The organism is Aquimarina agarivorans (assembly GCF_000218485.1).
In the GTDB taxonomy this organism is placed as follows: domain Bacteria; phylum Bacteroidota; class Bacteroidia; order Flavobacteriales; family Flavobacteriaceae; genus Aquimarina; species Aquimarina agarivorans.
In genome coordinates this window covers 1-57,671 of the sequence record NZ_AFPB01000179.1, presented here as the reverse complement: position 1 = coordinate 57,671, position 57,671 = coordinate 1, and the positions used below count along the sequence as shown (strand labels likewise).

General features: G+C 33.7%; 50 protein-coding genes and 1 pseudogene. 13 read left to right on the top strand and 38 right to left on the bottom strand.

Annotated features, from left to right (window positions below; translation table 11 throughout):
* The first annotated feature begins 6 nt into the window (after positions 1 to 6).
* Positions 7 to 981 (top strand): alpha/beta hydrolase, encoded by a 975-nt coding sequence (locus GMC_RS0117350; RefSeq protein WP_010523351.1) that lies wholly within the window; start codon positions 7 to 9, stop codon positions 979 to 981.
* On the opposite strand, the gene folK is transcribed toward GMC_RS0117350, so the two are convergent.
* Complete coding sequence (folK, locus tag GMC_RS0117345) at positions 974 to 1,489, bottom strand: 2-amino-4-hydroxy-6-hydroxymethyldihydropteridine diphosphokinase (protein ID WP_010523350.1); 516 nt, start codon at positions 1,487 to 1,489, stop codon at positions 974 to 976. The two genes, GMC_RS0117350 and folK, sit on opposite strands and share 8 nt — an antisense overlap.
* Before the next feature lie 156 nt (positions 1,490 to 1,645).
* Here folK and GMC_RS0117340 point away from each other — a divergent pair, with 156 nt between their 5' ends.
* The 3 genes from GMC_RS0117340 (at position 1,646) to GMC_RS0117325 (ending at position 7,022) form a co-directional block, all read left to right on the top strand.
* Positions 1,646 to 4,321, top strand: a complete 2,676-nt coding sequence (locus GMC_RS0117340; protein ID WP_010523349.1) for an AsmA-like C-terminal region-containing protein — start codon at positions 1,646 to 1,648, stop codon at positions 4,319 to 4,321.
* Positions 4,322 to 4,472: 151 nt separating this feature from the next.
* A complete protein-coding gene (locus GMC_RS0117335; protein WP_010523348.1) occupies positions 4,473 to 5,969 on the top strand; it encodes a T9SS type A sorting domain-containing protein in 1,497 nt (498 codons plus the stop codon).
* A gap of 522 nt (positions 5,970 to 6,491) precedes the next feature.
* Positions 6,492 to 7,022: a carboxymuconolactone decarboxylase family protein gene (locus GMC_RS0117325; protein ID WP_010523347.1), complete on the top strand. Its 531-nt coding sequence runs from the start codon at positions 6,492 to 6,494 to the stop codon at positions 7,020 to 7,022.
* Positions 7,023 to 7,130: 108 nt separating this feature from the next.
* Here GMC_RS0117325 and GMC_RS0117320 read toward each other — a convergent pair whose 3' ends face one another.
* The 5 genes from GMC_RS0117320 to GMC_RS0117300 form a co-directional block, all read right to left on the bottom strand.
* Positions 7,131 to 8,291, bottom strand: coding sequence for a proline dehydrogenase family protein (locus tag GMC_RS0117320; RefSeq protein ID WP_010523346.1), 1,161 nt, complete (start codon positions 8,289 to 8,291; stop codon positions 7,131 to 7,133).
* A 277-nt stretch (positions 8,292 to 8,568) separates the two neighbouring features.
* A complete protein-coding gene (locus GMC_RS0117315) occupies positions 8,569 to 9,912 on the bottom strand; it encodes a GntP family permease (protein WP_010523345.1) in 1,344 nt (447 codons plus the stop codon).
* Positions 9,913 to 9,914: 2 nt separating this feature from the next.
* Positions 9,915 to 10,397 carry a gluconokinase gene (locus GMC_RS0117310; protein WP_010523344.1) on the bottom strand — a complete coding sequence of 161 codons (483 nt, stop codon included), beginning with the start codon at positions 10,395 to 10,397 and terminating at the stop codon, positions 9,915 to 9,917.
* A 5-nt stretch (positions 10,398 to 10,402) separates the two neighbouring features.
* Positions 10,403 to 12,742 (bottom strand): glycoside hydrolase family 3 N-terminal domain-containing protein, encoded by a 2,340-nt coding sequence (locus GMC_RS0117305; protein ID WP_010523343.1) that lies wholly within the window; start codon positions 12,740 to 12,742, stop codon positions 10,403 to 10,405.
* A gap of 194 nt (positions 12,743 to 12,936) precedes the next feature.
* Complete coding sequence (locus tag GMC_RS0117300; protein WP_010523342.1) at positions 12,937 to 14,028, bottom strand: DNA topoisomerase IB; 1,092 nt, start codon at positions 14,026 to 14,028, stop codon at positions 12,937 to 12,939.
* A 414-nt stretch (positions 14,029 to 14,442) separates the two neighbouring features.
* Between GMC_RS0117300 and katG the strand changes: the two genes are divergently transcribed.
* Positions 14,443 to 16,737, top strand: coding sequence for a catalase/peroxidase HPI (katG, locus tag GMC_RS0117295; RefSeq protein WP_010523341.1), 2,295 nt, complete (start codon positions 14,443 to 14,445; stop codon positions 16,735 to 16,737).
* 337 nt (positions 16,738 to 17,074) lie between these two features.
* Here katG and GMC_RS0117290 read toward each other — a convergent pair whose 3' ends face one another.
* Positions 17,075 to 18,508 (bottom strand): spondin domain-containing protein, encoded by a 1,434-nt coding sequence (locus GMC_RS0117290; RefSeq protein ID WP_010523340.1) that lies wholly within the window; start codon positions 18,506 to 18,508, stop codon positions 17,075 to 17,077.
* A gap of 583 nt (positions 18,509 to 19,091) precedes the next feature.
* Here GMC_RS0117290 and GMC_RS22620 point away from each other — a divergent pair.
* The 3 genes and pseudogenes from GMC_RS22620 to GMC_RS0117275 all read left to right on the top strand — a co-directional run bounded on the left by GMC_RS22620 (position 19,092) and on the right by GMC_RS0117275 (position 21,379).
* Entirely contained in the window at positions 19,092 to 19,907 is an 816-nt protein-coding gene (locus GMC_RS22620) for a DUF3179 domain-containing (seleno)protein (RefSeq protein ID WP_010523339.1), read from the top strand.
* 100 nt (positions 19,908 to 20,007) lie between these two features.
* Positions 20,008 to 20,493 (top strand): annotated as a pseudogene (locus GMC_RS22615) (DUF3179 domain-containing (seleno)protein); the annotation flags it as partial.
* 7 nt (positions 20,494 to 20,500) lie between these two features.
* Positions 20,501 to 21,379 (top strand): alpha/beta fold hydrolase, encoded by an 879-nt coding sequence (locus tag GMC_RS0117275; protein WP_138940668.1) that lies wholly within the window; start codon positions 20,501 to 20,503, stop codon positions 21,377 to 21,379.
* A gap of 48 nt (positions 21,380 to 21,427) precedes the next feature.
* Here GMC_RS0117275 and GMC_RS0117270 read toward each other — a convergent pair whose 3' ends face one another.
* The 12 genes from GMC_RS0117270 to GMC_RS0117215 all read right to left on the bottom strand — a co-directional run bounded on the left by GMC_RS0117270 (position 21,428) and on the right by GMC_RS0117215 (position 31,530).
* The gene (locus tag GMC_RS0117270; protein ID WP_010523336.1) at positions 21,428 to 21,874 is read right to left on the bottom strand and encodes a GNAT family N-acetyltransferase; all 447 of its coding nucleotides are present in this window, start codon (positions 21,872 to 21,874) and stop codon (positions 21,428 to 21,430) included.
* A gap of 249 nt (positions 21,875 to 22,123) precedes the next feature.
* Complete coding sequence (locus tag GMC_RS0117265) at positions 22,124 to 22,945, bottom strand: mechanosensitive ion channel family protein (protein ID WP_010523335.1); 822 nt, start codon at positions 22,943 to 22,945, stop codon at positions 22,124 to 22,126.
* Between the two features lie 88 nt (positions 22,946 to 23,033).
* On the bottom strand, positions 23,034 to 23,795 hold the full coding sequence (trpA, locus tag GMC_RS0117260; RefSeq protein WP_010523334.1) for a tryptophan synthase subunit alpha: 762 nt from the start codon (positions 23,793 to 23,795) through the stop codon (positions 23,034 to 23,036).
* A 49-nt stretch (positions 23,796 to 23,844) separates the two neighbouring features.
* On the bottom strand, positions 23,845 to 24,156 hold the full coding sequence (locus GMC_RS0117255) for a GIY-YIG nuclease family protein (protein WP_010523333.1): 312 nt from the start codon (positions 24,154 to 24,156) through the stop codon (positions 23,845 to 23,847).
* A 124-nt stretch (positions 24,157 to 24,280) separates the two neighbouring features.
* On the bottom strand, positions 24,281 to 25,462 hold the full coding sequence (gene trpB, locus GMC_RS0117250) for a tryptophan synthase subunit beta (RefSeq protein ID WP_010523332.1): 1,182 nt from the start codon (positions 25,460 to 25,462) through the stop codon (positions 24,281 to 24,283).
* 19 nt (positions 25,463 to 25,481) lie between these two features.
* Positions 25,482 to 26,132 (bottom strand): phosphoribosylanthranilate isomerase, encoded by a 651-nt coding sequence (locus GMC_RS0117245; protein ID WP_010523331.1) that lies wholly within the window; start codon positions 26,130 to 26,132, stop codon positions 25,482 to 25,484.
* Positions 26,132 to 26,875 carry an SDR family oxidoreductase gene (locus tag GMC_RS0117240; protein WP_262482035.1) on the bottom strand — a complete coding sequence of 248 codons (744 nt, stop codon included), beginning with the start codon at positions 26,873 to 26,875 and terminating at the stop codon, positions 26,132 to 26,134. Before GMC_RS0117240 ends, GMC_RS0117245 begins: the two co-directional genes overlap by 1 nt.
* Before the next feature lies 1 nt (position 26,876).
* Entirely contained in the window at positions 26,877 to 27,269 is a 393-nt protein-coding gene (locus GMC_RS22610) for an SDR family oxidoreductase (protein WP_010523329.1), read from the bottom strand.
* Positions 27,270 to 27,279: 10 nt separating this feature from the next.
* Positions 27,280 to 28,059, bottom strand: coding sequence for an indole-3-glycerol phosphate synthase TrpC (gene trpC, locus GMC_RS0117230; RefSeq protein WP_010523328.1), 780 nt, complete (start codon positions 28,057 to 28,059; stop codon positions 27,280 to 27,282).
* Between the two features lie 214 nt (positions 28,060 to 28,273).
* A complete protein-coding gene (trpD, locus tag GMC_RS0117225; RefSeq protein ID WP_010523327.1) occupies positions 28,274 to 29,263 on the bottom strand; it encodes an anthranilate phosphoribosyltransferase in 990 nt (329 codons plus the stop codon).
* Between the two features lie 208 nt (positions 29,264 to 29,471).
* Positions 29,472 to 30,041 carry an anthranilate synthase component II gene (locus GMC_RS0117220; RefSeq protein ID WP_010523326.1) on the bottom strand — a complete coding sequence of 190 codons (570 nt, stop codon included), beginning with the start codon at positions 30,039 to 30,041 and terminating at the stop codon, positions 29,472 to 29,474.
* Positions 30,042 to 30,132: 91 nt separating this feature from the next.
* On the bottom strand, positions 30,133 to 31,530 hold the full coding sequence (locus tag GMC_RS0117215) for an anthranilate synthase component I family protein (protein ID WP_010523325.1): 1,398 nt from the start codon (positions 31,528 to 31,530) through the stop codon (positions 30,133 to 30,135).
* Positions 31,531 to 31,776: 246 nt separating this feature from the next.
* Here GMC_RS0117215 and GMC_RS0117210 point away from each other — a divergent pair, with 246 nt between their 5' ends.
* The 3 genes from GMC_RS0117210 to gyrB all read left to right on the top strand — a co-directional run bounded on the left by GMC_RS0117210 (position 31,777) and on the right by gyrB (position 35,029).
* On the top strand, positions 31,777 to 32,094 hold the full coding sequence (locus tag GMC_RS0117210; RefSeq protein ID WP_010523324.1) for a rhodanese-like domain-containing protein: 318 nt from the start codon (positions 31,777 to 31,779) through the stop codon (positions 32,092 to 32,094).
* Between the two features lie 146 nt (positions 32,095 to 32,240).
* Complete coding sequence (locus GMC_RS0117205) at positions 32,241 to 32,816, top strand: carbohydrate binding domain-containing protein (RefSeq protein ID WP_010523323.1); 576 nt, start codon at positions 32,241 to 32,243, stop codon at positions 32,814 to 32,816.
* A 275-nt stretch (positions 32,817 to 33,091) separates the two neighbouring features.
* A complete protein-coding gene (gene gyrB / locus GMC_RS0117200; RefSeq protein ID WP_010523322.1) occupies positions 33,092 to 35,029 on the top strand; it encodes a DNA topoisomerase (ATP-hydrolyzing) subunit B in 1,938 nt (645 codons plus the stop codon).
* Between the two features lie 78 nt (positions 35,030 to 35,107).
* Here gyrB and GMC_RS0117195 read toward each other — a convergent pair whose 3' ends face one another.
* From GMC_RS0117195 to gldB, 6 genes are all read right to left on the bottom strand, one after another.
* Positions 35,108 to 35,995 (bottom strand): bifunctional 5,10-methylenetetrahydrofolate dehydrogenase/5,10-methenyltetrahydrofolate cyclohydrolase, encoded by an 888-nt coding sequence (locus tag GMC_RS0117195; RefSeq protein ID WP_010523321.1) that lies wholly within the window; start codon positions 35,993 to 35,995, stop codon positions 35,108 to 35,110.
* Between the two features lie 40 nt (positions 35,996 to 36,035).
* Positions 36,036 to 37,364 carry a signal recognition particle protein gene (ffh, locus tag GMC_RS0117190; RefSeq protein WP_010523320.1) on the bottom strand — a complete coding sequence of 443 codons (1,329 nt, stop codon included), beginning with the start codon at positions 37,362 to 37,364 and terminating at the stop codon, positions 36,036 to 36,038.
* Between the two features lie 157 nt (positions 37,365 to 37,521).
* Positions 37,522 to 38,547 (bottom strand): LamG domain-containing protein, encoded by a 1,026-nt coding sequence (locus tag GMC_RS0117185; RefSeq protein ID WP_010523319.1) that lies wholly within the window; start codon positions 38,545 to 38,547, stop codon positions 37,522 to 37,524.
* A 444-nt stretch (positions 38,548 to 38,991) separates the two neighbouring features.
* A complete protein-coding gene (locus GMC_RS0117180) occupies positions 38,992 to 39,345 on the bottom strand; it encodes a hypothetical protein (protein WP_010523318.1) in 354 nt (117 codons plus the stop codon).
* Between the two features lie 8 nt (positions 39,346 to 39,353).
* Positions 39,354 to 39,689 carry a gliding motility protein GldC gene (gene gldC / locus GMC_RS0117175; protein ID WP_010523317.1) on the bottom strand — a complete coding sequence of 112 codons (336 nt, stop codon included), beginning with the start codon at positions 39,687 to 39,689 and terminating at the stop codon, positions 39,354 to 39,356.
* Between the two features lie 10 nt (positions 39,690 to 39,699).
* The gene (gldB, locus tag GMC_RS0117170) at positions 39,700 to 40,674 is read right to left on the bottom strand and encodes a gliding motility lipoprotein GldB (RefSeq protein ID WP_029489879.1); all 975 of its coding nucleotides are present in this window, start codon (positions 40,672 to 40,674) and stop codon (positions 39,700 to 39,702) included.
* A gap of 169 nt (positions 40,675 to 40,843) precedes the next feature.
* On the opposite strand from gldB, the gene nadE reads away from it, so the two are divergent.
* The gene (nadE, locus tag GMC_RS0117165; RefSeq protein WP_010523315.1) at positions 40,844 to 41,632 is read left to right on the top strand and encodes an NAD(+) synthase; all 789 of its coding nucleotides are present in this window, start codon (positions 40,844 to 40,846) and stop codon (positions 41,630 to 41,632) included.
* A 101-nt stretch (positions 41,633 to 41,733) separates the two neighbouring features.
* Positions 41,734 to 42,363 (top strand): LuxR C-terminal-related transcriptional regulator, encoded by a 630-nt coding sequence (locus tag GMC_RS0117160; protein WP_010523314.1) that lies wholly within the window; start codon positions 41,734 to 41,736, stop codon positions 42,361 to 42,363.
* Position 42,364: 1 nt separating this feature from the next.
* Here the strand turns inward: GMC_RS0117160 and dnaG are convergent, their stop codons facing one another.
* The 13 genes from dnaG to uppS form a co-directional block, all read right to left on the bottom strand.
* A complete protein-coding gene (dnaG, locus tag GMC_RS0117155; protein WP_010523313.1) occupies positions 42,365 to 44,404 on the bottom strand; it encodes a DNA primase in 2,040 nt (679 codons plus the stop codon).
* A 9-nt stretch (positions 44,405 to 44,413) separates the two neighbouring features.
* A complete protein-coding gene (locus tag GMC_RS0117150; RefSeq protein ID WP_010523312.1) occupies positions 44,414 to 45,394 on the bottom strand; it encodes a polyprenyl synthetase family protein in 981 nt (326 codons plus the stop codon).
* A 92-nt stretch (positions 45,395 to 45,486) separates the two neighbouring features.
* Positions 45,487 to 46,206 carry a hypothetical protein gene (locus GMC_RS0117145; RefSeq protein WP_010523311.1) on the bottom strand — a complete coding sequence of 240 codons (720 nt, stop codon included), beginning with the start codon at positions 46,204 to 46,206 and terminating at the stop codon, positions 45,487 to 45,489.
* A gap of 2 nt (positions 46,207 to 46,208) precedes the next feature.
* On the bottom strand, positions 46,209 to 47,069 hold the full coding sequence (locus GMC_RS0117140; RefSeq protein ID WP_010523310.1) for a mechanosensitive ion channel family protein: 861 nt from the start codon (positions 47,067 to 47,069) through the stop codon (positions 46,209 to 46,211).
* Positions 47,070 to 47,194: 125 nt separating this feature from the next.
* The gene (locus GMC_RS0117135; protein ID WP_010523309.1) at positions 47,195 to 49,312 is read right to left on the bottom strand and encodes a thioredoxin domain-containing protein; all 2,118 of its coding nucleotides are present in this window, start codon (positions 49,310 to 49,312) and stop codon (positions 47,195 to 47,197) included.
* 193 nt (positions 49,313 to 49,505) lie between these two features.
* Positions 49,506 to 49,709, bottom strand: a complete 204-nt coding sequence (locus GMC_RS0117130; RefSeq protein ID WP_010523308.1) for a dodecin family protein — start codon at positions 49,707 to 49,709, stop codon at positions 49,506 to 49,508.
* A gap of 113 nt (positions 49,710 to 49,822) precedes the next feature.
* On the bottom strand, positions 49,823 to 50,749 hold the full coding sequence (locus tag GMC_RS0117125; protein ID WP_010523307.1) for a NifU family protein: 927 nt from the start codon (positions 50,747 to 50,749) through the stop codon (positions 49,823 to 49,825).
* A 126-nt stretch (positions 50,750 to 50,875) separates the two neighbouring features.
* Positions 50,876 to 51,109, bottom strand: a complete 234-nt coding sequence (locus tag GMC_RS0117120; protein WP_138940667.1) for a hypothetical protein — start codon at positions 51,107 to 51,109, stop codon at positions 50,876 to 50,878.
* Between the two features lie 118 nt (positions 51,110 to 51,227).
* The gene (gene murI, locus GMC_RS0117115) at positions 51,228 to 52,022 is read right to left on the bottom strand and encodes a glutamate racemase (protein ID WP_010523305.1); all 795 of its coding nucleotides are present in this window, start codon (positions 52,020 to 52,022) and stop codon (positions 51,228 to 51,230) included.
* A gap of 701 nt (positions 52,023 to 52,723) precedes the next feature.
* Positions 52,724 to 53,236 carry an OmpH/Skp family outer membrane protein gene (locus tag GMC_RS0117105; protein ID WP_010523304.1) on the bottom strand — a complete coding sequence of 171 codons (513 nt, stop codon included), beginning with the start codon at positions 53,234 to 53,236 and terminating at the stop codon, positions 52,724 to 52,726.
* A 38-nt stretch (positions 53,237 to 53,274) separates the two neighbouring features.
* Positions 53,275 to 54,063 carry an OmpH/Skp family outer membrane protein gene (locus GMC_RS0117100; RefSeq protein ID WP_010523303.1) on the bottom strand — a complete coding sequence of 263 codons (789 nt, stop codon included), beginning with the start codon at positions 54,061 to 54,063 and terminating at the stop codon, positions 53,275 to 53,277.
* A gap of 41 nt (positions 54,064 to 54,104) precedes the next feature.
* The gene (locus GMC_RS0117095; protein ID WP_010523302.1) at positions 54,105 to 56,762 is read right to left on the bottom strand and encodes a BamA/OMP85 family outer membrane protein; all 2,658 of its coding nucleotides are present in this window, start codon (positions 56,760 to 56,762) and stop codon (positions 54,105 to 54,107) included.
* The gene (gene uppS, locus GMC_RS0117090) at positions 56,734 to 57,471 is read right to left on the bottom strand and encodes an undecaprenyl pyrophosphate synthase (protein ID WP_010523301.1); all 738 of its coding nucleotides are present in this window, start codon (positions 57,469 to 57,471) and stop codon (positions 56,734 to 56,736) included. The genes GMC_RS0117095 and uppS overlap by 29 nt, the downstream gene beginning before the upstream one ends.
* Positions 57,472 to 57,671 lie beyond the last annotated feature (200 nt).

The following is a 57,671-nucleotide window of genomic DNA, read 5'->3' as shown; positions in this document are numbered from 1 at the left end:
AATCGAATGCTTTTAAAAGGAATAATAAGTATTATTATTGGCTCATTATTTAGTTGTTCTGCATCGGATAGCTTTGGACAGGAAACCCCTCCACATTCCGAAAATGAATTCATAAATACTTCCAATGCCGCAAACTCAACGCGCTATTTTACTGAAGTTTTTGATGAAATTACGGAGGCCACCTACACTTATGGTTCCAATACCACTCAAGGAGGGAAAAAAATAGCGTTAAAACTAGACCTGTATCAACCAAAGGGTGATACTATTAAACAAAGACCTTTATTTATTTTTGCTCATGGCGGCGGGTTTACGCAAGGCGCACGCGATGTAATTAAACCTTCAGGCTTTTTACAAACCTTAACCAAATCAGGATACGTTGTGGCTTCCATTAGTTATAGGTTGTTGGATGTTCCCTCCAACATGCAAAGCACATCCATTGGTATTTTAAACGCAGTTGAAGATATGCGGGCAGCAATTCGTTATTTTCGTAAAGATGCTGCTACGGCTAATCAATTTAAAATTGATACCAATCAAATTTTTATTGGTGGCTACTCAGCAGGAGCAATTACAGCATTGCATGCGGCCTATTTAAACACTCTTGAAAAAGCAACAGCATACGTACCATTTTTAACACCTTATATAAATAATCATAATGGTATTGAAGGAGCTAGTGGCAATCCTGATTATGCATCTACCGTTAAAGGTGTGGTAAATATTTCTGGAGCTATTGTAAATTCAAATTTGTTAGATAATAAAACTTCCATACTTTATAGCCTACACGGTACCGATGATAAAATTGTTCCTATTGAAGGAAGTGCATCAGGTTTACAAGGATCAAAAATAATTCATGAAAAAGCAGAAGCTTTAGGATTAACCCACAAACTCAATGCTGTTCCTAACAAAGGACATGATATTTTGTGGCTCTGTACGGAGTGCCGTAAAGATTTACAACAATTTTTAGCCCAAAATACTACTAAGTGAGTTGGTATTTCGTCAGCCTAATCTCGGAAGAATCTGTACAATTTTTAAGTAATTCCTGAGTAGTTTTATGCAATAATGGATGCCTTTGGTGTGCAGCAATATCTAACATGGGTATCAACACAAACTTACGCTGCTGCATCAAGGGATGCGGCACTGTTAACTTGCGGTAACAAAAAATTCCCTCGCTGGAATATATAATGTCCAAATCAATAGGTCGGGCTTCATAAGCTGCCCCCTCTTTTTGCTTTCGACCCAGATCTATTTCAATATGTTGCAATATATTTAACGCTGATTTTGTATCCTTATCAGTTTGTATTGTTACACATGCATTTAAAAACGTTGTACTGACAAATCCCCATGCAGGCGTTTGATATACGGAAGAATAATTGACTACCTTACCTAAATGTTGTTTTATTAGACTTACGGCTTGTTGCAAATAAAAATCCCGAGGTTCAATATTGCTTCCTAACGAAATTAAAAGTTCGGTTATCGTTTTTTTTGTCTTCAAAGCTAAAATTTATAGAACAATAACACTCAAATAAGTGATGTTTCTGGAATACATTGTAAATTTAACGCTTATTAATGAATGTTACTTTTTTTTATGGTTTGAGAAATTTTTGTGTTTTTAAACCGTCTTTATGTAATATTTAACTACCCTTTTATAATGAAAATCTTTTTTAAAATAGTTGGAGCCTTAGTCATTTTAATTATTGCCACTCTGGTTGCTATTCCTTTTTTACTGGAAAAAAATATTGATAAACTAGTCCGTAATTTTACTCAAAATCAAGTAAATGCAACTATTGATTACTCGGACATTGATTTAAGTTTAATTAAAAGTTTTCCTAGCGCTCAACTTCAGCTTGAAAATTTTAAAATTATAAACAGCGCTCCTTTTGAAAATGACACTTTAGTATACGCTAAAAAAATTGTGGGTAAACTATCAATTATTCAATTAATTAAAGGATTGGACAAAGGGGTTAGTATTGATAAAATTGCTATTGATGAGGCGCGAGTTAATGTGCTGATTAATAAAGATGGTAAAGCTAATTACGACATTACCATTGATAAAGAAACCACCGATAATGAAAAAACTAGCGAAACAGCTTCAAATTTTAAATTGAATTTGAATTACGAAATTAATGATAGCCATATTACCTACAAGGATGAAACCTCAAAAACATATGTAGACATCCTTCATTTAACCCACACTGGTAAGGGAGACGTTTCCGAAATAATAACGGATTTGGATACTAAAACGGACATGAAAATGTCATTTGCCATGGGCGGTATGACTTACACCAAGGAAATGCCAATACACTTAAATGCATTAATTGCTGTGGATCAAAATCAAAACAAATACGCTTTTAAAGAAAACGAAGCTTTAATTAACCAAATCCCTTTGGAATTTAATGGACATGTGCAACTGTTGGAAAAAGCAACGGACATTGACATTTCTTTTACTTCAAAAAAAGCCTCATTTAAGGATTTATTGGCTTCAATTCCTAGTGCTTACAAAAAAGATATTAAAGGAGTAAAAGCAAACGGTAAATTTGATTTACATGGCACCATAAAAGGACAAAGTACCGATAACCTTATCCCAAAACTAGATATTACACTCCGTACTGAAAACGCAAACTTCAAATACCCTGACTTACCTAAAGGCATTGACGCCATTACTCTGATTGCGGACATCAAAAATGATACTGGATTATCCAAAGACACCCATATTGATATTCATAGTTTTAAAATGAAAATTGATGAAGATAAATTCTCAGCCAATGGAAAACTAAGTAACGTGGCTGAAAATTTAAAAGTATACTTAAAAGCGAACGGTATTGTCAATTTAGCCAATTTAAATAAAGCTTATCCTGTTCAGTTGGATACTGATTTGGCTGGAATTATAAATGCTAATGTGACTACTAATTTTGATATGGCTTCTATTGAAAAGGAAAAATACGACAATATTAAAAGTACGGGTACAGTAAGTTTATCTGATTTTTTATTCGCTTCTGCAGAAATGCCACACCCGATAAAAATAGGTACTGCAAAAGTTGACTTTCAACCTACAATTGTAAAACTTAAGCAGTTTACAATGAATACTGGCGATTCTGATTTAAGTGCTACTGGTACACTTGAAAATGTAATCCCTTTTGTGTTTTCAGACAAAGTACTGAAAGGTGATTTTGAATTAAATTCCAACACTTTTAAAGTGAGTGATTTTATGGTTGCTGAAACAACGGACACCAAAAAAGATCAAGAAAACACGCCTGAAACTAACGAAGATACCCAAGCTCAGGGTGCAATACCTCCTTTTTTAGATATTACTTCTCGTTTTAAAGCAGCTACTGTTTTTTACGATAATTTGGAATTAAAAAATACTACAGGACTACTTGCTATAAAAGACCAAAAAGCCATTCTTAAAGATATTAATACTGATATTTTTGGAGGAAGCATTGGTTTTTCAGGCTACGTTTCCACTGCCGAAAAAGCACCTGTGTTTGACATGGAGCTAGATATGAAAAAACTAAGTTTGGCAGAATCATTTAAAAGTTTGGAAATGCTAAAAAAAATGACCCCTATTGCTTCTGCGCTTAACGGAGTATTTTCAACAAAACTGAAACTCAACGGAAAACTAAAAGATGATTTTTCGCCTGTATTATCCTCTTTAAAAGGTAACGCACTAGCCAATATATTAGATGCCAAGGTGGATCCTGAAAAAAATAAATTGTTGAGTCAACTAAATCAGCGTACTGATTTTATTAATTTGGATAAGTTGAATGTAAAAGACTTAAAGGCCAATTTTAATTTTGAGGATGGTAAAGTAAACGTTAAGCCCTTCGATTTTAATTTGACCAAAGATATTAAAGTAACTGCCGCCGGAGCCCATAGTTTTGATGCTGGTTTGGACTATAACTTAACAATGGACTTACCTGCCAAGTATTTAGGCGCTTCTGCCTCTGGTTTGTTGTCCAAATTGACAGCTTCGGATCAAGAAAATATGAAAGTCCCTGTTCCTATTTCATTAGGAGGCACCTTTACAAGTCCTAAAATTGGTCTGGACATGAAAGGAGCAATTTCCAATTTAACGCAACAGGTGGTAGCCAACCAAAAGCAGCAATTAAAGGAAAAAGCAACGACTAAGGTCAAGGAAGAAGTTTCTAAACAATTATCCAAAAAAGTTTCAGGGAAAGCTAAAGATGTTTTAGGTGGTTTATTGGGCGAGAAAAAGGATACTAAAGCGGTAGATTCTTCAAACACAAAAAAAGAAACGAAAAAAACTGAAGATAAAGTGAAAGATGCAGCAGGAAAGTTATTAAATGGGTTGTTTAAAAAGAAATAATACTTCATACAAAAATACAATTAACTATTTTTGGTTTTTAAACTAATTTTTTAAATCATTCATCGTTTTTATATTGTTTGTCTAATAATTTAACATTAAAAAGTGTTGATTTTCATTATCTTGCTACATGCAACTAATTTAAATCAACTTTATGAAATTTTTAATTTCGGCGTTGTGCTTCATGTTTTGCTTGAACATGTGGACGCAGCCCGCTGGTGAAAACCCAGCTAATTGGACGCGGGTAAATTCTTTATCCGATGAATTTTCAGGTAATTCCCTTAATCAGAACAAATGGACTTATGGTCACCCTTGGTGGCGTGGAAGATCCCCTGCCATTTTTGGGCAAGGTGCTAATGCTTTTGTAAGTAATAATCGATTGGTAATTAGAGCCACTTGGGTAGGTGGGAATCGTGATTATATGCGATCTGGTGCTATCCGCAGTAAAAATAGAACAATGGCCGTTGGCATGTATTCCGAATGTTCCTATAAAGCAAATAGCTTAAATATGGGGTCCAACTTTTGGTTTGCTCACAATGAAAGGGACAACCAAAACAGGGAAGATGAAATTGATGTACAAGAGGCTTTTGCCACACAGGCTCCAAGAACAATGAATACCAACGTACATAATCCACAACCAAATTTTACTAATGACCAACCTCAACCCAATAAGTTTAGCATAAACGGTCCTGATATTGACAAAGGATTTCACAGATATGGTGTTTGGATTGTTAATAACAGAACACTTCGCTTCTATTTAGATGGCGTATTTAAAAAACAGGTAACCACTAACAGCACTATTGAACCTTTATGGATGATTATCAATTCCGAAACTTACAATTGGATGTCACCACCCACTCAAAGTCAAGTAAATGACGGCTCTAAACGCGATATGCTGGTTGATTATGTCCGTACTTGGAGAAAAACTGGAAACTCGTCTGGCGGAGGTGGCTCTGGAGGTGATTCTGGGAACAATGCTAGTGATGGTATTCCTTTAAACAAAATTATTTCATTACGAAAAACCGGAGGTGATCGCAAATTTGTTACTGGGGAAGGAAATGGAAGTCAATTACTTGCACGAGCATCATCTGTTCGTGGATGGGAAAAATTCAGAATAGAGAATCACCCTAAAGGTGGCATTGCTTTAAAAGCACTTTCAAACAACAAGTATGTACAAGTGCCTGATAAAAGCACCACTGCCTCAGTTAGAAATAGAGGCACATTTAAAGGGGATTGGGAACAGTTTGAATGGAAATCCAAAGGAAATGGTAGGGTTGCTTTTAAAAGCATACATTCAGGAAAATGGTTACAATCCGCATGGAATCAAAACAACGGAGTAGTTAGAGCCCGAGGCAACGCGGATCGCCGCTGGGAAACCTTTGAGTGGAAAATTGAAAGCGGACAAAAAATTCTTGATCAGAACGATCAATTGGTGAAAATAGCAATCAACCCAGTACAAGATCGGGTAATTATTGAAGGAACTTCTAACGTAAATATGCAGGTTTTTGATAGCACTGGGGCAGATGTTGGATTCAGTGTTAATAAAAATTCTGAAAATTCAATTTCCTTAAATTTAGATCAAAGTTTGCCTTCAGGTATCTATTTTGCAGTAACTTCTCAAGGCCAAACTTTAAAATTTGTAAAGGAATAACACTTTATAATTAAATTACTATTATTGGATACTAACCTAGGGTAAAATTTAACAAAATTAAAATAGCCTTTGCTATTTTAATTTTGTTTTAAAAATATTTGAATAGGACAAAATCTAATCAATTTATACCCGTTCTAATTTTAAATTACTCAAATAAAAATTTGAATTTTTTTTAGACAATAAAGAAAACATACGTGTAGCCTTAGCTACAATATTGTTTCATTTTGAAAAAAATAAAATGAGAAAGAACCATTTTGAATGAGTATTTTAATGTCGGAAACGGTATCAATGGTATGTATACCATTTTTATGCAAAACGCCCAAAAACATAAAACGACTTTTCAGCTTGAAAATTGAGATGTACTCAAATACATTATCAGATTTTTACGATACTAATTGCATTTTTGAAACCAACAGTTTGTTCTACATGCAGCGTATTATTCAAGTTAACAAAATTTTAACATCAATGCTTTGAAATTATTTAACCTATTTACAGACTTATAGATCATAACTTAAAAAAAAAATGTCAAAATTAATAATCCCAAAAAAAGGAGAAGTTTCTACAGCAAATCAAGCTATTTTCGATAATTTAGAAAAAGCCGTTGGTTTTGTTCCAAATATTTATGCTGCCATGGCTCATTCCGAAAATGGTTTGGGTAATTACTTGCAATATTCTGGAGGTAAAACTTCATTGTCAAACAAAGAAAAAGAAGTTGTTGATTTAGCTGTTAGTCAGGTAAACGGATGCCAATATTGTTTAGCTGCACATACGGCTATGGGTAAAATGAATGGTTTTAATGATACTGAGATCAAGGATTTTAGACAAGGAACTGCTGAGAATTCAAAATATAACGCTTTAGCTAAACTAGCTCAATCCATAGCTATCAACCGAGGCAAAGCTACTGACGCTGAAGTTGATTCATTTTACGAAGCTGGTTACACAAAAGAAAATTTAGTAGATTTAGTATTAGCTGTTGGAATTATTAGTACTACTAATTTTTTCCACAATTTGACTGATGTTGCTATTGACTTCCCTGTAGCACAGGAAATATAACATACTGATATACTTGAAAGAGTATAAAGTTGAAGATAGTATAGTGTTGATACTTTTCAATTTTCAACCTAAAAGGATCTTGATTATATTAAGATCCTTTGCTTTATTTTATTTGGTTTTTCTGCGCTTTAATTCCTGTGTTATCAATCGTAACTCCCTACTTGTCTGTCCTGAAATTGAAGTATTTTCCTGAGCACGACGAATTAAATAGGGCAACACATCTTTTACAGGACCATAAGGCACGTACTTAACTACATTGTACCCCTTAGCCGCTAGATTAAAACTAATATGATCACTCATTCCTAACAGTTGTGCAAAATAAATACGAGGATCATTCGGCAAAATGTGAGCATCGTTCATAAGTTCAGTAAGTAATATAGTACTGTACTCATTATGGGTACCGCAGCAAACAGCAACATGATCAATATGCGCAATGCAATAAGCTAATGCTTTATTAAAATCAGCATCACAATTGGTTTTATTATAATGAATTGGCGATGCGTATCCCAACAAATCAGCACGGTCATTTTCTTTTTCAACATAAGCTCCCCTTACAAGTTTTACACCTACACAAAAGTTTTCAACAGTCCCTATTTCAATAAGCGTTTTTAAATTTTGTAGCATATCCTTTCGATATAATTGTATCGTGTTATATACTGTTGCATTTTTTGTATTAAACAGTTTCATCATTTCCAATACTATAACATCAATGGCATTTTGAATCCAACTCTCTTCTGCATCAAAAAATATAGGAATACCTGCTTCATTTGCTGCTTGGCATAATTTTTTAATTTGTTGAATGGCATTTGTATAATCTACTTCCTCTTCTTCGGTCAACTTATCATTGGTATTCATCTTAACTAAAATAGGAACACTTATAAAGCCAGTCATTTTAAAGACTACAAAAGGAATATTTATGTCATTTTTCGCTTTTTCTATTAATAAAAAAGCCTCGTCAAACGTATTTTGATAATTTTCGGATTGGTGCTCTACAGAGTAATCAAGTATTGTTTTTACATTATGCTGTGCAAGCTTTTCAATAGTAACGTTACAATCCTGCATTGTTTCTCCTCCGCAAAAATGCTTAAAAATAGTATGTTTTACTATAGGAATAGGAAACTTCAATGGCAAAAATACTTTTAACAATATTGGACTAATGCCAGTCAACCATTTCCATCCAATAAGTTTAAAAAGCCAGTAAGCCCTTTGTAATTCGGTATTGCTTTTTGATTGAAAAGTAACCTCAGTGTTATTAAAATTCAACTCCATAAAGTCAATTTAACTTTTAACCCATAAATAAAAATAAATTTAAAACTATTTAGTGTTAAAAAAATTAAAATTTACAACTTATTTTAAGTTAAACCACTTGAATTGTTAGCTTCATAAAATATCATACTTAAATCAGACAACTAATTAATTTTGAAGGCAAATAATATTAATATAAAAGTAAAGACTGCTGTCATTTGAAAAAATCAAAACTATTTTTTCATTCATATTTTTACTTATAAGAGGCTTGATTTTTTGATTTTAATAAATGAATAGGGTATTACGAAACAAGAGAAATTATTCCCACAGTAATAAAACCTACTAAACTCAAAATTGTAGTCATTACTGTCCAGCTCTTAAAAGTTTCCTTTTCATTTAATCCCAAATAGTTGCTTACCAACCAAAAACCACTATCATTCACATGAGATAAAATTGACGCTCCCGATGCAATGGCTATTACCAAAAGTGCTTTATCAATTTCGCTTACGTGAGCAGTAAGCAAGGGTGCTGTAATGCCCGCAGCAGTTATCATAGCAACAGTAGCTGAACCTTGAAGGATACGCACCAATGCAGCTGCAATAAATGCAATAACAATCATACTAATTCCTGCACTAGCAAAATAATTTGCTAGCATTTCGCCAGCACCTGTATTTACTAACATTTGCTTAAAGACACCTCCAGCACCCGTAAGTAAAATTATAATACCCGCTGTAGACATTGATTTTGTAGTAATTTTTAGTAACGTTTCTTTAGCTACACCACGTCTGATTCCTAATAAATACAGCGCAATTATATTAGCCAACAGTAATGCCAAAAACGGATGCCCAATCATTTGCAACCATTTTTTTGCATTTTCAGATATAGCCGATGCTGCAACTAAGCTACTGTTCAGCACGGTATTTAACACAATGAGTACTATAGGAACACCTATGATAGCCAAAATTAATCCCACCGCTGGGTAAGATGTAGTATTCAATGGTGGTGCCGTTAATTTAGGAGCTTTAACATGAATTTTAGCACTTATAAATCTAGCAAACACTGGACCGCTTAAAACAGCCGATGGAATACCTGCTATAAATCCAAATAAAATAACCCAACCCAAATCTGCCTTTAAAATATCGGCCACAGCCACGGGTCCAGGTGTAGGTGGAATGAAAGAATGGGTAATCGCTAAACCTGCCAATAATGGGATAGCATATAATAATAGTGATTTTTTTGTTTTTCGTTGTAATGAATACACCAAAGGCACAAGAATTATAAAGGCAACGTCAAAAAATACAGGAATAGCTACAAAAAAACCAGTCAGCATTAATGCCCAAGATGCATTTTTAGCTCCAAATTTATTTAAAAGATAGTTTGCTAAAGCTTCCGCGCCGCCAGAATGCTCTAATATTGCACCAAACATGGCTCCGAGTCCTACCACTATTGCTACAAAGCCTAAGGTGCTGCCCATTCCAGTTTGAATGGTTTCTATAATAATTAAAGGCTCCATTCCTGAAACTATACCAACAACGATACTAGTAATTAACAACCCAATAAATGCTTGTATTTTGAATTTTAAAATCAGCACTAATAAAATGATGATTCCTATAAATACAGCAAATAGTAAATGATAATCTAGCATGCTTAGTTTTTAAGTTCTTGCAGCAGCAAACCTACAATTTGTTTAGGAGTGTCCCTGACATCCACATGAATACCATACATCGGTGGCTCTAATGCATCAAACTGCGATTGCAATAATTCAGCATCCATAAAATGTCCTTTTCGGTTTTGTATCCTATCCTTTATAGTTTCAATACTTCCTTTTAAGTATACCCAATGAATTTGGTCTGTTTGCTCACTTAATATATTTCGGTAGCTTTCTTTTAAAGCCGAACAAGCTAAAACTGCGCCATCTTTTTCGCCCCACGTTTTCAACTTTTTAGCCAGTAATTGTAACCATGGCAACCTATCAGTATCATTTAATGCATTGCCACCCTTCATTTTATCAATATTGGATTGCGGATGAAAATCATCAGCATCGTAATAATTAATTTTTAGCTTTTCAGCCAATAGTTTAGCTATGGTTGATTTTCCACTTCCGCTAACACCAATTACAATAATTAGCATATTAGTTATTTTTGGACAAAAGATTTTTTTATACAAGATTGCGAACTACTCCCAACAAATATATTGAATTCACCCTTTTCCAATACGGGCTTAAGCGTATTGTTTACAAACATTAAATCATTAGCGTTCAAAGTAAATTTTACAATGGTTGATGCTCCTTTATCCAAATGAATATGTTTAAAACCTTTCAATTCTTTAACTGGTCGCGTTAAACTACCCACTACATCTTGTACATACAATTGAACAAGCTCCGCTCCTGCCCTATCACCAGTATTTGTTAAGGTTACGGAAACCTCTAAACTTTCATTTTTGGTAATACTTGTGGTTGAAATTTTAACATCAGAATATTTAAATGTAGTATATCCCAATCCGTAACCAAAAGGAAATTGAGGAGTAAAACCAACGTCTAAATAATGGGACGTATTACCTAAGGAACTTTGCCAAGCACCTACGGGAATACTATCCATTTGCACAAAGCTTTTTATACTTGGTGGTCTTCCTGTATTTTTATGATTGTAAAATAAGGGTAGTTGTCCTGAAGTTTTGGGCCAGGTAATAGGCAACCTTCCGCCTGGTTCATTTTTTCCCCAAAGCATTTCATAAATAGCTTCGCCCCCCATGGTTCCTGGATGCCAAGTCATTAATATAGCGTCCACCTGATCAATAACTTTTGTAAGTGTAATTGGGCGTCCAGCCATAATAACAAATACTATTGGCTTCCCCGTTTTTGCTAATGCTTTGATTAATGCTTCCTGCTGACCTGGTAAATTAATATGCGCCCTACTATGTGCTTCCCCTGACAAGATAGCTTCTTCTCCTCCAAAAAATAAAATAACATCGGAAGATTGAGCAGTTCTTAAAGCTTTATCAAAAGCTTTGGTTGACTGGTCTCTGCTGTAAGTGAGTGTTTCTGCAAAATTAAAATTAACTTTATTGTTTTTAAAAGCCTGTAATGGTGTTACTGAATAGGCCTGGTCACCATCAAAAGTCCAAGTCCCCAATTGCTCATGCGGTGCATTTGCTAACGGACCGATTACAGCTACTTTAGTTAGTTTATTTAAGGGAAGTAATCCCTGATTATTTTTAAGTAAGACACTACTCCGGATAGCTGCATTTTTAGCCAAATCCATATGCTCCTGACTGTAAAAATTCCCCGTATGTTTTTTTAAACGGTAAGGTTTTTCAAATAAATTTAGCCGAAATTTTACTCTAAGAATATTACTTACCAAAAAGTCTAGCTGAGTTTCTGTTATTTTTTTCTCTTTCAGCAACTGTTTGATATAATTTTCATAGGATTTACTGGTCATTTCCATATCCAATCCTGCATTTATCCCCAATGCTGCCGCGTGCTTTTCATTTTCAGCATAGCTGTGGGCTATCATTTCAGTAATAGAATTCCAATCGCTTACTACAAAACCATGAAATCCAAGCTCCTTACGTAATACTTCATTAAGCAACCACTTATTTCCTGAGGCAGGCACTCCATTAAGTTCATTAAACGAAGTCATTACTGTAGCGGCGCCTGCATCAATTGCCGCTTCAAAAGGTTTTAAATAAGTGTTACGCAATAACGGCTCGTGGATAATTGCTGTATTGTAATCCCGCCCGCCAATGGCAGCTCCATAGCCTATAAAATGTTTGGCACAGGCTGCTAAACTGGTAGACTTACTTAAATCATTATCCTGAAAACCTTCTACATAGGCTTTTGCTAATACCGAGGCTAAGTAAGGATCCTCTCCTGGAGATTCCGCAATACGCCCCCAACGGCTATCTTGCGTAATATCCAGCATAGGAGCAAAAGTCCAACGGATACCGTATGAAGAAGCTTCAATAGCAGAAACTCTTGCTGCTGCTTTGGCAGTTTCAGCATCCCAAGATGCTGCTAGTCCCAAAGGAATGGGGAATATCGTTTTAAAACCATGGATCACATCGCGTGCAAAAATCAATGGAATCCCCAAAGGACTTTCCTCTACCGCGATCCGTTGTAATTCATCTACATACGCCCTATTCATTACGTTTAAAAAGGCACCTATTTTTCCTTGTTTTACCTCTTTTTTTAATGCTTCTGGCAATAATTTTGTTCTACTCGAAGTTCCTCTTAACGAAAGTTGACCAACTTTTTGATCCAAAGTCATTTTTGCAATTAAGGCTTCAATTTTTAAATCAATAGCCCTGTTATCTTGAGCTTGAATACTATACGCCCCTAAAATTAAAAAAAAGATGATTGCATTTTTATAAAAAAATGGATATACAAAAACTGTAAAATAATCTGATGAAATGTAATTTACTTTATTCCTAATAAATTTGAATATTGAGTGTACCCGAGGTACATATAATTGTTGCATAGTATTAATGATTAGTATCCAAAAGATGATTTTGGGGACGAAATCATCTTTTGGATACTGGTATTTACCAATTACTAGGGTAGAATTTAGTAAAAAAAAAGGAATTGTCTGATAGCAAATAATATACAATCTTAAAAAAACCCAAACTTTTTAAATAACAACGCGTTAGGCTTAAAATAAGTATGAGAGCTACACTAAAACGATGTACTACTAAATTTGGGTTGATAATCCTTCAAAATGTTCAAAACTATTACTTCCGAAGGTGACATGTATTTTTTGCTCAAGGACTCCTCATTTAGTTTATTAACATGTTTTTGCAATTTTCCATCCTCGTATAACGAAGGCAAAATAGGGTGTACATAATATTTTTTACATACATTCCGAGTATTCCCTAGTTCCTTTGCCGTTTTATCATAAGCTTCCAAAATATTCTTATGAAGCTTTTTTTTCTTATCTGTAACTTTAAATGTAGCTAAAGATTCAAAAAACAATTGAGTAGCTGACCATGTTCTAAAATCCTTTGCTGTAAATGAGTTTCCCGTAATTTCTTGTAAATATTCATTCACCAAACCACTATCTATTGAATGTTTAGCTCCGTTTGCATCGTAATACTGAAATAATTCCCAACCAGGTATTTCTTCACATTTTAGTACTAATTTAATTAACTTTTTATTTTTTAGAGTTACTGCGTGTTTTTTACCTTTTTTTCCAACAAAATTAAATTTTAGCTTATCGTTATACAATTCCAAGTGCCTATTCCTTAAGGTAGAAAGTCCGTAAGTTTTATTTCTTTTTGCATATTGGTCATTTCCAATTCTAATATGGGTTTCTTCAAGCAATCTTATAATCAAAGCCAAAACTTTAGTTTTGGTCCACTTTTTCTGCTCTAAATCACGATCAACTTTGGCTCTAATTTTTGGTAAGTCTTTACCAAATTCCGTCATTCTGTAAAACTTGCCTTGATTTCGAACTTTGCTCCACAATGGATGATAACGGTATTGTTTTCGGTTTTTAGCATCACGACCAACCGCTTGTAAATGTCCATTTTCAATTTCAGAAATTAACACATTCTTCCACGCAGGTGGAATGACCAATTTAGTAATACGATCAACAGTTTTTTTTGATTTTATTAGGTGACTGTTATTGTAATAGCAAAAATTAGCACCTTTTTTCACCCTTTTTATACTAAGTTGTTTATCAGATACATAAAACAAGTCTAGCTTATCAATAACAAGTTCAGGGGTGCTATATAAAGATTTCCAAAATGCTGCAGTGAATTTTTCCATAATTATAAGCCTATGGGGTTATAAAAAATAATCTCGCCAGAAAACCAGCGAGATTAAAACCTAACTAACAATGTTTACAAATGTTATAGTTAAAACTATGCTATTCATAACCTAATACAATCTTGGTTCAAATGTATTGTATGAATTTATTTAAAACGTTCTCAAAAAGAATATATAAGTGCCTTTTTAAATTATAAATGAAATGTAAACCATTAGATGCTAATTGTGAAACAATCACATTTCTATAAACGCTACACTCTAAAAACAAATAAGTTAAAGCAAAAAAGTGTTGAATAAATTTACTAACTTCATTAGCACTTTTTATTTAACTATAAGACATATCGATTACTTTCAATAAAATTAATAAGTAATCTGCATAGATTTGCATATAACAATTACTAAATATTGGGAAACATGAGAAAAATATTGCTAGCAACTTTAGCCACAGCAACGCTACTAAGCTGTGGAAATCAAAGTTCAACTGAACAAATTGCTGAAAATAGCGAAACTCCAAAAAAAGGCGGCTGTCCTTTTCATTTTGGATCAAAGGGAAAATCAGCAGGATTAACCGTTACAAATAATGGAAAAACCAACAGAGAATGGTACCCAAACCAACTTAATTTAAATGTTTTAAGGCAACATTCCGAATTATCTGACCCTATGGGTAAAGAATTTGACTATGCGGAAAGATTTAAGCAATTAGATTATAAAGCGCTAAAAGACGACCTTACAAAATTAATGACTGATTCCCAGGATTGGTGGCCAGCTGATTACGGACATTATGGTGGTTTTTTTATACGAATGGCATGGCACAGTGCTGGGACGTATAGAACTGGTGATGGACGTGGAGGATCGCGCGAAGGACAGCAACGTTTTGCTCCCTTAAACAGTTGGGCTGACAATGCTAACTTAGATAAAGCTAGACGATTGTTATGGCCAATAAAACAAAAATACGGAAGCAAAATATCATGGGCTGATTTGATGATTTTAACCGGAAATGTAGCTTACGAGTCTATGGGCTTTAAAACACTTGGTTTTGCTGGTGGGCGTAAAGATGTTTGGGAACCTGCCACTAATGTGTATTGGGGTAAAGAAACGGAAATGCTTGCAGATGAACGTTATACTGGTGATCGCGAACTAGAACAACCACTAGCTGCTGTCCAAATGGGCTTAATTTATGTAAATCCTGAAGGACCAAACGGAAAACCAGATCCTATATTAGCCGCTAAAGACATTAGAGAAACTTTTGGCCGAATGGGTATGAATGATGAGGAAACTGTTGCTCTTATTGCAGGGGGACATACCGTTGGTAAAGCGCACGGTGCTGCAGGTGGTGACCACTTGGGTAAAGCTCCTGAAGCAGCTCCAATTGAAGAGCAAGGCTTGGGGTGGAAAAACAATTATAAATCCGGAAAAGCGGAGCATACCGTAACTTCAGGTTTAGAGGTTATTTGGACAAAAACACCAAACAAGTGGAGTCAAGGATTTTTTAAAAGTTTGTTTGAAAGAGAATGGGAATTAACTAAAAGTCCTGGTGGCGCCCACCAATGGGTCGCTAAAGATACCGATAAAATTTATCCAGACGCTTTTGACAAAGATAAATTTCATGTTCCTACAATGCTTACTACAGACCTTTCATTACGAATGGATCCTGTATACGAAAAAATTTCACGTCGCTTTTATGACAATCCAGAAAGTTTTAATGAAGCCTTTGCTAAAGCTTGGTTTAAATTAACACACCGTGATATGGGGCCAAAAAGCACCTATTTAGGTCCTGAAATTCCAAAAGAAGAATTTATTTGGCAAGATCCACTCCCAAAAGTAGATCATGCATTAGTTAGCAAAGGTGATATTGCTAAATTAAAGTCAAAAATAGCTAATTCGGGATTATCTGCTAGTGAGTTAATTAGTACTGCATGGGCTTCGGCTTCTACCTTCCGATACTCAGATAATAAAGGAGGAGCAAATGGATCGCGTTTACGTTTGCAACCTCAAGTAAATTGGAAAGCAAATAATCCCGATCAATTAAATAAAGTATTAAGCAAGCTTGAAGAAATTCAAAAAGATTTCAATACTACATCGGGGAATAAAAAAATATCAATGGCTGATTTGATTGTTTTGGCAGGAAATACTGCTGTAGAAGAGGCGGCTAAAAAGGCAAATGTTACTTTAAAAATACCTTTTACTCCTGGTAGAACTGATGCAACACAAGCGCAAACTGATCCAAAATCTATGGCTGTTTTAGAACCAATGGCTGATGGATTCCGTAATTATAAGAAAACAGCGTATACCTTATCCACTGAAGAATTATTAGTAGACAAAGCACAATTAATGACACTAACTGCTCCTGAAATGACCGTTCTAGTTGGGGGAATGCGTGTTCTAGATACAAATTTTGACAATTCAAAGCATGGCGTGTTTACCAAACAACCAGGTGTATTAACTAATGACTTTTTTGTAAACCTTTTAGATATGGATACCAAGTGGAAAGCTACTTCGGACGAAAAAGAAATATTTGAAGGCACTGATAGAAAAACTGGAGCTGTAAAATGGACTGCAACGCGTGCTGATCTTATTTTTGGTTCAAACTCTGAATTAAGAGCTTTGGCTGAAGTATATGCCAGTAACGATTACAAAACCAAATTTGCTAATGATTTTGCAAATGCATGGCATAAAGTAATGACTTTAGATCGTTTTGACTTGAAATAATAGAACAAACCGTTTATGCAAACTAAAAAAATTAATACAAAACGCACCCGTTCTGCTTTTAAATTGCTCAAATTAAGCTTCGGTTTTATTTGTTTGCACTAGAAGGAAAAAATAGGCATAGCTTTGTGTTGTTATGACGTAAATATGAATAAAAAAAAGGTAGGTTTAGCTTCGGTACTTTTTTATTTCTAAGTATCAAATGAAAAAGAACAAATCTGAATGGTTAAATTTAATGTCGGAAACGATATTAATATAAGAAGCGTCATACTTACAAAAATAAAAAAGGCTACCTTTTTGGTAGCCTCTTATTTATTCAAACTAGTAACTTAAAATTATATTACCTTGGCGTAATATCAACTTCAATAAAGTTATATCCTCCTCTTGGGTCGCCATTCCATGTTACTCCGGCTCCTCCGCCAATTACTACATCTTTACCAAACTGACCGTCCATAATCATTGGTACACGTCTTACCGTTGTATCTGCATCGGCTGGACCTTCATTTGGTCCCATTTGAATAGATGCCTGATAATTTCCAGCACCAATAGGTTGATCAGCTTCAGTACCTGCATCATATAAATACGTTTTGGTACCTGCATTGCTATAAGTCATTGGATTTCCTTCCTCGTCAAATAAAGCCAAACCAGCCGTATTATGACTAATAAACCAATCATTTGATGGCACTAACATCGTCAATAAACTAAACTTATAATCTTTATTTGTAGGCACTTCGATTGTAAATGTAAATTCTTGTCCTGGTCCTATTGGCATTTCTTCATTACTAGCTGCCACAGGAATGTTAAGTTCATCTTTAATGTAATTATAAGCCACACTTCTGTTTCCATCTTCTGCCAATTCTTCAAGACCACTATTTACTACAGCAGCTTCACCTTGAGTAAAAAATGGATCCTTAGCTCCCTCTTTCCCATCAAAAGCATAAATTAATGCAGGTGAAAATTTTACTAAAGAAGCTGACATTCTTAAAAAAGCACCTTCTGTAGTACCTTCTTCTTTAAACCAGTCGTATAATTTTTTTGGCATTCCGCCTTCAGCTATTTCCTTTAAACCGAACCCTCTATCTGGTTCTCCTACACTAAATAAAGCAGCTTTTTGAGCGTGTAAAACTATTAATCCAGGAGTTAATATAATTGGCTTTGCAGCTTCATTACCCACTACATTAATTAATTTAAGAGTAAAAGTTTTTGTTGTTGAATTCCAAGCTAAATCTACTTTTAAATAAGGAGTCACATCTTCTTTAACTACTCTTACGCTAGTATCTGCATCAGGCTCGCCCTCAGTTTGACCATTAGGAGCAGTGGCAATAAACTCTGGATCTTCATTTTCAGTTCCTGAATCCCACAAATAAATCTGGCTTGTTACATCACCAGTTACAGGAGCTCCTGAATCATCAAATAATTTAATCCCTGATTCTTTTGGAGCAAAAAACCAATCGTTGGTGGCAGCTTGCATTGTTGCAAAGCTTAAATAAGTCCCTGGCGCCGCTTTAAAATCAATTTCATAATACGCATCTTTAGCCGCTGCCGGACCTGGTTCAGCTGCTCCAACTGGCGTGTTAAATACTTTAGTGTTTAAAATATTTACTGTGTTACGAATAGTAACATCAAATGTGGTGGTTGCTATCTCTGCCACATCATCCATTACTTCTCCAGAAGGTGCTTCTGGATTTTCTGCAACAGCAATATCGTCATCCTGGCAAGATAGTATTGCTAGCATACCCGCTAAAACTAATACCTTTTTTACTAAATTTTTCATATTTAATTTTTCTGATTAATGGTACAATTTTAGTGTACAGCTCAAGCTTGATAAAATGAAATAAACTGAAATTGGAAATTTGAACTTTAAAAATGAAAATCACAAATACTATAATGAGTATATCCGCCTAAAAGTGAATTTAAGCACTTAAAAGTGAATCAAAAAAACACCCTAAAACAAAACCTACACTTAAGTTTTACTGTGTTGCAGTTCAAAATGAGTACTCCTTTAAAAGGTACAGTACTATTTTTACTATTAATAACTGTTAGGCGTTAAATTTCTCATATAAATAGTTTGTTCTCACTTGATATTTTATTGTACCTGAAGCTAGGCTTATATTTTCTTTATCATCAAAAAAATATCTAATTATTATTCAAGTAATTTATAATCAGAACCAGTTTAATTTAACACCAATAGCTGTATTATTTTTGATGTAAGCTCTAAATCATTATTGTTATAATGGCTGAAATTTTTTTATTAAATGATTTGTATTCAAACAAAAATTTAAATCATTTGCTTGAGCAACATAGTAGCTAAGTAATTATTCTTTTTAATTGCCGACTTATTTTAATAAAATAAGGTTATGAAAAATGCAGTAATTACTTTTCTTTTCGTTATTTCTTTGTCACTATATGGAAGTGAAATTCAACACCAAAATTTAGAAAGGAACTTTAACCTAACAAAAAAAGCCAAATTCGAATACTTTTTAGATTTATTTAAGCCTGCAAATACATTTGCACGTACGAATACTTTTAAACAAATCAGACATAACTGGCAGAGTAGCGATGAAATTTTACTTGTGGAAACGTTATACTTTATAGATAATAATAGGATTAGACAACAACTATTGCAAATCTTGAAAGAGCACACAAATTTAAACGCAAAAGCCTCTTACAATGATTGGTATATTGATATTTGGAACAGACCAGAGTGTTACAATTCAAATTATTTTACATTCAAAGCAAAATTACATAGCCTTATTGACCCCAAATTTTCAAAATACTTTTATAACAGGGCACAACTTACTAAAATTAGGCTAGATGAAGTACGTTGGGGTGGCGTAAAACAGGACGGCATTCCTCCGCTGAGAAATCCTAAGATGATATCTGCCGAAAAAGCCACTTATTTAAATAATAATGATATTGTTTTTGGTATTGAAATAAATGGAAAAGCAAATGCATACCCAAAACGAATTTTAGCTTGGCACGAACTTTTTACAGACACTATTGGCAACACTCCCGTTGCTGGCGTATACTGCACCTTGTGTGGAACTGTTATTTTGTACAAAACACTACACAAAGGCGTACAGTATCAACTTGGAACCAGCGACTTTTTATACCGTTCTAATAAATTAATGTATGATCAAAAAAAACACAATCGCTTTGGAGCACTACCTTAGGTAAACCAGTCATTGGATCATTAGTGAACAAAAATATTCAGTTAGCATACCTCAGCGTAGTGACCACTACACTACCTGGAGCGAATGAAAAAAAACACATCCAGACACAAAAGTACTTTCATTAAACACTGGTTATAAAAGAAATTATAATGATGGAATTGCTTACAAAAATTATTTTGCAACTGATGAGTTAATGTTTCCTGTACCTAAGCTAGACAAAAGATTACAAAAAAAAGATGAAGTTTTAGTCATTAAAACACCCACTGAAACAGATAAAATTATAGCTATTCATTCAAAGTTTTTACAGCGTAAAACAATTTATCATGACAGCATTAATCAAACCCCTTTTGTTATATTTACGGATAAAAAAGGAGGACATAGGGCCTATTATAATCAAAACATAAAGTTTAAAAAATTCAACTTTACTACTAATGAAGCTGTAGATATTAGTGGAAGACTTTGGGAATTACAAGAAAACTTTTTAAAACTTAAAAATACAGAAAAAACGCTTAAACGCCTGCATAGCTACAATGCTTTTTGGTTTGGATTACAAAGCCAATACCCTAATGTGAGACTTATAAAATGATACTATATTGAAATTAAAATCACTCACTTTTTTCGGCATCACTTCCCTTATACTTTTATTGAATTCATGCGCAGTATTGCAGTGGCGAGAAAATGATGATGAAATCAACGAACGGTTTAGCAATTATAAAATTCCCACAAATATTGACTATTTTGAAATTGACAGCTTAAATTTAAAAATACGCACCCAACATATAACGCAATCAAGTAATAACCTAAACATTATCTTTTTTCATGGATCTCCTAGTTCACTTTCAGCTTGGAATGGGTATTTAAAAGATAGTTTACTTATAAAAAAGGCGAATTTGCATGCGATTGATCGACCTGGATACGGGTATTCAAATTTTGGTAAGGAATTGCCCGAAATTGAACCTCAGGCTGAAGCAATGAATCAACTGATTGATTACTATCAATTAAAAAACGTGATTACTATTGGATCCAGTTATGGCGGTCCATTAGCCGCACGAGTTGCAGCAATAAATAATAATGTAAAAGGAGTTATTATGATTTCGCCCGCTATAGATCCTGATCAGGAAAAAGATGTATGGGGAGCGCACTTAACCCAATGGTGGTTAACACGTTGGCTGGTTCCCAGAGGGTATCGGGTTGCTGGGGATGAAAAAACAATTCATGCGGCAGAAATGAAAAAAATTACTAATGAATGGAACCGCGTGCAAATTCCTATTATTCATATTCATGGTAATGCTGACGATTTAGTGCCTTATACTAATGTAAATTATAGCTCAGAAAAATTTTCATCAATACAAATAGTAACTATACCAAACAAAGGACATGAAATTGCCTGGAAACATCCTGAATTAATTTTGCTATACATTTACCAAATGATTGACGGATTGCAACATAATGCAGTTCCTAAACATCCGTAATAAGTTTGACTGATAAAAATTCTAGGTTTAAAGCAAGCAAAAACTATTTCAATTTTGTTTCAACATGGCAGTATGCGGAATTTCATCTTCCAAATAAACATCTCCATAGGATTCAAAACCTAATTCTGTATAAAAACGTTTTAAATACAATTGTGCCGAAATCTTTATTGTTGTTTCTCCATATTGTGCTTCAATAGCCGATATAGATGCCTTCACAATATCCCTTCCGTAATTGAATCGGCGGTATTTTTTTGCTACCAAAACCCTCCCAATACTGGCATACTTAAAATAGTCGTTAGGTTTAAAAATACGAGTGTAAGCCACTATTTCGGAATCAATCCTACCAATTATATGCATAGCTTTTTGATCCTTTTGATCCAAATCTTGGTAGGCAATGAGTTGTTCTACTACAAAAACTTCACTCCGGATACGTAAAATAGCATACAGCTCAGCTTTGGTAAGTGTTTCAAAACTTTTAATGGTAATATCTAGCATTTTTATTATTTTTTACTGATTCTGATTTTAAACTATTTAAATAAAAAATTAGCTTTTTTTATATTTAGCAAAAAAAGAATATATAAATATACCTTTAGCTAAAGTGATATTTTATTTTAAAGTATCAAGTAAAAAAGACCTTTTTTTGAACGAAAAATTTTAACACCATTACTGGTGTTGCTACACGCAAAAGAGCAATTATTGCTACAATAATTGCTCTTTTTACTTCTAGCTTTAGCTTTATTTTAACTATTTAGCCGTATGATTTACTCGTTGTGGGAATGGTATTTCAATACCTGCTTTGTCAAGTGCTACTTTTACATTTTGTAATGAATTAAAATAAACATCCCAATAATCTGCCACAGTAGCATGCGGGCGAACATTTATATTTACTGAACTATCTCCCAATTCCCCTACTGCAACCGTAGGCGAAGGTGTTTTTAATACTTTAGGATCATTTATAAGTGTATCCATAATCACCGTTTTAGCCTTTTCAATATCGTCGGAATAACTAATACCAACTACTAAATCCACTCGTAAGTGTCCTGTACTTGAAAAATTAGTAATATTCCCGTTGGATAAAGCTCCATTTGGTATAATGACTTCTTTGTTATCAGGTGTAATAATTTTTGTAACAAAAATTTGAATTTCTTTAACCACACCAATTGCGGACTGTGCTTCAATTAAATCACCTACTTTAAATGGTTTAAACAATAAAATTAATGCGCCACCTGCAAAATTTGCTAATGAACCCTGTAAAGCCAAACCAACTGCCAAACCTGCGGCACCAATAATAGCAACAAATGAAGTGGTTTTTACTCCAAGCTGCCCCAAAACGGTAATAACTAATAGTGCTTTTAAAGCCCAAGTAAGTAAATTTAATAAAAAGCCTTTTAAAGATTCATCAATTTCTGTTCTATTGAGGGCTTTCTTAATCCCTTTTACCAATAATTTAATGATCCAAAGACCAATAAATAATACTAAGATTGCCTGAGCTATTTTTAAACCGTACTCAGTTGCTATTCCAATAAATTTAGAAACATCTATTGATTTCAATGCATCCATGTCCATAATTGTATGTTGTTAAAGTTTAGATAAATTTAAACATAACTATCTTAATCACAAACAATATAGATTGGAGTTTTTTTGCTATCATAAACTATCTAATGTTATTAATAAAGGGAGGAATACCATTAACACCATCCTTAGTTATCATTTTAATAAAGGCCGAACCTATTATTGCTCCTTTAGCTTTTGTTGTAGCTTGAGCAAATGTTTCGGCATTGTTGATTCCAAAGCCTACAATTTGTGGATTCTTTAAATTCATTGCTCCAATGCGGTCAAAATAGCTTTCTTGCGTATTCCCAAAACCAGAAGTTGATCCAGTAACACTTGCGGAACTTACCATATATATAAATCCACTAGAAACGCTATCAATAAAGCGAATACGCGCTTCGCTAGTTTGCGGTGTAATTAAAAACACATTAATTAATCCGTATTTTTCAAAAGTTTCTCTGAAATGCTCATCGTATTCTGCAACTGGTAAATCCGGAATAATTAAACCATCAATGCCCAATTCTTGGCATTTTTCACAAAATGCCTCTACTCCATACTGCATCATAGGATTAAAATAGCCCATAATAATTAACGGAATGCTTACTGTGTCACGTATCCCTGCTAATTGTTTAAATAATTTTTGGGTTGTCATTCCATTTTTTAAAGCCGCAGTGGAACTATCTTGAATGGTTGGCCCATCCGCTAAAGGGTCACTAAAGGGTAAACCAATTTCAATCATATCCACTCCTGAATCCTCTAGCTTTTTTATTATCCCAACGGTATCGTTTAACGATGGATACCCTGCGGTAAAATATATAGACAGTAATTTTTTGTCTTCGTTTAGTTTTTTGTTTATTCTGTTCATAAAAAATATAACTTTCATTTCCACGAAGGTGGAAATCTAATATTATCTGCTAAAATGAGTCAATTCTCCAATTCCAATCTTCCCAATCAGGATTATTAGCATTAATCAAATTGTTCTTCCATTCGCGATTCCATTTTTTTAATTGCTTTTCTCTTTTTATTCCTTCATTTGGATATATAAACGTCTCAAAATAAACTAACTTATGAATGTTACATCTATTAGAAAAACCTTTATTACTTTTACTTCTATGCTGTTTAAGTCTCTGCTTAATATTACCAGTAAAACCTATATATAGAACTGTATGATTCATATTTGTTAATATGTAAACAAAAAATAAATCTTGTTGCTCTTTTATATACATTAACTAATTTTAATGCTTTTAATTTTCATTAATTCTTATTGAATAAAGCTTAATTAGCAATATAATTTCAACCTTAGAATTAGTGACTTAAGACTTCCGACTTCTCGGAAGTGGACTTACGCATCTATAATTTAAAATAGTCGATATAGGTATTCAAATCTTTATCTCCTCTTCCCGAAAGGCTAATTACCACGACATCATCAGGCTTAAATTTTTTGTCATTAAAAATGGCTAAAGCGTGGGAGGTTTCAATTGCAGGGATAATTCCTTCCAATTGCGAAAGCTCAAGACCTGCTGTCATAGCATCATCATCTGTAACCGAATAGAATTCGGCCCTACCCGTTCTTGCCAAATGCGAATGCATTGGACCCACTCCCGGATAGTCTAGTCCAGCCGATATTGAGTACGGTTCAGTTATTTGACCATCGGGGGATTGCATTAGCAATGTTTTACATCCATGAATAATCCCTTCCTTTCCTAATTTACTAGTAGCAGCGCTTTCTCCACTATCAACTCCTTTACCTGCAGCTTCCACGGCAATAATACCAACGTTCGTATTTTCTAAAAAATGGTAATATGTTCCCGCAGCATTACTCCCACCTCCAATACAAGCCACTACATAATCAGGATCTTCTTTACCTTCTTTTTCTTTAAGCTGCCATTTGATTTCTTCGGAAATTACGCTCTGAAAACGCGTTACCATATCTGGATATGGGTGTGGCCCTATGGCTGAGCCAATAATGTAATGCGTATCAACCGGATTATTTATCCAATCTCGGATTGCTTCATTTGTGGCGTCTTTTAATGTTCTACTCCCCGATTTTGCAGGTCTAACTTCTGCGCCAAGCATTTTCATACGTGCTACATTGGGTGCCTGTCGTTTGATATCAATTTCCCCCATGTATACAATACACTGAATCCCCATTAAAGCGCAAACTGTAGCTGTTGCAACGCCATGTTGCCCTGCACCTGTTTCCGCTATAATTCGATTTTTACCCAATTTTTTAGCCACTAAAATTTGACCAATGGTATTGTTAATCTTGTGAGCTCCTGTATGGTTTAAATCCTCCCTTTTTAAATATACTTTAGTATTGTATTTTTCGGAAAGACGTTTAGCAAAATACAATGGACTTGGCCTGCCTACGTAATCTTTTAAAAGTTGATCAAATTCAGCTTTAAAATCGGGTTGATCCATTATTTCCAAATACGTTGTGCGTAACTCTTCTACATTTGGATATAACATTTCAGGAATGTATGCTCCCCCAAAATCACCGTAATATCCTTTTTCATTAACATGATATTTCATAATTTATAGCTATTGGCTATCAGCTATTAGCTGTTAGCTGTTCTACTTTTTCTAAAAATTCTTTTACTCTTTTGGCGTCTTTAACACCAGGTGTTATTTCAAATTTACTATTTAAATCCAAGGCATAAATGGGTAAATCCGTTTTTAGGATTTGTTCAATTTTTGATAATTCTTCAATTCCAATTCCGCCACTTAAAATAATGGGAACTTTGCTAGTGTAATTTTTTAAAACACTCCAATCAAACGCATATCCGTTTCCTCCTTTTTGCTTTCCTTTAGTATCAAATAAAAAATAATTAACATACCATTCATAGGACGCTAGTATTGAAAAATCAAATGCATCTTTAATTCCAAATACTTTAAATATTTCAATATTAGTAAGCTTTTCCCTCAAATTTTTACAATATTCAGGGGATTCACTTCCGTGAAGTTGAACCGCTTTAAAATCATATTTTTTAACTTTTTCGAAAATAAAATCAATCTCAGCATCTACAAATACTCCAGTTTTTTTTATAGTATGATCTATTTCAGGAATAGCGCCTTCAAAATTCCTTGGAGATTTTGGATAAAAAATAAACCCTAAATAATCAGGTTGCAAAGCAGCAACTTCTTGAATGTTAGTTGCATACTTCATTCCGCATACTTTTATTTTCAATTTCTTTTGTTCCATTATCCAATAACAGGCGTTATGTTGTTATTATCAAAATTGATGTTGTGTGCAAAATCATACATTTCTTTAAATACCAATGTCATGTCTGGCTCCTCAATATCCTTCAATAATTTACGCACTAATTTTGATTCAAATTGGTGTTTTTTGGAGGTGGAATAACTTGCCAATTGCCCGCCTACCGTTTTATAAAATAACGCTTCTATAATGCTTTTATCCTTAGGTTCTTCCGTAACAAATTCCAAACCATCAATCCCACATTTATTAAACATCATGGTCAATAAATACTGAATTCCTACGTTTTTTGTTAAGGTAATATTTAATTGTTTTTCTTTTAAATCTGCCGACCTTACAATGGCTTTTGCTACATAATCCACTGGAACAATATTCAGTCCCCCTTCAGGATTTAATACAATACGTATCTTACCAATATCTTTATAAATGGATTTCATTTTACTAAAAAAAGCTCCAATTGCATAAAACACAATGTAACTATTAGTCACATATTTAGGGGTGTCCAATAAACGTCCGGAAATAACACTCGGTCGCGCTATAGTACATTCAAAATCATTAGCTGCTGCAAGTTGCAGCACCTCTTTTTCAATCTTCATTTTAAATTCTTCGTAAAAATTTCTGAATTTAAAATCATCTTCAGCATGATAATCATCTGTAATAACTCCCTCAATATCTCCACGAGAAAAAGCCGTACTTACAAACACTAGTTTTTTGGTACGCTTTTTTATCAATTCAAAAAAAAGTTTTAGTGCTTTTGTAGTTAGTTGCCGCAATTTCTTTTTTAGCTTTTAACCCTTTTCCCAAGTTTACAGATGCCGCCAAATGAAAAACGGTTAATTTATTTCCTGCATCATTAGGAATTATAAAATTACTGATGTCTCCTTCTAAAACCTGCACATTTTTTTTTATGTAAGTTTTAAAAAAGGGGGCAATCTTTTGAGGAATTAAACTAGGTGTAAATACTTCCGAGTGTAAACGCTCCCATCCTGTTTTTCCATTACTACTACGAATAACTAAATAGATTGGCGTATCCTTTTGCTGATTATGAAGGTCAAAAAGCAACTCAAACAACACATGCGAACCTACGTTTCCTGTAACCCCAGTAATTAAAATTGCTTCTTTCATAATTATTAATTTATAACTGCCCTATAAATTCAATAGCACTTTGAGCTGGATTATCAGTTTTCATAAAGTTTTCCCCAATTAAAAACCCTTGATAACCATAAGGTTTCAATTCTTTAATAGCTTTTACTGAACTAATTCCACTTTCCGAAACCTTTACAAAATCATCAGGAATCTGCCTACTTAAACTTTTACTAGTTTCTAAACTCACTTCAAAAGTTTTTAAGTTTCTGTTGTTTACTCCCAACATATCCAACGAAGGCATTAGGGATTTTTCCAATTCTTCCTGATTGTGCACTTCCAACAACACATCCAAATCTAAACTTTTTGCAAATTCAGAAAGGTGTTTTATTTCATCCCTGGTCAAACATGCAGCGATTAATAAACAAACATCTGCTCCGTAGGCTTTTGCCTCCAATAACTGATAAGGATCAATAATAAATTCCTTGCGTAGCAAAGGCATTTTTACACTAGCTCTCGCCGTTAGCAAATCATCTAATGAACCTCCAAAATACTTCCCATCAGTGAGTACTGACATTCCACAAGCTCCTGCCTTTTCATAGCCTTTTGCTACATCCCAAACGCTACTTTTTTGATTGATTATTGCCTTTGAAGGAGACCGGCGTTTATGCTCTGCAATTATTCCCGTATCGCTTTCGCGAAGTGCTTTTGCTAATGACACAGTAGCGCGTTCAAAAAGTACTGACTGCTCCAGCTGTTTTACTGGAATCAGTTCCTTTCTGAAGTCAACTTCAATGCGTTTATCTGCTACTATTTTATCTAATATATTCATTTTTGCTTAGGTTAAGGGTTGAAGGTTGGTAGTTGAGGGGTATTCTGAAAATACTTTAACCTCTTGCTTTTGTCCTTCTATCCTATCTAATATTTTTATTCTTACTTGGGTTGAGGGTTGAAATCTGAAGGTTGAGGGGTATTCTAAAAATACTTTAACCTCTCTTTTACCTTCTACCTTTAACCTTCAGTCCTGTACCTTTAACCCAATTTATCTACGATAAATTTTGCACTTTCTTTAAAACTTCCAAGCCTTTTCCGCTTAGTAAACTTTCTTTGGCTTTTTCAAAACCTTCTTTTGGTGTTAAGTTCAATACCGTTGCAATCGCCATTCCAGAATTAGCACAAACTACATTATTTTGTGCTTCGGTACCTTTTCCGCTCAATACATCGACAAATATTTTAGCAGATGATTCAATAGAATTCCCTCCATAAATATCCGATTGTTTTAACTGAGTTACTCCAAAATCATCTGGTGTTAACATGGCTTCAGTTTGTCTAGTGATTGTTTTGGTTTTTCCTGTTAAGGATATTTCATCATACCCATCCAAGGCATGCAAAATGGTAAAGTTTTTAGTTCCATTTTGGTATAAATACCCATACATACGCGCTAATTCCAAATTAAAAACTCCTACCATTTGGTTAGTTGGAAAGGCTGGATTAACCATAGGACCCAACATGTTGAAAAATGTTTTTACTGCCAACTCCCTGCGTATAGGCGCTACATTTTTCATTGCTGGATGAAACAAAGGTGCGTGTAATACACAAATACCCGTTTCATCAATACTTTTGGTTAAAAAGTCTTTGTTGTTACTAAACTTAATCCCCAAATGCTCCATTACGTTTGAACTTCCGCAGGTTGAAGACACCCCGTAATTTCCATGTTTGGTCACTTTTATTCCCGCCCCAGCGGCAACAAATGAGGATAGTGTTGAAATGTTAAATGTATCCTTACCATCACCTCCCGTACCACACAAATCAATTGGGTTATATTCACTTAAATCAACTGCCACACAAAGTTCCAACAACGCATCTCGAAAACCTTCCAACTCCGCTACGGTAATGCTACGCATCATATACACGGTAAGGAATGATGCTATTTGGCTGTTGTTATAACTTCCGTTTGAAATATTCACCAAAATATCTTTAGCCTCTTGCTTACTCAGTACTTCGTGACTTATTAATCTGTTTAGTATATTTTTCATTTTTCATTCGCTTTGCGAATTGCTACCAGCTAATTCACTAGAGGCAATTTACTTTTATAATTGATTTAGCAATTTAGGGTCACTAATTTATTATGATTTTATAAATCCTTTTTTATCTTTAAACTTCAGTATTTTGGATCATTTCATCTTAAAACTCTTCTCATTATGAGACTCCCTCCTACGAGGGAATTGATAAATAACTATTAATTTAATTATTTACCCAATTCTCTAACATTTTCATTCCATCAGGTGTTAATACTGATTCTGGATGAAATTGAACCCCCCTAACATCAAATTCTTTATGACGCAAGGACATTACCTGTCCGTTTTCGTCCAAAGAGGTAATCTCCAAACTATCAGGAAAGCTTTCTTTAGCTACCACCCATGAATGATAACGCCCAACTTCAAAGGATCTTTTTAATCCTTCAAACACTAAATCATTATCCACTACTGTGGTTATTTTTGTAGCTACTCCATGGTATACATCATCTAAATTCCTTAGCGTTCCGCCAAAAACCTCACCAATAGCTTGCTGCCCTAAGCATACTCCAAAAATACTTTTTGTAGCCGCATATTTTTCAATTATTGGTTTGAGTAAGCCTGCTTCATCTGGTATTCCAGGTCCTGGCGAAAGTAATATTTTGTCAAAATCCGCTACCTCATCAATATGCAATTGGTCATTTCGTTTTACTACAACTTCACAACCTAAGTCCTCTAAATAATGAACCAGATTGTAAACAAACGAATCGTAATTATCTATAACTAATATCTTTTTCATAAGTACTACTCCTTAAATAAAGGAATCTTATTTAATTAATTCTATTCCTGGGAAACTTTCGCCCTTACGGGAGAAATTAAGACTGTTTCTATTAAATATCTTCAGCTAATTTTAACGCTTTAGTTAAGGCACCTAATTTATTATATACTTCTTGTAACTCACTTTCTTCTTTACTTGCTGTTACTAAACCCGCACCAGCTTGCCAATGCAAACTATGATTTTTACTTAGAAACGTTCGGATCATAATGGCGTGATTAAAATTACCTTTAAAATCCATAAAACCAATAGCTCCACCATAAAATTCCCTGTTTATCGTTTCATACTTTTCAATCAGCTGCATTGCCATATGCTTTGGAGCCCCACTTAATGTTCCGGCTGGAAATGTATCGGCTACTACTTGCATTGTTGAGCTGCTTTCGCGCTTTTTCCCCGTAACTTTACTTACCAAATGGATTACATGGCTGTAAAATTGCACTTCGCGGTAACGCTCTACATTTACATCACTCCCGTTACGACTCAAATCATTTCGCGCCAAGTCAACTAACATAACATGCTCACTATTTTCTTTAGGATCTAGCGCCAACTTTTTGGCCAAAACAGCATCTTTTTCATCATCCCCCGTACGCTTAAATGTCCCGGCAATGGGATGAATTTCTGCAATCCCTTCGTCCACTACTAATTGTGCCTCGGGTGAGCTTCCAAAAATTTTAAAATCTCCGTAATCAAAATAAAACAAATAAGGCGAAGGATTTACGCTACGCAAAGCACGGTATACGTTAAATTCATCACCCTTAAACTTTTGCGAAAACCGTTTGGAAAGCACTAGCTGAAATACATCGCCGCGTTGACAATGTTTTTTAGCAATAGCTACATTTTTTTTAAACGTTTCATCATCAATATTACTTGTAGTTTCACCTACCGATTCAAATGAATAGGAAGCAAAATTTTTCACTTTTATTAATGATTCTATTTCGTCAATATTACTCTCCTTTTTGTAAGTATGTGCAAAAATATAAGCCTCATTATTAAAATGGTTAATTGCTATAATATTTTGATAAACGGCATAGTATACATCTGGAATATCAAGCTTATTGGGCTTTTGACTAATGTCCACGTCTTCAAAATAGCGAACAGCATCGTATGAAATGTAACCAAACAATCCGTTATTTATGAATTTAAAGTTACTATCATCGGTTTCAAAAATGCTTCCAAAAGCTTCAATAGCCTCAGGAATATCTGTTTTGGTAGTAATATCAGCAACTTGCACGTGACCTTCAGGACAAATTTGAGTAATCTTCTCATCCTTTACTGTAATGCTCGCTATAGGATTACAGCATATGTATGAAAAACTATTGTCCGATCCGTGATAATCACTACTTTCCAACAATAAACTGTTTGGAAAACGATCTCTAATTTTTAAGTACACACTTACAGGCGTAATGGTATCTGCTATTATTTTTTTAAAATTCGTTTTAAGTTGGTAACTCATATTGGTTCTGTATTTTCGAATCTTTATTAAAGAGCGATGTAAAAATATAAAATAAAAAAAGGCTTGTCGTGATTGACAAGCCTTTTTTGAATGAAATTTTGAACAAAAATTTATATAAAATGCATAATATCACAGCTAGTTAACTAGAGATATCCACCACCAAATATTAAATTTTAAATTTTTCATCAGGCAAATGTAATTATTTTTTATTTTTTTCGATAACATTGTATAATAAAATTTAAAATTATGAGACAAGATATAGATCAAGACGAATGGATTGAACTTTTAGAAAATGATGAAAATGCTGTCATTTTAGATGTACGTACGGATGGCGAAATTGAAGAAGGCTATATTGCCAATATGAAACAAATTGATTTTTTAGAAGGTCAGAATTTTTTAGAAGAAGTAGCTAAACTAGATAAATCTAAAAATTATTATATCTATTGTCGTTCAGGCAACAGAAGTGGTCAAGCTTGTGATATTATGGAACAACTCGGTTTTGACACCACTTATAACTTAGAAGGTGGTTTTATGAACTGGACAGGTGATATTGTGGAAGATTAACCTGTTATATCATTTTTATTAATTGATAAATTTTTAAGTATCAATATTTTCTAAATACCAAACTTATCAAACACCAAAAAAAGATTTTTTAAAAGAATACCTTTTTTGGTGTGATTATTGACTTATTTTTGATTAAAACATAATAAATGAAAACTACACTATTCTTTTTAATCTTACCATTATTAACAACTAAAGCTCAAAACCTTATAGAAAATTCTAGTTTTGATAATGGCACTAAAAACTGGCAATTTATTGTTAAAAACAACAATCAAGATGACATCGCTCTTGAAGCTAATTTTAAAAGCAACTATGAACGTAAAGCAGAGAGGTTTAAAAAACATGCTAAAATTGAAGTAATATCTATTGGCAAAACAACCAAGCATTCAAATGTGATTTTACAACAAAAAGTCGAAGGCTTAAAAAAAAATAAGAGATATAATTTTTCAGTCTGGATAAGAAGTAGATCTAGAAATAACGACAAATTAACTTTAAATATTATTTCTGCCCCTACTAACACTGGATCTAAATTACCACAAACTACTATTGCATCTACAGAATTAAAATATAAATGTAATGGTATATGGCAACAAGCTAATTTTGAATTCGAGACTAGATCAAAGAACAAAAATAAATTAGATTTAAAAAACACTATTCTTCAAATTGGTTTTGGCCATAGAATCGGTGATTTTTATATTGACAGTATTGAAGTCATCAGAAACTAATAATAAAAAAAATCAAAACCTGTAATTTAATTACAGGTTTTGATTTTTTATTAATCGATTACATGTTTTAAGCCTTTTTTAAGGACTTTCCTCTTATCACTCATTTTTATTCACTTCAAAAAAGGAACAAAACACCTTTTAAGACCATTTAAACCTCTTTTTAGCAACTTTTAATTATTAACCTTAATAGTGTTAATAACTTAGACCCACCCCTCTTAAAACTCCTGTCTTAGTTAACTATATTTGAATATAGTATTTGTAAAACAAGTAAAATTATGAGCGAAGAAGCTAAACAGGGCTATTCAGCCGATAGTATTCAGGCACTTGAAGGAATGGAGCATGTACGTATGCGTCCTTCCATGTATATTGGTGATGTAGGTGTACGTGGTTTGCACCATTTAGTATATGAGGTAGTTGATAATTCCATCGATGAAGCTTTAGCAGGTCATTGCGATGTAATTACTGTAACTATAAATGAAAACAATTCGGTTACCGTAACCGATAATGGACGTGGTATCCCTGTTGGATTGCACAAAAAAGAAGGTGTTTCTGCCTTGGAGGTAGTAATGACTAAAATTGGAGCCGGTGGTAAATTTGATAAAGATTCTTATAAAGTATCTGGTGGACTTCACGGAGTTGGAGTTTCCTGTGTAAATGCACTATCAGACCATTTACACGCCACGGTTTTCCGCGAAGGTAAAGTTTGGGAACAAGAATACGAAAGAGGAAAAGCCGTATACCCTGTAAAATCAACTGGTGATACTGATAAAAATGGAACAATTGTTACCTTTTTACCAGACAGATCTATTTTTCAGCAAACTGTAGAGTATAATTACGATACACTTGCTAGCAGAATGCGTGAATTGGCCTACCTTAACAAAGGAATCACCATTACCTTAACCGATGCACGTAATACCGATGATAAAGGAGAGTTTATTTCTGAAACTTTTCATTCTAATGAAGGATTAAAAGAATTCGTAAGCTTTCTTGATGCTTCAAGAAATCCTATTATAGGGCATGTTATTGCCATGGAAGGCGAAAAGAATGATATCCCTGTTGAAGTAGCTATGATCTACAACGATTCATATGCCGAAAATTTACATTCCTATGTAAATAACATTAATACCCACGAAGGAGGAACGCATCTTTCTGGTTTCCGAAGAGGATTAACCTCTACCTTAAAGAAATTTGCTGATAATTCTGGATTATTAGATAAGTTAAAATTTGAAATTGCTGGAGACGATTTTAGAGAAGGTTTAACCGCTATCATTTCTGTTAAAGTCCAAGAACCACAATTTGAAGGACAAACAAAAACTAAATTAGGTAATCGAGAGGTAACTTCTGCTGTTTCTCAAGCTGTTTCTGAAATGTTAGAAAACTACCTTGAAGAAAATCCAGCGGATGCTAAAACCATCATACAAAAGGTTATTCTTGCCGCTCAAGCCCGCCATGCTGCCAAAAAAGCACGTGAAATGGTACAACGTAAAACCGTAATGAGTATTGGTGGTTTGCCTGGAAAATTATCTGATTGTTCTGAAACCGATCCAGCTGAGTGTGAAATATTCCTTGTAGAGGGAGATTCTGCAGGTGGAACAGCTAAACAAGGTAGAGATCGAAATTTTCAGGCTATTTTACCCCTACGTGGTAAAATTTTAAATGTTGAAAAAGCCATGCAACACAAGGTTTTTGAAAACGAAGAAATTCGAAATATATTTACTGCTCTAGGAGTTTCTATTGGAACAGAAGAAGACAGCAAAGCCTTAAACTTGACCAAATTACGTTACCATAAAGTAGTAATTATGTGTGATGCCGATGTTGATGGTAGTCACATTGCAACTTTAATTTTAACCTTCTTTTTCAGGTACATGAAAGAGCTTATTGAGCAAGGCTATGTATATATTGCTGCGCCACCGTTATACTTGGTTAAAAAAGGAGCTAAAAAACAATATGCTTGGAATGATGATCAACGCGATATTTTAGTAAAAGAATACGGTGAAAACTCAAAAATCCAACGTTATAAAGGTCTTGGTGAAATGAACGCAGAACAACTTTGGGACACCACTATGAATCCTGAATTTAGAACTATGCGTCAAGTAACTATAGAATCTATGACAGAGGCTGACAGAGTATTCTCGATGCTTATGGGAGACGAAGTTCCACCTCGTAGAGAATTTATTGAAAAGAATGCTATTTACGCAAATATTGATGCTTAATAGCTCATTCTCACAAAAAAATGCGTTAAGCTTTAAAAGTTGAGCGCATTTTTTATACTTTATATTTATACAGAAGCTTTACTTTTCGTTTTCCATATGACGCGATCTTGCCAACAAGGTATTTTTTAACAACATGGCAATGGTCATTGGCCCTACTCCACCAGGAACAGGTGTTATAAACGACGACTTAGGTGCTACAGATTCGTAATCCACATCACCTGCTAAACGAAAACCTCTTTTCTTAGAAGCATCTTCTATACGCGTGATTCCAACATCAATAATGGTAACCCCTTCCTTAATCATATCTCCTTTTAAGAATTCAGCAACTCCCAAAGCAACTACAATAATATCAGCATTTAGAGTAAGTTCTTTTAAATTTTCTGTTTTAGAATGCGCAACAGTAACCGTAGCATCCCCAGCAGCTCTTCGCTGACTCATTAAAATACTCATAGGTCGCCCTACGATATGTGATCTTCCTATAACCACTACATTTTTACCAAGGGTGGGCACATTATAACGCTCTAACAACTCCATTATTCCATAAGGAGTAGCTGGCAAAAAAGTGGGTAATTCCAAAGCCATTCTACCAACATTAACAGGATGAAAACCATCCACATCCTTAGTAGCATCCACAGCTAGCAAAACTTTATGCTCGTCAATATGTTTAGGTAATGGTAACTGCACTATATAACCATCAATTACATCATTAGTATTTAACTCCTCTATTTTGGCTAACAATTCAGCTTCTGTTGTATCTTCAGGGAACTCTATTAAAGTAGACTCAAAACCTACGAAATTACATGCCTTAACTTTAGCTCCAACATAGGTTTTACTAGCACCATCGTTACCCACAATTACAGCAGCTAAATGAGGCACTTTTTCTCCTTTTGCTTTTAATTGGGCTACTTCAACAGCAATTTCATCTTTAATATCACTACTTATTTTCTTCCCGTCTAGTATTTCCATTAATGTAGTTTTATTTATATTCTATTTAAAAAGTTAATCCTTACTTCATTCCCTGCATCATCTGCATCATGCGTTTACCGCCTCCACCTTGCATCATTTTCATCATTTTACCCATTTGGTTAAACTGCTTCAATAATTGGTTTACTTGCTGAATTGATGTTCCGGACCCTTTTCCAATACGTTTTTTTCTGCTGGCATTTATCAATTGTGGATTTGCTCGTTCTTCTGGCGTCATGGAGTGTATAATAGCTTCAATATGTTTAAAAGCATCATCATCTACATCAACGTCCTTCACCATTTTTCCCATACCAGGAATCATTCCCATCAAATCCTTGATGTTCCCCATTTTCTTGATCTGCTGTATCTGACTTAAAAAATCATCAAAACCGAACTGGTTTTTGGCTATTTTTTTCTGAAGTTTTCTGGCTTCCTCTTCGTCAAACTGCTCCTGTGCTTTTTCAACAAGGGACACAACATCCCCCATTCCTAAAATACGATCCGCCATACGCGATGGATAAAAAATATCAATCGCTTCCATTTTTTCGCCCGTACCAATAAATTTAATTGGCTTATTAACCACGGATTTAATTGAAAGTGCCGCACCACCTCGGGTATCACCGTCTAGTTTTGTTAAAATGACACCATCAAAATTTAGTACATCGTTAAAGGCTTTCGCGGTATTTACAGCATCCTGACCTGTCATGGAATCCACCACAAACAAGGTTTCTGAAGGATTGATGGCTTTATGAATGTTAGAAATTTCATTCATCATTTGCTCATCAACAGCTAAACGACCCGCGGTATCAACAATTACCACATTGCAACCATTAGCTTTTGCATGCGCCACCCCTGCTCTGGCTAATGCTACAGGGTCATTGTTTTCTTTATCACTATATACCTCAATCCCAATTTGATCACCAACCACATGTAACTGATCAATAGCCGCCGGACGATATACATCACAAGCTACTAATAAAGGTTTCTTTGTCTTTTTATTTTTAAGAAATTGAGCTAATTTACCTGAAAAAGTAGTTTTTCCTGAACCTTGTAAACCGGACATTAAAATTATTGATGGCGTGCCTGAAAGGTTGATTCCTTCAGCATCTCCCCCCATTAAATCAGTCAATTCATCCTTGACCAATTTTACCATTAATTGACCTGGCTTTAAACTTTTAAGCACATCCTGGCCAATAGCTTTTTCTTTTACTCGTTTGGTAAATTCTTTTGCTATTTTGTAATTTACATCAGCATCAACTAAAGCTCTTCGGACTTCTTTTAAAGTTTCGGCAACATTTACCTCAGTAATTTGACCATGACCTTTTAGTACATGAAGTGCTTTATCCAGCTTATCGCTTAAATTATCAAACATTTTTATGGTATATTTTAAGGGTATTTCTAAAACACAAATTTAGGAATTTGAAGTTTAAGAGACGAATGTATTGTTTAGATTTTAAAAACAACACAAAAGAAAAGTGATTCGTATTAAAATACAAACCACCTTAATAAATTTTCTAGTGTGTTAATTACTATTCATCAGTTAATTTATAAGTATGAATCCAATCAACTCTCATAGTATTTATAGTTTTATCAGATAAGTCCGATTTTGGAGGCAATCCTCCAAGCCAAGGCTGATCAACTGTCCATAAATCCCATATAATATTTAAATTTCTCGTAAACGCCCTGCCTTCAATAAACGGTTCGTTGTCAAAACGCTGCTCGCCAAACACAACACTACCAGCTTCTTCTCCATTTAAATAAAACTGTGCATTTTTGGCATCCTTCCACCATACACCAAACACATGATACTCCTCATTCCACTTTACTCCTTTTAATGGATTTGCATCTGACAGAGCTCTATTATCAAAATTACCATGATTCCTTACTTCTTTAGGACTTGCAGCTGAATTTACCTGGAAATATTGAGAATTCATTTGCCACGGAAAATCTGGTTGACAGTTACAAGAGGGTTTTGAATTATTTTCAATGACATCAATTTCATCACGATCATCAATATTTCCATTATTTAACCAAAAAGTATTATAGGCAGAAATATGTGCTGTTTTTATTTTTGATTCCGTGTACATTGGATAATTTATTTGCGCTCTGGATTGCACTCGAGAAGTTCTAAACCATCTTCCATCAGGATTTGTATTATCTAATGTAGCCATAATCCATAATCTACCATCAGAAACTCCTGAATTTTGCGCCACCATTTGAACAGGAACCCCATAATTCCACAAAGGTTTAAACCATTTATCGGTATCAAAAGTGCCGTTAAATTCATCTGTAAGTTCTGGTACAATTTCCCATTTTTTACCCTCGGGTGGTGTTGGAATATCAAAAACAACATCTATAGGTTCAACTGTTTCTGGTATTGGCTGAGGTATTTCCTCTGGTTCTGTCATGGAACCCTCTTCCTCAGGGTCGGGGTTTGATTTTTCCTCACCAGAATCAATAACCTCTGGGCTTGGTTGTCTAGGAGGTGGCGTACTATCATCGTTAGAACAGGAATATCCAAAAATACATAAAAATAATATTGCGATTTTTTTCATAAAGTTAAATTGTGTGTACTAGTTATTAAAAAAATTACTTTAACGTTTTCGAATTTAATTATTTTGCTTGTAACATAAACAAAAATCCACTTGAAATTAAATAAGAATTATTAATGAATATTATTAATAGTTAATTAGACGCCAATCTTTTAACTTGATTACAGATTCGTTTTATAGATTAAAAAAGTATCGCACTTGAAAATTGGATTATAACGGTTCTGATTTTAAATTACTCAAATAAAAGTTAGGCGTTTTTTGTTTAATCAAGAAAGCATAAGCATAACCTTATGCTACTATATGGTGTCCAATTTAAAATATCAAACAAAAGAGAACCGTTATAAATGGGAAATTTAACTTCAGAAACGGTAATAAGTCAAATACATAAAATTAAATACTAACCAAGATCGTCCGAAAGAAGTAGAAAAATAACCTATTGCAATGAATTCATATACTTTGAAGCTTAAAAATAAGTTCTTCAACAGTGTTTAATTTAGCTAATGCATCCGAAGAAATTACCTCCACTAATTTAGTTTTACCTTTATTCATGGAAAAAATAACTGGATAGGTTATATTTTTATTTAGAAAACGTTTTTCAAATTCATCCTTGTAAATAAATTCCATTGGTAATTTTGCTGATGCACTAAATGATTTCCAATTATCCGTTTCGCCAAAGTTACCGTGAGTTAATGCGCAAAGACTACATGCATAAGTATTTGGACTTAAAATTTTATGCGCTAAATCTATTTTTTTACTCCAAAAATCAGAAGAAGCTTTGTATACAAACAGCAAACTATCCATAAGTAAGTTTACTTTTTTAAGTCCAATTTATCCGCAAAATAATCTGTAAAATCTTTCATGGTTTCTGCCATTTTTACATCTTGGGTAGCACGCTGATAAGTATCCGTCATTGCTACTAGTGTTTGATGAAAAAAAAGTTTCATTTCATCGACAGGCATATCTTTAGTCCATAAATCAATTCGCAGGCTTTCCTTAGCTTTAGAATCCCAAACTGAAAGCATAAAGGCTTTTGCCTTTTCATTAGTAACGCCACCATCTTGAGCTGTCCATGAAAGCGCTTCAGGCACTTTATTTTCATCAAGTCCTACTTTAATTTTTATTTCAGAAGTATGCTTAACTGCCATTGTAAATTGATTATTTTTTTGGTTTGTATCTGGACTTTTCAAAAATAGTTTTGCTGTCTATTTCCATAAGTTGCTGCAAAGATACATTGTTCTCTTCCATGAATGCAAGAACTATTTGGTAACCTATATATTCTCCAACCCTATCTGGCGCTTGTTGATCTATGGTTAGATAAAATTTAGAAAATGGAGCAGGATATATGAAACGTGGTAATAAATCCTTATCAGTATTAAAAAGCATTTCTTTTTCTATAAAATAGCGCCAAATAAATGCTTCATTTTCTTTAAGCCAATTCATTTCATTTTCGGTATACCCCAAAATAGTATTTAAATCTTCTTTTGGTAGTAGTTTATGCAATAGCAACCTTCGCTTCCCAAATAAAATCATCTGACTTAATAAATCGCGTCCATCTGCTCTTGGTATCACTTTTCTGGCGTAAGCCATGGCTATGTTTGGTAAAAGCTGTGATGGCTCAAAATCATCTTTTATATATTTCGAAATATCCTCATAAAAGTAATGTTCCTTTCCTAAATAAGTATCTAACGATAGTAAAAGCAACTCTTTTCGGAGTATAATGTTGTTTTTATAATCTACATCTGAAATTAAAGTAACAATCCTTGGAACTTTTATCGATGGATAATAATAGATTAAATGTTTATAAAATAAAGTTAAATCAGATTTTAAATTGTTAAGGTCTGGAAATACATTTTTTACCTCTCTTACTAATTCCTGCTGTAAAGTGTCTTTAGATTTTTTTAACCAGAATTTATCCTCAAAACCTGTAGGAAATAAAAACGGGTAAGTTTTTTTTAGAGTAACTAGCTTATTTTCATTTAAATTCATAAAATCCTGATCAAAACGCTCGATACTAACTTCAACGTCAATTGAAGAAATTTCTGCAGGTATTTGATAGCCATTTTTGCAGCTAAAAAAAAACAGATTTCCTAAACTTAATAGAAATAGTTTGAAAAAAATTGGATACTTCATCATATACATTTCACAAAAATAAACAAACATTAATAGTACACTTTATTTAATGTCTCTTTTTCGTTACTTTTATGAAAATGAACTTTTCTTTTTGAAAAAAATTATAGTTTAAACCGAAATTCAATAAAGTAATTTTTGCAATAACATATCCTGATAAAATAATAACCTAATGAAAACTGAAAAAGTAATTGATCACATTGTAGACTGGTTAAAAGATTATGCTACAAACGCAAACATTAAAGGGTTTGTTGTTGGGGTTAGCGGTGGAATTGACAGTGCATTAACCTCCACACTATGTGCAAAGACTGGGCTGAGTACGATTTGTGTGGAAATGCCAATCCACCAAGCCGAAATCCAAGTTACTCGTGCTCAGGAACATATCACCCAGTTAAAGCAGCGATTTGCTAACGTAAGTAACGAACGTGTTGACTTAACACCTGTATTTGAAGGGCTTAAAAAACAAGTTCCGGATGTTTCACCAAGTGCTCAACTTGACCTTTCATTAGCCAATACCCGAGCAAGAATTCGTATGACTACGCTATATTATTTTGCCGGTTTGTACGGCTACTTAGTAGCTGGAACTGGAAATAAAGTAGAAGATTTTGGCGTTGGATTTTACACAAAATACGGAGATGGTGGTGTAGATTTAAGCCCAATTGCCGATTTAATGAAAAGCGAAGTTTATGAACTTGCCGCAGCATTAAATGTTCCTGAATCCATCCAAAATGCAGCTCCCACTGATGGACTTTTTGGTGATAGCCGAAGTGATGAGGATCAAATTGGCGCTAGTTATGATGAACTTGAATGGGCAATGACCCAGCAAGATGCTGGTAAGCATTTTGACGATTTTTCTGGCAGAAAACAGGAAGTTTTTAAAATTTACCACCGACTAAATACGGTAAACCAGCATAAAATGCAGCCAATTCCTGTCTGTAATATACCTCTTGACCTAAAATAATGTCTTTTTATCGAAACTTGGGTGTAAAAACTTTTTTCAATTGCTTTTCTCAATAGTTTTACATCACACAAAATCAGTCACAATCATCAATAAAAATTGTTATGAAAGTATTAGTAGCAGATCATCACCCAATAACTCGTAAAGGGATTTTAGAGGCATTATTCAACAATGCAAACGATGTTCGATTATTACCTGCACTTATAGATGGAAAGAATTTGTTTAAAGTGATAAGGAAGGAAATGCCGAATATTGTTTTTTTGGAATTGGATTTACCAAATTCAAATGGACTCCAGACCATCAAGGAAATAAAAAATAGATTTAAAGGGGTTAAGGTTTTTGTTTTTAGTCATCAGCCTGAAGAAATTTATGCATTAAGTACAATTAAATCTGGGGCTTCAGCGTACTTGTGTAAAACAGCATCTATTGAAACTTTAAAATTTGCTTTTGATAGAGTTGCTCGTGGAGGTATTTACTTAAACGAAAGATTAAGTGACCAATTAAATAACAGAAGTTATAGAGGTTCACAATTTAACACATTTAAAAAGTTATCTACAAGAGAGGTGGAAGTATTGAACTTACTATCAGCTGGCAGAAGAAACAAAGAAATTGCTAATAAATTAGATATCAACGAAAAAACAGTAAGTACTTACAAAACTAGACTGTTAAAAAAATTAAAAGTTGACAACCTTGCCGACTTAATCCATCAATCACGAATTTTACACATTTGCTAAATTAAATCACTCGATTTAATTTTTCCGAAATCACTCGTTTTAAATTTTGATATTCAATGACTTCTGACAAGTCCTCTTGAATATCAGATTTTGAATCGGGTGTTTTATTTTTTATACCATTCATTAAATCCAGAATTTTAAGATCGACTAGTTGTCTTCTTAAATTTAAGATGACATCGTTTACGTACTGAACTATACTTGTCTTTTTTTGCTTTACATATATTTCGTTACGCTCCCAATCATCTAAAGCGTATTTTTCTTCTTCCATTAAAATATCAGTAATTTCCGAGGAAAGTTCTGGCGTTAACATTTGCAAAAACATATCGATCCTAAACTGATCTTCGGAATTCAAGCTTTCAATTAAAATTCCATATACTTTTTGAAAACTAGGATGCGTAAATTCAATTTCATCCATTTGCAAATCCAAAAATATTTTTTGGTACACCTTTTTAGTCTGCTCTACTGGAACAATTTCCAACTCCTCATCTTCATTACGTTGGTAAATTAACTCCGTAAACACCTCTTCTTCCTGCCCATAAAGTAATAAAATCCCAATAATAGAACGCTCTAACCGAAACAGCACATTTACTTTAGTTTGAGTTTCAGCAGACTCCATATTATTTAAAAACACTTCCATTGGAGGTTCATTGGGATCTACCCCTGGAGGAGTTTTGGCTTTAGCTAACTTACTTACATCCCTTGCTGCTTGTTGTTTTGCCTTTTTAATATTTTCTTTTTCCGCAGCTGCTAAAAGTTGAGCCAGAGTCGTAAACAAAACTCCTTCCGAAATTTGCATTATCGATGCACACTCCCTTACATACACCTCGTGCTTTATTACATCAGGAATTTTGGCTATACTCGCAACCATATTGCGGATCAGTTCCGCCTTTTTAATTGGGTCATTAGCTGCTTCTTCTTGTAATAAACTTGCCTTAAAACGTATAAAATCCTGCTGATGCTCGTTTAAATAAGCTTGAAGACTTTCTTTAGTATGCTTTTTTGCAAAACTATCTGGATCTTCTCCATCAGGAAACGTACACACGCGTACATTCATGCCCTGCTCTAAAATAAGGTCAATTCCCCGTATAGCAGCGCGCATACCTGCCGCATCACCGTCAAATAACACTGTAATATTAGGTGATAATCGATTAATTAATCGGATTTGATCCGAAGTTAATGCCGTACCTGATGACGAAACTACGTTAGTGATACCTGTTTGATGAAATTGAATAACGTCCGTATACCCCTCTACTAAATAGCAATTATTCTTCTTTGTAATGGCTTGTTTAGCAAAATAAATACCGTAAAGCACTTTGCTTTTGTGGTAAATATCACTCTCAGGAGAGTTTAAATACTTTGCTGCTTTAGCTTTGTTAACCAACAAACGACCTCCAAATCCAAGCACCCTACCCGACATGGAATGAATCGGAAACATGACTCGACCTTTAAATCGATCAAATTGTTTTTGTTCTTTTACGATACTTAAACCCGTACTTTCTAAATATTTGAGCAAGTAGCCTTTACTAATTGCGGTTTTGGTAAATGCATCCCAGGCATCAGGGGAATATCCTAGTTGAAATTTTTCTATAGTTTCAATGGTAAAGCCACGCTCTTTAAAATAGGTTAATGCAATTGCTTTTCCAGTTTCCGTTTTATGTAATTGCTCCTGAAAGTAAATATTAGCGTAATCACTCACTAAATACATGCTTTCTCTTTCGCTAGCTTGTTGCTTTTGCTCATCCGACTGTTCCGTTTCCTGAATTTCAATCCCGTAACGTTTTGCCAAATGTTTAATCGCCTCCGGATAATTGTAATGCTCATGCTCCATTAAAAAAGCAATTACATTCCCTCCTTTCCCGCTACTAAAGTCTTTCCAAATTTGCTTTACCGGAGACACCATAAATGAAGGAGACTTTTCATCCGAAAAAGGACTTAGTCCCTTAAAGTTACTCCCTGCTTTTTTTAGCTGCACATAATCCCCTATCACTTCCTCCAAACGAGCAGCTTCATAAACAGCATTTATGGTTTCTTTTGCAATCAAAATGTACTATTATTTCTTACGATCAATAACGTAATTAACCATCAATTCAAGTGCATCCCTATAATCTGAGTTGGCATATTGTTGCAGCATCTGCAATGCTTCTTTTTTAAAATAAAGCATCTTTGATTCCGCATATTCTAGCCCGCCCAAATCTTTTACTTTTTGGATCACTTGCTTAACGCGAAGTTTATTTTTATTATGATTTTTAACCGAATTAATAAGCCAATTCCTATCCTTACTATCCGCTTTATTTAGGGCGTGTATTAAAGGTAAAGTCATTTTTTGTTCCTTAATATCAATTCCCGTCGGTTTACCAATAGCCGTATCCCCATAATCAAACAAATCATCTTTAATTTGGAATGCCATTCCTATCAGCTCCCCAAACTTGCGCATTTTTTCAACATGCTCAGTATTTGGTTGAACTGATGCCGCCCCCAAACTACAACATGCTGCAATTAAGGTAGCTGTTTTTTGACGTATGATATCATAGTATACATCTTCTGAAATATCCAACTTTCTTGCTTTTTCTATTTGCAACAATTCACCTTCGCTCATTTCACGCACGGCCACTGAAATGATTTTAAGCAAGTCAAAATCTTCATTATCAATAGAAAGCAGTAATCCTTTTGAAAGTAAGTAGTCTCCTACTAAAACAGCTATCTTATTTTTCCATAAAGCATTTATTGAAAAAAAACCACGCCGCATGTTAGAATCATCCACTACATCATCATGCACTAGCGTAGCTGTATGTATTAATTCGATTACAGAGGCTCCGCGAAAAGTACGTTCGTTAACCATTTTGTTTTCAGAAAGCATTTTTGCTACTAAAAAAACAAACATAGGTCGCATTTGCTTTCCTTTTCTGTTAACAATATAATGTGTAATTCGATTGAGCAAAGCCACCTTGGAACTCATTGAATTTGAAAACTTTTGTTCAAAAGTTTCCATTTCATTTAAAATTGGGGCTTTTATTTGCTCTACTACCTTCATAAATAAGAGTCGCTAAGATAGTTGTTTTTAACGTTTATTGCATTAACAATTACCTACTTCTGACGTGTATTTTTTTATGCCCAGTCAAGCATCTAACTACTACACGGCAGTAAGGAAGCATCATAGTCCATTTTTACTTGTTTTAATGTTTTTTTATAAATAGACTCAAAATTACTGAAATCCTGACTCCATAATTTCTCAAATTTTGAAAACGAATAATTTTGCAGTAAAAAATCTACCAATTTTACAGAATAACTTGTATCAGCCGTAGTAAAATCATATTTCTTCTGAACGTTACTATTTAGTGTCAATTTACTTTCCGTGCACCCTTTAAAATTGTAAATATTCGCCACACAGTTAGTATTCGTTATATAGTTCCCCATAAAATCAGCACTTTTCTCAGTTTGAATCAAATGGTATTCCATATGTGACAGCAACTTATTGAGCTGATGCCCTCCCAACTTTCTTTCTGGTTTCAAAACGATATACGTAGTAGACTTATAAATAGCAGCTGCATCATTATTAATTTTATAAAAATGATGCACTGCTTTATTTTGCTTATTCAAATAACTTATCGAAAGGCTATCCGTAAATTTAGATACTTCAATAAATTTAACTTCACTACCATTATTTTTAATTTGACCAATAGTATCTTTTACAAAATTCTCATAAGTGACTTTCTCAGAAAAATTTTGCTTTAATAGGGTTATATCTTTAGTAAGTAAAAATTTATCCTTGTTTGTATTACACGAAAAAAGCAATACAACAACAATAAACGCTACTCCAAAATTGAAAATACGTTGTAATACCATGATTATGCTTGGTTGTACACATGAATATCACGTTGAGGAAATGGAATAGAAATATCATTAGCCTCCAGCCTTGCTTTAGCTTCTTCCAAAACGTAAAAATTAAGTTTCCAGTAATTTGTATTTTCTGCTGAAAATCGCAACGATAAATCCACCGAACTATCACCTAAATTAGCCACTACTACCTCAGGAGCTGGTTCTTTTAAGGTAAACTCATGCGATGTTACAATATCCAATAATATATCTTTTGCTTTTTTGATATCACTATCATAAGAAACTCCAATGGTCATAAAATTACGACGTGTAGGCTCAGCATTAAAGTTTTTTATAGTATCATTTGAAAGCTTTCCGTTAGGAATAATGGCTTGTTGATTTCCTGGAGTATTTAAAATTGTGGTAAAAATTGAAATTGATTTTACCGTTCCCATTTGCCCTTGAGCTTCAATAAAATCCCCCACTTTAAAAGGCTTAAACAGTAATATCAAAACACCTCCTGCGAAATTGGAAAGCGAGCCTTGCAATGCCAAACCTATTGCCAAACCAGCGGCTCCTAAAATAGCTAATAACGAACTGGATTGCACCCCAAGTTGCGTAATAACCATTATAAACAGCATTACTTTAAGCCCCCAATTAATTAAGTCGGCAATAAACTTTTCCAAAGTAATATCGTAGTCCTTGCGTGCAAAAAACTTACGGATTACCTTATTTATAAATTTTATAACCCATAAACCTAAAACTAAAATAAGCAATGCGGCTACAATTTTTGGTAGATAACTCATTGTTGATACTACTAGTTTGTCAATTGTTTCCTTACTGATTTCATATCCAAAAAGTGAAAAATTAGAAAAAGGCATCATTTGTATCATAATTGAGTTTTTAGGTCAAATATATAGTTAATTACAACTTTCAAACGACTCAAATCCTAAAATATTTAACGCTAATATTACGATACTATTAATTTTTAATTAATGATTTTCTTATCTTTCAACAACTACTTTTCATTCAACAAATTAAAAGCTTCCGACACCTCTGTTACTGGATATTTACACGCATTATTTACACAAATAAAAATATGCGTGTCAGTATCACTAAATCTATTAAGCAACAACGGCTGAGTGGATGCTGTAGCGCTACCTGCCATAATTTTATTTGGATAATATTTTTGCTGTACAGCCACCCGTTTTTCTTCTGCAGCAGCGCCAATAATAACTACTTCATAAAAATCATCAGTAAAATTTAGCATTAAATCCAACCAGTTGGAATAACCACTTGGATATTCAGTAATGTTTGTTTGGATATTGTGCAGCATTTTACGTGAACGTACTAAATAATCTTTATTAGAATAGTAATGAGACAAGTGGTACAGATTTTTAGCCATAATGGAATTTGAGGCCGGAATAACATTATCCGATGATTCTATATTACGAGTAACCAACGCTGCGTCTTCATCAGAGGTAAAAAAGTACATTTCGCTTGCACTATCATAAAAGTGAGTATGTACGTAATCGATCATTTTTTTGGATAAATCCAACCATTGTTGATCAAAAGTTACCTGATATAATGCAATAAATGCCTCAATAGTAGCGGCATAATCTTCCAAGTAACCATTTATAGTACTTTTTCCGTTTTTATAGTTATGCATTAATTGTCCACTCCCTTTCAATTGCTTGGTCTTAATAAACTCAGCATTAGCTAAGGCTGCTTTCAAAAATTTAGCATTATCAAAAACACGATAGGCATCAGCATATCCTTTAAGCATTAGCGCGTTCCATGAGGTTAGTGTTTTATCATCCAAACGTGGGCGCTCTCTTTTTGAGCGTATGCCTAGCAATAATTGTTTCCACTTTTTTTGCTTTTGCAAGAAGGCATCCATTTCCATTTCATGCTTTTCAACAAAATTAGCATCACTTTCCTTCCTTATCAGCACATAATTATTATGCTCCCATAAGCCGTATGTATTGATATTATAATAGTCTTTAAAAAGCGGAAAGTCTTCCCCTAAAGCAGTTTCCAATGCGGGCTTTTGCCATACATAGAAAGCCCCTTCCTCTAGTTTTCCTGACGGGGTTAAACTATCTGCATCAAGTGAAGAATAAAATGCCCCCTCATCGTTTGTCAATTCCCGCGCTACAAAATCTAAAGTTTCATAAACTACTTGCTTATACCAGTCGTTTTTAGTAATTAAATAAGCATCAGAATATAAGCTCACTAACTGCGCATTGTCATATAACATTTTTTCAAAATGAGGTACGTGCCATTTTTCATCGGTAGAATACCTTGCAAATCCCCCCCCAACATGATCATAAACTCCTCCGTAGGATATTTGATTTAATGTAGTAATTACGTATTCTTTTAATTTCTCATTAGCACTTTGATGCGCGTAACGCAGCAAAAAATGATAGTTATTAGGCATCATAAATTTAGGCGCATAATCTAGCCCCCCTTTTTTATAATCAAACTTTTTTGCCCAATTAGCTACTGCATTTTCTATAGTATCTTTTTCAAATATAAGTGTATTAGGATTTGGCTTTACTAAACTAACGGACTGGATACCTTCGGTCAATTTTGTAGCATATTCTTCCAATTTAGCTGGATTATCCTCGTAAATTTTTTGAATTTGCTTTAATGCTCCCATCCATTCATCTTTAGGAAAATAAGTACCGCCCCACACAGGCCTACCATCGGGTAGCGCTATGACATTGAGCGGCCAACCACCGCGTCCAGTCATTAATTGTACCGCGCTCATATATACTTGATCAATATCTGGACGCTCTTCGCGGTCTATTTTTATGTTAACAAAATTAGTATTCATTACAGCAGCAACGGTAGAATCCTCAAAACTTTCGTGTTCCATTACATGGCACCAATGACATGCAGCATAACCAACGCTTATTAGTAGTAGTTTTTTCTTTTCTTTGGCTTCATTCAACGTTTCTGGATGCCAAGCTTTCCAATTGACAGGATTATGAGCATGTTGTAATAAATAAGGGCTGGTTTCATGAATTAAATCATTGGTAAACTCATGCTTTTCCATAGTTGTATCTTTTTGAGAATTGCAGCTAACAAGTATTCCTAAACAAATAGCAGCTAAAAAAAATCGTACTAACATAGATTTCTTTATTTAGAATAAGATATAAAAATATAAAAGCATACTGACATAGTCAGTATGCTTTTATATTATTTGAAAAATACTATAAGTTAACTAAATATTATTTCAAATAAGAAATGTTATATACCATTTACTTACTCAATTTGCTAGTAAAAATTTTTTTGATACTAACCACTTGAATACGACCTTGGCTTTATTTTACTTCAAAAGTAATTTTAACATTTACTCTGAATTCTTTAACCTCACCATCATCATCAACTGTGGCATTTTGTTCATTCACATAAACTGAACGAATATTTTTTACTGATTTTGAGGCGTGTTTTACTGCCTTACGTGTTGCATCTTCCCAACTTTTATCTGAGTTTGCTAAAACTTCAATAACTTTTAATACTGCCATAATTTTTTATATTTTTAAAAGAATTAATAAAATAATTGATTAATAATTAAAAGTATGACAATAATTACGCTATAACAAGTTCATATCACAAAAATTTTAACCACAACAATAGTTTAGCCATTTATAGCTTCTACTGAAGCTATTTTTCCAGGCAACATTTCTTTCAGCATATTTTCGATTCCATTTTTTAATGTAAAAGTAGAAGATGGGCATCCGCTGCATGCTCCTTGTAATATAACCGCTACCTTTTGGGTAGAAGGATCGTACTCCTGAAATTGAATATTTCCACCATCGCTGGCTACCGCAGGCTTAACATACTCATCAATAATTGTAATGATTTGCTTTGAAACTTCATCCAGATTTTCATCCATTACCGAAGGTGATGCATTGTTGTCTACCGATGTAGCTTCTGTAGAAGCTGAATTTTTAAAATACGCTTCATCTACCACATCCTTTCCTTGCTCCAGGTAGTCTCGTAAAAATTCACGAATTTCATTTGAAATGTCATTCCACTCCACTCGTTCATATTTGGTAATGGAAACGTAATTATCATCTAAAAACACCTCCTTAACAAATGGAAAATTAAACAAAGCTGTAGGCAAGGGTGCATTTATGGCTTCATCTATATTTTTGAATTCTAAAGTTTGAAGTACTAATTTTTTATTTGCTACAAATTTTTGCACCGAAGGATTTGGTGTACTTTCCGCATACACGGTAACAGGTACTTTTTTTGGAGCCGCATCTGCAGCTTCAATAACAGACCTTCCTTCATTTAAATACGCTTCTATTTGAGCTGCAACCTCTCTTTGCACATCAGCCCATTCAACAATATCATATTTATTAATAGCTACAAAGTTTTGTGCAATAAAAATTTGCTTAACAAAAGGCAAATGAAACAATTGTTGCGCCAATGGAGAAATTTTAGCTTCTTCAATATTTTCAAACTCGTAACTTATATGTTGTGTTAAAAAGTAATTTGCCTCAAATTTGATAATGCTATCATGTGAAGTAGGTACAACTTTTATGCTATATTTTTTCATTGTTATTTAAACTTTATACAAAGTTAATAAATAGACTTTTTAAAATCTTTGCGTTGGTAAATTAATAGTACAAAAAAGCCCGTAAAACTTACGGGCTTACTCACAAACTAACTTCACTAATTTAACTTAAGCTAATACGATTAGCTTTTTTATAAAGGGGGAATCTCTATACAACCATTCAAATGCATAGTAAGATTGGTAAGTAACTTCATTTTTATCTGATTTATTTGCCTTTTGAAGAAAATCATCTTTCAAAATCACCGTATTCAACTCAAGAGACAAATGATTCTTAGTAGCTGTGTTTGCTGCAAATGCTGACATTCCAAAGCCTAAAAACAAAACAAATAAAATTGATTTCATAATCACAAATATTAAGTTACTAACACCCAGTTCCTTACTAAGCATGGTGCAATATAGCGATTATTTTTGCATTTAAACGAATTTTAAAATGTTAAAATTTATAATAGTAAGTAATTTACTACGATGTATAGGTTTTAATAGCCTCAATTTTATAGTTTTTAAAGTGATTTTTAACTATTTCCGCTAATGTATTTGCCTTACTGTTAGTATAAAACATTATTTCACCTACTTTATTTGAAGTATTCGCAATGCACTTCTTCTTCAAAACAACACGTGTTTGTCTAGCCACTGCAGCTCCTGAATCAATTATTTTAACATTCTGAGGTAAAATTTTAGTCAGTAATGGGACTAAAAAAGGATAATGACTACAACCTAACACTAAATAGTCCACGTGATTATGTATCATAGGCTGAATGTATTTTTTTAGCAAAATCTCTAAATTGGGATTATCAAAATCACCTGCCTCAATATATTCTACCAGGCCTTTTCCTATTACTTCAATAATTTCGGTATTTTGCCCGTAACTATCGGACGCTTTTGCAAATAATGCGCTACTCAACGTTCCTTTTGTGGCTAATATGCCAATAGCTTTAGTTTTAGTTCCTAGCGCAGCTGGTTTTATTGCTGGCTCAATTCCTACAAAAGGTACCGAGTAACTACTCCTAAGCTCTGATATTGCATTAGTAGTAGCCGTATTACAAGCAACCACAATTAATTTGCATCCTTTTTTCAGTAAAAACGACACATTTTTTTTACATAAGGCTACAATTTGTTCTGGGTTTTTTTGCCCGTACGGTGCATTGGCACTATCAGCCAAATAAATGATATTTTCATTAGGCAACAGTTTTACTAATTCTTTGAGTATAGAGGTTCCGCCAATCCCTGAATCAAAAACACCAATAGGTTCTTTCATTATATTATTTAATCTTATTTTTAATACTCAAAAATTACTCTTGTTTCAAAATCATCTGATTCCATATATTCTTACCTTTTCAATTAAAATTAAAAGCTTTTATACTTCCAATTTTACAAGTTATACACTACCAACAGTTTATTTACTTTAGTTTTTTATAAGGATCTGTTATATTCAAATTATTGATCACATGAATTTACTGGAACAAAACATCCTTTGTAATTTACCACTTCGTCTTATATGATATGACATTTACCTATAAAATTTCACATCTGTCTCGTTTACATGCCCATTATTCCTTTCAAAAAAATTTAACCAAAGCCATTTATCTTTCAACGCTTAGAGCATAACTATACTAGCTTAGCATATTCGACGATTCCTAATTTAAACTAAGCTGATAACTACGCAATACGAATTTTCAGTAAATCGAAAAAAAAGCGAAACTCATATTGCGTTTGATTTTCATCTGAAAATAAAAAAAAACCATGATCAATACTAAATTTCCATTTAGAGTAGATCTTTTAAATAATACTAATATCTGGGCTTACTTTAATAGCTTCTTTCTCATCCTAACAAGATCTAATTTTTATTTAAGAAATTTAAAATTGGAACCAGTTGTTGACAATATTTTTAAATTTAAATTACAAAAAAAAGGTTGTTCAATTAGAACAACCTTTTAAATTTATTTTTTTTATTACTGGCTACTGAATACCTAATGCACTTTTAACATCATTCATTAAATCATACCCGTCAGCCATAATTACTCCAGTACCTGTAGTAGAATCTAACACATAGTTATATCCTTTTTCACGTGCAACTTTTTGCACTGTAGTTCTTGCTTTTTCAATTACTGGTTTTAATAATTCAACCTCTTTAGTTTGCAAATCTTTTAACGCTTTTTGACGGTATTCAGCAACTGACTTTTCAATTCCCTGTACTTCTTGCGCTCTTTTTAAATTTTCTTCCTGAGTTTTTGTTTTCTCTTCTTGGGTATAAAGCTTTACTTTATTTTGCAACTCAGTCGCCATGGTTTTGAATTCGGCATCGTAAGTTTTTTGTAATTTTTCAAGCTCGCCCATAGCAGCTTTATATTCTGGCATAATATTCACTAATTCTTGAGATGCTATGTGAGCAACTTTAGATTGTGCACTTGCTACATTACTCATTCCAAAAATCAAAGCAACTGCTACTAAAAGTGTTTTTATTTGTTTCATTTTACTAATTTGAATTAATACTTGTTTCTGTTTTAAATTTATTTACTTTTTTTTAAGGCCTGTAACGAATCGCGTTTCTTTTTTCTTACTGCTAACAATTTATTTCGACGCTCCTCGTACTCCTTAATTTTTTGTTGTCTTAATTTATCTCTTTCCGCTTTTTTCTCGGCAATCAAACGCTCTCTTTCTTTCTGCTTTGCTTCTTGCTCTTGCTTACGGGCTTGTAGCTCTTTATCCTGCGCAATAGTATTTCCTTCATCATTTTCTATCTTTCTTTTTTCAGCTTTTGACTGCGCTTGAGTACGTTTTGCCGCTCTTGTTATGTTACGTAATACTAAATCACTTATGTCATATCGATCAGCGGAGTACAACATTACAACATCTGCTGATTTATCAAAAATAAAATCGTATCTTTTTGTTTCAGCAATAGTTTGCACCGCATTAAAAACCTGATCCTGAATTGGCTTTACCAAGCGTTCTTTTTGACGAACTAAATATCCTTGAGGTCCAAAATGCTGCTGTTGATAATCAATTATTTCTTTTTCCTTAAAACGAATGTCTTCTTCCCGCTCCTCAATCAATTCTTTTGTTAGTAATACTTTTTCGTTGGATAATGCTACTTTCATATCTTCAACTTCACTTTGTCTAAGTTCTATTTCAGTTTTCCAGTCTTGAACTTTTTTATCCAATTGGCCTTGGGCTTCTCCATATTCTGCTACATTGTCCAAAATGTAATCCATATCAATATACCCAATTCTTACTCCTTTTTGTGCAAATGTAGCAACGCTTAAAAAACATGCTACTATTGATAAAATTTTTATACGCATCAGTATCTCTCTTTTATTAATTGAAATAATCGTGCCACAAATTAAAATTGTTGCCCTAAAATAAAATGTACTTCCTGTCCGTGTGGCCTTGTTTCGCCTGGTAAAGAATCAAATCCCCAAGCAAAATCAATACCTAACAAGCCAAATGCTGGCATAAATATACGCACACCTGCTCCTGCCGAACGGTTTAATTCAAACGGATTAAATTGTCTAAAATTGTCATAAGCTGCTCCACCTTCAATAAAAGCCAACGCATAAATTGTTGCTGCAGGTTTTAAACTTACAGGATACCTTAGCTCTAAGGTATATTTATTGAATATTGTTGAACCTGCCAGTGCATCAGTGGTTTGGTTGTTTCCAATTACTGTGGCTTGCGAAAATACTCTTCCATCAGGATATCCACGAAGTGCTACATTTTCAATTGAAGCTAAGCCGTTGTTTCCTCCAAGACCACTTCCTCCCAATTGAAAGCGTTCAAATGGTATTACCCCCCTATCTTGATTATAGGCGCCAAGGAAACCAAATTCAAAAGCTGAGCGTAGTACTAATTTTTTTGGTAGGCTTGTATACCAATCACCAGCAAACTTTAGTTTATAATATTCTAAAAACTTAAAACGTTCCTGATCAATTTCGGCAATACGATTATTGACAACTTGAGATGCTGCACCAGATTGTGCTAATTGCTGTTGAGATGCTATTAACTGCCCTCTTTCATCTCTTAATGCCTTCCAATCAGTGTTGCCAAACCATGAATATGGTAAACTGGCTTTAGCTGTAAATGAAAATTTTGAACCTGCTACTGGAAAAATTGGACTAATACTGGTGTTATCCCTACTTAAACCAAACGTGTAAGTCAGATCATTCGCGTTCCCGTTATCGAAAGAAAATGAACGAAATCCGAAATTATTTAAATTATAATGCCTGAATCCAATAGCTTGCGATAGGGTAAAATAATCATCTGGCCATCGTAAACGTTTAGCTATACCAATACTACCCCCAGTTAACAAAAAGCTTTGATTCTTATCCACTTCACGCGTTTGAAAATTGAACTGAAATTGCTTGATGTGCGAAAATGATACTGACAATTGATATGGTCGTTTTCCTCCTAACCATGGCTCTACAAACGACAAACTGTATCTTCTTGAATTTTGTGCTGCTTGCGCACGAATAGCTAAACTTTGTCCGTCTCCTGAAGGTAGTGGGCGATACGATTCTTTATTAAAAATATTTCCAATAGAAAAATTATTAAAACGAAGTCCTAAAGTTCCAATAAAACCAGTAGCTCCAAATCCTCCTTGTAATTCAAATTGACTAGCTCCTTTTTCAACTACCGAATATTCAACATCAACAGTCCCGGAATTTGGATCAGGGTTTTTGATATTTGGTGTTAACTGTTCTGTATCAAAAAAAGTAGTTTGCCCAAGCTCTCTTAATGTTCTTATAATTTTTTCTTTACTGAAAATTTCTCCTGGTCTGGTACGCAAATTACGATGAACAACATGGTCATTTGTTTTGTCGTTTCCAGTTACTGTAATATTATCAAAACGAGTGAGTTTACCCTCAATAATACGCAGTTCAAAATCAATAGTATCATTTTTAACATTTACCTCAACTGGATTTATCCTTGAAAAGAAATATCCATTATTTTGATATAAATTAGTAATATCATCAGCATCGGGCTTGGTATTATCAGCTATACGCTTATCAAGCAAAACACCGTTATACACATCTCCTTTTTTAAGTATTAATTTACGTGCTATTTGTTCATCTGTAAATACACTATTTCCTATAATACTAATATCTCCAAAATAATAACGTCTTCCTTCCTCAACGGTTAATTTCAAATCAATAGTATTGTCGTCTTTTTTTATTATAGAATCGCCAACAATACGCGCATCACGATACCCTTTTTCTTTGTATTTTTCAATGATTTTCTTTTTGTCTTCCTTGTAATCTTCGGCAATATATTTTGAACGTTTCCAAAAACGAAATGGCACTTTCTTTTTTGTCTTTTTCAACAATTTTTTGATTTTAGCATCTGAAAATTTATCATTTCCCTCAACCAAAATATCATTCACTTTTACACGTTCCCCTTTGTCTACGCGAACCAACATATTTACTTCATTAGTTTCTGTAGTATCTTTTACCTCAGTAACATTTACAAGTACTTTAGCGTTTAAAAATCCTTTTTCCTGATAGTTACGACGGATATAGTTTTTAGTAGTAGTAGTTAAATTATCAGTTACTTTTACTCCTTTATTCAGGTTATTATCTTTAATGAACTCCTGATTTTTTGATTTAGTAACCCCCTCAATACGTACTTCTTTTAACACGGGAACTTGTTGGATATTTAATTCAATATCAGCAACTCCATCTTCTACTTTAGTAATATAAAAATTGATATTTTTAAATAAACCCAATTCCCATAATTTTTTTATGGTTTTACTAATTTTGTCACCGGGCAAGTAAATTTCCTGACCTGTTCTTAAACCAGTGTATGTAATAATAGTTTGCTCGTTGTACGTAGTAGATCCTGTAACTTTAATTTTTCCTAGAATATATTTTTTACTTGTTTCAAATGCTGCGTCAGCCTGACTGTAAGCCTGCCCGAAACTTAAAATAAAAAATAAGGTAATTACATACTGAATAGAGGTTGAGTTCAATACTATTTTAGCTAAGCTGCTCACTCGTTTTTCCAAATCGTCGTTCTCTTTGTTGATAATTTAACAATGCTTTATACAGATCTTCTTCTTTAAAATCAGGCCATAATACTGGCGTAAAATACAATTCTGCGTAAGCTATTTGCCACAATAAAAAATTACTTATACGTTGCTCCCCGCTTGTACGAATTAATAAGTCGACATCAGGAATATCATACGTATATAAATGCTTCTTAATAACGTCCTCGGTTATTAAATGTGGCGAAATTAAATTATTTTTTGCTTTTTCAGCTATTTCTTGGACAGTATTTACAAGTTCTTCTCTAGAACCATAACTTAATGCCAATGTTAACACTACTGTATCTAGCTTTTTTGTTTTTTCCATTACCGATAGTAGTTCTTCTTTCGCCTTTTTAGGTAATGCATTTATATTACCTATAACATTTAAACGAATGCCACCTTCAATAAAATTAGATAATTCTCTTTTTAACGATTTAACAAGTAAACGCATTAATGCATCCACTTCCAATTTTGGTCGGTTCCAGTTTTCTGTTGAAAATGCATACAAAGTTAAATACGATATCCCTAGATCGCGACAAGCATCCACAACTCTATTTACTGTTTTTGTACCACTTTCATGTCCTAAAACACGTAAAAGACCTTTATTTTTTGCCCATCGTCCGTTACCATCCATTATAATGGCTACATGCTTTGGGATATTTGTATTTAATTGTTCTTTTATACTCATTATATTATCAATTCCATTGGGTCATTTTCCTGAAAGATTATACATATTATCATTCTAATTCGAATAAACGTATTGGAATGACACTACAAAAGTAAGTTTCCTAAGCAAAAAGGTCACATTTTTTCGTCATTTTTATTAAAAAAAACGAACAAATGTTAAGGTAACCTTATACTTCAACAAGAAAAACTAACTTAATTATA

What these genes read in the sequence shown, in the direction of transcription:
- gyrB (WP_010523322.1), top strand. Translation starts at nt 33,092, where the DNA reads ATGAGCGAAGAAGCTAAACAGGGCTATTCAGCCGATAGTATTCAGGCA.
- GMC_RS0117120 (WP_138940667.1), bottom strand. Translation starts at nt 51,109, where the DNA reads ATGAAATCAATTTTATTTGTTTTGTTTTTAGGCTTTGGAATGTCAGCA.
- GMC_RS0117320 (WP_010523346.1), bottom strand. Translation starts at nt 8,291, where the DNA reads ATGGAGTTGAATTTTAATAACACTGAGGTTACTTTTCAATCAAAAAGC.
- GMC_RS0117215 (WP_010523325.1), bottom strand. Translation starts at nt 31,530, where the DNA reads ATGAGTTACCAACTTAAAACGAATTTTAAAAAAATAATAGCAGATACC.
- GMC_RS0117255 (WP_010523333.1), bottom strand. Translation starts at nt 24,156, where the DNA reads ATGTATATAAAAGAGCAACAAGATTTATTTTTTGTTTACATATTAACA.
- nadE (WP_010523315.1), top strand. Translation starts at nt 40,844, where the DNA reads ATGAAAACTGAAAAAGTAATTGATCACATTGTAGACTGGTTAAAAGAT.
- GMC_RS0117350 (WP_010523351.1), top strand. Translation starts at nt 7, where the DNA reads ATGCTTTTAAAAGGAATAATAAGTATTATTATTGGCTCATTATTTAGT.
- GMC_RS0117270 (WP_010523336.1), bottom strand. Translation starts at nt 21,874, where the DNA reads ATGCTAGATATTACCATTAAAAGTTTTGAAACACTTACCAAAGCTGAG.
- GMC_RS0117145 (WP_010523311.1), bottom strand. Translation starts at nt 46,206, where the DNA reads ATGGTATTACAACGTATTTTCAATTTTGGAGTAGCGTTTATTGTTGTT.
- trpD (WP_010523327.1), bottom strand. Translation starts at nt 29,263, where the DNA reads ATGAAAAATATACTAAACAGATTAATAAGTCACGAAGTACTGAGTAAG.
- GMC_RS0117305 (WP_010523343.1), bottom strand. Translation starts at nt 12,742, where the DNA reads ATGCAACAATTATATGTACCTCGGGTACACTCAATATTCAAATTTATT.
- GMC_RS0117315 (WP_010523345.1), bottom strand. Translation starts at nt 9,912, where the DNA reads ATGCTAGATTATCATTTACTATTTGCTGTATTTATAGGAATCATCATT.
- ffh (WP_010523320.1), bottom strand. Translation starts at nt 37,364, where the DNA reads ATGTTTGATAATTTAAGCGATAAGCTGGATAAAGCACTTCATGTACTA.
- GMC_RS0117325 (WP_010523347.1), top strand. Translation starts at nt 6,492, where the DNA reads ATGTCAAAATTAATAATCCCAAAAAAAGGAGAAGTTTCTACAGCAAAT.
- GMC_RS0117300 (WP_010523342.1), bottom strand. Translation starts at nt 14,028, where the DNA reads ATGGAAAAATTCACTGCAGCATTTTGGAAATCTTTATATAGCACCCCT.
- GMC_RS0117220 (WP_010523326.1), bottom strand. Translation starts at nt 30,041, where the DNA reads ATGAAAAAGATATTAGTTATAGATAATTACGATTCGTTTGTTTACAAT.
- GMC_RS0117335 (WP_010523348.1), top strand. Translation starts at nt 4,473, where the DNA reads ATGAAATTTTTAATTTCGGCGTTGTGCTTCATGTTTTGCTTGAACATG.
- murI (WP_010523305.1), bottom strand. Translation starts at nt 52,022, where the DNA reads ATGAAAGAACCTATTGGTGTTTTTGATTCAGGGATTGGCGGAACCTCT.
- GMC_RS0117105 (WP_010523304.1), bottom strand. Translation starts at nt 53,236, where the DNA reads ATGAAACAAATAAAAACACTTTTAGTAGCAGTTGCTTTGATTTTTGGA.
- GMC_RS0117150 (WP_010523312.1), bottom strand. Translation starts at nt 45,394, where the DNA reads ATGAAGGTAGTAGAGCAAATAAAAGCCCCAATTTTAAATGAAATGGAA.
- GMC_RS0117340 (WP_010523349.1), top strand. Translation starts at nt 1,646, where the DNA reads ATGAAAATCTTTTTTAAAATAGTTGGAGCCTTAGTCATTTTAATTATT.
- katG (WP_010523341.1), top strand. Translation starts at nt 14,443, where the DNA reads ATGAGAAAAATATTGCTAGCAACTTTAGCCACAGCAACGCTACTAAGC.
- GMC_RS22610 (WP_010523329.1), bottom strand. Translation starts at nt 27,269, where the DNA reads ATGAAAGAAGCAATTTTAATTACTGGGGTTACAGGAAACGTAGGTTCG.
- GMC_RS0117245 (WP_010523331.1), bottom strand. Translation starts at nt 26,132, where the DNA reads ATGGAACAAAAGAAATTGAAAATAAAAGTATGCGGAATGAAGTATGCA.
- GMC_RS0117290 (WP_010523340.1), bottom strand. Translation starts at nt 18,508, where the DNA reads ATGAAAAATTTAGTAAAAAAGGTATTAGTTTTAGCGGGTATGCTAGCA.
- GMC_RS0117180 (WP_010523318.1), bottom strand. Translation starts at nt 39,345, where the DNA reads ATGGATAGTTTGCTGTTTGTATACAAAGCTTCTTCTGATTTTTGGAGT.
- GMC_RS0117160 (WP_010523314.1), top strand. Translation starts at nt 41,734, where the DNA reads ATGAAAGTATTAGTAGCAGATCATCACCCAATAACTCGTAAAGGGATT.
- GMC_RS0117195 (WP_010523321.1), bottom strand. Translation starts at nt 35,995, where the DNA reads ATGGAAATACTAGACGGGAAGAAAATAAGTAGTGATATTAAAGATGAA.
- uppS (WP_010523301.1), bottom strand. Translation starts at nt 57,471, where the DNA reads ATGAGTATAAAAGAACAATTAAATACAAATATCCCAAAGCATGTAGCC.
- GMC_RS0117100 (WP_010523303.1), bottom strand. Translation starts at nt 54,063, where the DNA reads ATGCGTATAAAAATTTTATCAATAGTAGCATGTTTTTTAAGCGTTGCT.
- GMC_RS0117210 (WP_010523324.1), top strand. Translation starts at nt 31,777, where the DNA reads ATGAGACAAGATATAGATCAAGACGAATGGATTGAACTTTTAGAAAAT.
- GMC_RS0117140 (WP_010523310.1), bottom strand. Translation starts at nt 47,069, where the DNA reads ATGATACAAATGATGCCTTTTTCTAATTTTTCACTTTTTGGATATGAA.
- GMC_RS0117185 (WP_010523319.1), bottom strand. Translation starts at nt 38,547, where the DNA reads ATGAAAAAAATCGCAATATTATTTTTATGTATTTTTGGATATTCCTGT.
- gldC (WP_010523317.1), bottom strand. Translation starts at nt 39,689, where the DNA reads ATGGCAGTTAAGCATACTTCTGAAATAAAAATTAAAGTAGGACTTGAT.
- GMC_RS0117125 (WP_010523307.1), bottom strand. Translation starts at nt 50,749, where the DNA reads ATGAAAAAATATAGCATAAAAGTTGTACCTACTTCACATGATAGCATT.
- GMC_RS0117130 (WP_010523308.1), bottom strand. Translation starts at nt 49,709, where the DNA reads ATGGCAGTATTAAAAGTTATTGAAGTTTTAGCAAACTCAGATAAAAGT.
- GMC_RS0117205 (WP_010523323.1), top strand. Translation starts at nt 32,241, where the DNA reads ATGAAAACTACACTATTCTTTTTAATCTTACCATTATTAACAACTAAA.
- GMC_RS0117135 (WP_010523309.1), bottom strand. Translation starts at nt 49,312, where the DNA reads ATGTTAGTACGATTTTTTTTAGCTGCTATTTGTTTAGGAATACTTGTT.
- GMC_RS0117265 (WP_010523335.1), bottom strand. Translation starts at nt 22,945, where the DNA reads ATGGACATGGATGCATTGAAATCAATAGATGTTTCTAAATTTATTGGA.
- GMC_RS22620 (WP_010523339.1), top strand. Translation starts at nt 19,092, where the DNA reads ATGAAAAATGCAGTAATTACTTTTCTTTTCGTTATTTCTTTGTCACTA.
- trpC (WP_010523328.1), bottom strand. Translation starts at nt 28,059, where the DNA reads ATGAATATATTAGATAAAATAGTAGCAGATAAACGCATTGAAGTTGAC.
- GMC_RS0117310 (WP_010523344.1), bottom strand. Translation starts at nt 10,397, where the DNA reads ATGCTAATTATTGTAATTGGTGTTAGCGGAAGTGGAAAATCAACCATA.
- gldB (WP_029489879.1), bottom strand. Translation starts at nt 40,674, where the DNA reads ATGAAGTATCCAATTTTTTTCAAACTATTTCTATTAAGTTTAGGAAAT.
- trpA (WP_010523334.1), bottom strand. Translation starts at nt 23,795, where the DNA reads ATGAACAGAATAAACAAAAAACTAAACGAAGACAAAAAATTACTGTCT.
- trpB (WP_010523332.1), bottom strand. Translation starts at nt 25,462, where the DNA reads ATGAAATATCATGTTAATGAAAAAGGATATTACGGTGATTTTGGGGGA.